Annotated in this window: 49 protein-coding genes and 2 pseudogenes (1 of these 51 running past the window's edge); 15 read left to right on the top strand and 36 right to left on the bottom strand. The window is 38.5% G+C overall.

The genetic code is table 11. The features are described from left to right. On the top strand, positions 1–840 hold the 3' portion of the coding sequence (purB, locus tag ACINWC743_RS23265; protein ID WP_009587232.1) for an adenylosuccinate lyase. It extends 549 nt beyond the left edge of the window; 840 of the gene's 1,389 nt are visible here — the last part of the coding sequence; its start codon lies beyond the left edge, outside the window; it ends in the stop codon at positions 838–840. 103 nt (positions 841–943) lie between these two features. Then, on the top strand, positions 944–1,573 hold the full coding sequence (locus ACINWC743_RS23260; protein WP_004831238.1) for a DUF2238 domain-containing protein: 630 nt from the start codon (positions 944–946) through the stop codon (positions 1,571–1,573). A 61-nt stretch (positions 1,574–1,634) separates the two neighbouring features. On the opposite strand, the gene ACINWC743_RS23255 is transcribed toward ACINWC743_RS23260, so the two are convergent. Beyond that, a complete protein-coding gene (locus ACINWC743_RS23255; protein ID WP_004831239.1) occupies positions 1,635–2,012 on the bottom strand; it encodes a winged helix-turn-helix transcriptional regulator in 378 nt (125 codons plus the stop codon). Positions 2,013–2,138: 126 nt separating this feature from the next. On the opposite strand from ACINWC743_RS23255, the pseudogene ACINWC743_RS23250 reads away from it, so the two are divergent. Next, positions 2,139–2,990: pseudogene (locus ACINWC743_RS23250) on the top strand (SDR family oxidoreductase). Between the two features lie 92 nt (positions 2,991–3,082). Here the strand turns inward: ACINWC743_RS23250 and ACINWC743_RS23245 are convergent. From ACINWC743_RS23245 to uvrB, 9 genes are all read right to left on the bottom strand, one after another. After that, positions 3,083–3,763, bottom strand: a complete 681-nt coding sequence (locus ACINWC743_RS23245; protein WP_004831241.1) for a hypothetical protein — start codon at positions 3,761–3,763, stop codon at positions 3,083–3,085. 13 nt (positions 3,764–3,776) lie between these two features. Further along, positions 3,777–4,493 carry an MFS transporter gene (locus tag ACINWC743_RS23240; RefSeq protein ID WP_373866493.1) on the bottom strand — a complete coding sequence of 239 codons (717 nt, stop codon included), beginning with the start codon at positions 4,491–4,493 and terminating at the stop codon, positions 3,777–3,779. Positions 4,494–4,653: 160 nt separating this feature from the next. Next, positions 4,654–5,112 carry a hypothetical protein gene (locus tag ACINWC743_RS23235; RefSeq protein WP_009587217.1) on the bottom strand — a complete coding sequence of 153 codons (459 nt, stop codon included), beginning with the start codon at positions 5,110–5,112 and terminating at the stop codon, positions 4,654–4,656. A gap of 42 nt (positions 5,113–5,154) precedes the next feature. Then, positions 5,155–5,640, bottom strand: a complete 486-nt coding sequence (locus ACINWC743_RS23230) for a hypothetical protein (RefSeq protein WP_005029701.1) — start codon at positions 5,638–5,640, stop codon at positions 5,155–5,157. A 114-nt stretch (positions 5,641–5,754) separates the two neighbouring features. Then, positions 5,755–7,212, bottom strand: a complete 1,458-nt coding sequence (locus ACINWC743_RS23225) for a glyceraldehyde-3-phosphate dehydrogenase (protein WP_005029703.1) — start codon at positions 7,210–7,212, stop codon at positions 5,755–5,757. Positions 7,213–7,564: 352 nt separating this feature from the next. Next, a complete protein-coding gene (locus ACINWC743_RS23220; RefSeq protein WP_227510890.1) occupies positions 7,565–9,268 on the bottom strand; it encodes a hypothetical protein in 1,704 nt (567 codons plus the stop codon). A 114-nt stretch (positions 9,269–9,382) separates the two neighbouring features. Next, positions 9,383–10,312 carry an EamA family transporter RarD gene (gene rarD, locus ACINWC743_RS23215; RefSeq protein WP_009587269.1) on the bottom strand — a complete coding sequence of 310 codons (930 nt, stop codon included), beginning with the start codon at positions 10,310–10,312 and terminating at the stop codon, positions 9,383–9,385. 144 nt (positions 10,313–10,456) lie between these two features. After that, entirely contained in the window at positions 10,457–11,047 is a 591-nt protein-coding gene (locus ACINWC743_RS23210; protein ID WP_004831251.1) for a lipocalin family protein, read from the bottom strand. Between the two features lie 139 nt (positions 11,048–11,186). Further along, complete coding sequence (gene uvrB, locus ACINWC743_RS23205) at positions 11,187–13,208, bottom strand: excinuclease ABC subunit UvrB (protein ID WP_004831252.1); 2,022 nt, start codon at positions 13,206–13,208, stop codon at positions 11,187–11,189. A gap of 177 nt (positions 13,209–13,385) precedes the next feature. Between uvrB and ACINWC743_RS23200 the strand changes: the two genes are divergently transcribed. The 3 genes from ACINWC743_RS23200 (at position 13,386) to ACINWC743_RS23190 (ending at position 17,339) form a co-directional block, all read left to right on the top strand. Beyond that, positions 13,386–14,165 carry a hypothetical protein gene (locus tag ACINWC743_RS23200; RefSeq protein WP_009587228.1) on the top strand — a complete coding sequence of 260 codons (780 nt, stop codon included), beginning with the start codon at positions 13,386–13,388 and terminating at the stop codon, positions 14,163–14,165. Between the two features lie 112 nt (positions 14,166–14,277). Further along, a complete protein-coding gene (locus ACINWC743_RS23195; RefSeq protein WP_009587231.1) occupies positions 14,278–15,708 on the top strand; it encodes a diguanylate cyclase domain-containing protein in 1,431 nt (476 codons plus the stop codon). 173 nt (positions 15,709–15,881) lie between these two features. Next, positions 15,882–17,339, top strand: a complete 1,458-nt coding sequence (locus ACINWC743_RS23190; RefSeq protein ID WP_005029709.1) for a diguanylate cyclase domain-containing protein — start codon at positions 15,882–15,884, stop codon at positions 17,337–17,339. A 100-nt stretch (positions 17,340–17,439) separates the two neighbouring features. Here ACINWC743_RS23190 and ACINWC743_RS23185 read toward each other — a convergent pair whose 3' ends face one another. Next, on the bottom strand, positions 17,440–17,619 hold the full coding sequence (locus ACINWC743_RS23185; protein ID WP_004831256.1) for a hypothetical protein: 180 nt from the start codon (positions 17,617–17,619) through the stop codon (positions 17,440–17,442). Positions 17,620–17,840: 221 nt separating this feature from the next. On the opposite strand from ACINWC743_RS23185, the gene ACINWC743_RS23180 reads away from it, so the two are divergent. Beyond that, positions 17,841–19,076 carry a pyridoxal phosphate-dependent aminotransferase gene (locus tag ACINWC743_RS23180; RefSeq protein ID WP_005029711.1) on the top strand — a complete coding sequence of 412 codons (1,236 nt, stop codon included), beginning with the start codon at positions 17,841–17,843 and terminating at the stop codon, positions 19,074–19,076. Between the two features lie 114 nt (positions 19,077–19,190). Here ACINWC743_RS23180 and ACINWC743_RS23175 read toward each other — a convergent pair whose 3' ends face one another. The 5 genes from ACINWC743_RS23175 to ACINWC743_RS23155 all read right to left on the bottom strand — a co-directional run bounded on the left by ACINWC743_RS23175 (position 19,191) and on the right by ACINWC743_RS23155 (position 27,164). Continuing rightward, a complete protein-coding gene (locus ACINWC743_RS23175) occupies positions 19,191–19,571 on the bottom strand; it encodes a hypothetical protein (protein ID WP_005029715.1) in 381 nt (126 codons plus the stop codon). A gap of 161 nt (positions 19,572–19,732) precedes the next feature. Further along, on the bottom strand, positions 19,733–21,193 hold the full coding sequence (locus ACINWC743_RS23170) for an efflux transporter outer membrane subunit (RefSeq protein WP_005029717.1): 1,461 nt from the start codon (positions 21,191–21,193) through the stop codon (positions 19,733–19,735). Beyond that, complete coding sequence (locus ACINWC743_RS23165; RefSeq protein ID WP_004831260.1) at positions 21,193–24,363, bottom strand: efflux RND transporter permease subunit; 3,171 nt, start codon at positions 24,361–24,363, stop codon at positions 21,193–21,195. The genes ACINWC743_RS23170 and ACINWC743_RS23165 overlap by 1 nt, the downstream gene beginning before the upstream one ends. Continuing rightward, positions 24,363–25,547, bottom strand: a complete 1,185-nt coding sequence (locus ACINWC743_RS23160) for an efflux RND transporter periplasmic adaptor subunit (RefSeq protein ID WP_004831261.1) — start codon at positions 25,545–25,547, stop codon at positions 24,363–24,365. The genes ACINWC743_RS23165 and ACINWC743_RS23160 overlap by 1 nt, the downstream gene beginning before the upstream one ends. Before the next feature lie 831 nt (positions 25,548–26,378). After that, entirely contained in the window at positions 26,379–27,164 is a 786-nt protein-coding gene (locus tag ACINWC743_RS23155) for an AraC family transcriptional regulator (RefSeq protein ID WP_005029722.1), read from the bottom strand. Between the two features lie 147 nt (positions 27,165–27,311). Here ACINWC743_RS23155 and ACINWC743_RS23150 point away from each other — a divergent pair, with 147 nt between their 5' ends. Continuing rightward, the gene (locus ACINWC743_RS23150; protein ID WP_009587267.1) at positions 27,312–28,541 is read left to right on the top strand and encodes an MFS transporter; all 1,230 of its coding nucleotides are present in this window, start codon (positions 27,312–27,314) and stop codon (positions 28,539–28,541) included. A gap of 174 nt (positions 28,542–28,715) precedes the next feature. Here the strand turns inward: ACINWC743_RS23150 and ACINWC743_RS23145 are convergent, their stop codons facing one another. Next, the gene (locus ACINWC743_RS23145) at positions 28,716–29,609 is read right to left on the bottom strand and encodes a LysR family transcriptional regulator (protein ID WP_009587266.1); all 894 of its coding nucleotides are present in this window, start codon (positions 29,607–29,609) and stop codon (positions 28,716–28,718) included. A gap of 100 nt (positions 29,610–29,709) precedes the next feature. Here ACINWC743_RS23145 and ACINWC743_RS23140 point away from each other — a divergent pair, with 100 nt between their 5' ends. Both ACINWC743_RS23140 and ACINWC743_RS23135 read left to right on the top strand, forming a co-directional pair. Then, positions 29,710–31,062: an MFS transporter gene (locus ACINWC743_RS23140; protein WP_009587247.1), complete on the top strand. Its 1,353-nt coding sequence runs from the start codon at positions 29,710–29,712 to the stop codon at positions 31,060–31,062. Continuing rightward, positions 31,043–31,435 carry a hypothetical protein gene (locus ACINWC743_RS23135; RefSeq protein ID WP_009587242.1) on the top strand — a complete coding sequence of 131 codons (393 nt, stop codon included), beginning with the start codon at positions 31,043–31,045 and terminating at the stop codon, positions 31,433–31,435. The genes ACINWC743_RS23140 and ACINWC743_RS23135 overlap by 20 nt, the downstream gene beginning before the upstream one ends. A 272-nt stretch (positions 31,436–31,707) precedes the next feature. Here ACINWC743_RS23135 and ACINWC743_RS23130 read toward each other — a convergent pair whose 3' ends face one another. Both ACINWC743_RS23130 and ACINWC743_RS23125 read right to left on the bottom strand, forming a co-directional pair. After that, on the bottom strand, positions 31,708–32,241 hold the full coding sequence (locus ACINWC743_RS23130; protein WP_009587227.1) for a hypothetical protein: 534 nt from the start codon (positions 32,239–32,241) through the stop codon (positions 31,708–31,710). A gap of 28 nt (positions 32,242–32,269) precedes the next feature. Then, a complete protein-coding gene (locus ACINWC743_RS23125; protein ID WP_009587255.1) occupies positions 32,270–32,722 on the bottom strand; it encodes a hypothetical protein in 453 nt (150 codons plus the stop codon). Between the two features lie 623 nt (positions 32,723–33,345). Here ACINWC743_RS23125 and ACINWC743_RS23120 point away from each other — a divergent pair. Then, the gene (locus ACINWC743_RS23120) at positions 33,346–33,789 is read left to right on the top strand and encodes a hypothetical protein (protein WP_009587238.1); all 444 of its coding nucleotides are present in this window, start codon (positions 33,346–33,348) and stop codon (positions 33,787–33,789) included. Positions 33,790–34,218: 429 nt separating this feature from the next. On the opposite strand, the pseudogene ACINWC743_RS25050 reads toward ACINWC743_RS23120, so the two are convergent. The 15 genes and pseudogenes from ACINWC743_RS25050 to ACINWC743_RS23050 all read right to left on the bottom strand — a co-directional run. Beyond that, positions 34,219–34,335, bottom strand: a pseudogene (locus tag ACINWC743_RS25050) (IS5/IS1182 family transposase); the annotation flags it as partial. A gap of 244 nt (positions 34,336–34,579) precedes the next feature. Beyond that, the gene (locus ACINWC743_RS23115; RefSeq protein WP_009587265.1) at positions 34,580–35,773 is read right to left on the bottom strand and encodes a hypothetical protein; all 1,194 of its coding nucleotides are present in this window, start codon (positions 35,771–35,773) and stop codon (positions 34,580–34,582) included. Positions 35,774–35,934: 161 nt separating this feature from the next. Further along, positions 35,935–37,575, bottom strand: coding sequence for a thiamine pyrophosphate-binding protein (locus ACINWC743_RS23110; protein WP_009587248.1), 1,641 nt, complete (start codon positions 37,573–37,575; stop codon positions 35,935–35,937). Between the two features lie 38 nt (positions 37,576–37,613). Next, entirely contained in the window at positions 37,614–39,080 is a 1,467-nt protein-coding gene (locus tag ACINWC743_RS23105) for an aldehyde dehydrogenase (protein WP_009587263.1), read from the bottom strand. A 12-nt stretch (positions 39,081–39,092) separates the two neighbouring features. Then, positions 39,093–39,884, bottom strand: a complete 792-nt coding sequence (locus ACINWC743_RS23100; protein WP_009587244.1) for an aspartate dehydrogenase — start codon at positions 39,882–39,884, stop codon at positions 39,093–39,095. Positions 39,885–39,893: 9 nt separating this feature from the next. Then, complete coding sequence (locus ACINWC743_RS23095) at positions 39,894–40,688, bottom strand: SDR family oxidoreductase (RefSeq protein ID WP_035301626.1); 795 nt, start codon at positions 40,686–40,688, stop codon at positions 39,894–39,896. A gap of 22 nt (positions 40,689–40,710) precedes the next feature. Then, the gene (locus ACINWC743_RS23090) at positions 40,711–41,526 is read right to left on the bottom strand and encodes an alpha/beta fold hydrolase (protein WP_009587261.1); all 816 of its coding nucleotides are present in this window, start codon (positions 41,524–41,526) and stop codon (positions 40,711–40,713) included. 32 nt (positions 41,527–41,558) lie between these two features. Beyond that, positions 41,559–42,080 carry a cupin domain-containing protein gene (locus ACINWC743_RS23085; protein ID WP_009587221.1) on the bottom strand — a complete coding sequence of 174 codons (522 nt, stop codon included), beginning with the start codon at positions 42,078–42,080 and terminating at the stop codon, positions 41,559–41,561. Between the two features lie 23 nt (positions 42,081–42,103). After that, entirely contained in the window at positions 42,104–43,327 is a 1,224-nt protein-coding gene (locus tag ACINWC743_RS23080) for an MFS transporter (RefSeq protein WP_009587257.1), read from the bottom strand. Positions 43,328–43,367: 40 nt separating this feature from the next. Then, the gene (locus ACINWC743_RS23075; protein ID WP_009587236.1) at positions 43,368–44,579 is read right to left on the bottom strand and encodes an NAD(P)/FAD-dependent oxidoreductase; all 1,212 of its coding nucleotides are present in this window, start codon (positions 44,577–44,579) and stop codon (positions 43,368–43,370) included. Positions 44,580–44,606: 27 nt separating this feature from the next. Then, positions 44,607–45,536, bottom strand: coding sequence for a VOC family protein (locus ACINWC743_RS23070; RefSeq protein ID WP_009587224.1), 930 nt, complete (start codon positions 45,534–45,536; stop codon positions 44,607–44,609). 11 nt (positions 45,537–45,547) lie between these two features. Further along, positions 45,548–46,312, bottom strand: a complete 765-nt coding sequence (locus ACINWC743_RS23065) for an SDR family oxidoreductase (RefSeq protein ID WP_035301616.1) — start codon at positions 46,310–46,312, stop codon at positions 45,548–45,550. Next, complete coding sequence (locus ACINWC743_RS23060; protein ID WP_009587219.1) at positions 46,305–47,372, bottom strand: aromatic ring-hydroxylating oxygenase subunit alpha; 1,068 nt, start codon at positions 47,370–47,372, stop codon at positions 46,305–46,307. Before ACINWC743_RS23060 ends, ACINWC743_RS23065 begins: the two co-directional genes overlap by 8 nt. A gap of 17 nt (positions 47,373–47,389) precedes the next feature. After that, positions 47,390–47,689 (bottom strand): recombinase-like helix-turn-helix domain-containing protein, encoded by a 300-nt coding sequence (locus tag ACINWC743_RS23055; RefSeq protein ID WP_009587234.1) that lies wholly within the window; start codon positions 47,687–47,689, stop codon positions 47,390–47,392. 25 nt (positions 47,690–47,714) lie between these two features. After that, complete coding sequence (locus ACINWC743_RS23050; RefSeq protein ID WP_005029766.1) at positions 47,715–48,020, bottom strand: non-heme iron oxygenase ferredoxin subunit; 306 nt, start codon at positions 48,018–48,020, stop codon at positions 47,715–47,717. 258 nt (positions 48,021–48,278) lie between these two features. Between ACINWC743_RS23050 and ACINWC743_RS23040 the strand changes: the two genes are divergently transcribed. Beyond that, the gene (locus ACINWC743_RS23040; protein WP_005029768.1) at positions 48,279–49,100 is read left to right on the top strand and encodes an IclR family transcriptional regulator; all 822 of its coding nucleotides are present in this window, start codon (positions 48,279–48,281) and stop codon (positions 49,098–49,100) included. Between the two features lie 270 nt (positions 49,101–49,370). Here ACINWC743_RS23040 and ACINWC743_RS23035 read toward each other — a convergent pair whose 3' ends face one another. Then, positions 49,371–50,576, bottom strand: coding sequence for an alpha/beta hydrolase family protein (locus tag ACINWC743_RS23035; RefSeq protein ID WP_009587222.1), 1,206 nt, complete (start codon positions 50,574–50,576; stop codon positions 49,371–49,373). A gap of 739 nt (positions 50,577–51,315) precedes the next feature. Between ACINWC743_RS23035 and ACINWC743_RS23030 the strand changes: the two genes are divergently transcribed. The 3 genes from ACINWC743_RS23030 (at position 51,316) to ACINWC743_RS23020 (ending at position 56,256) form a co-directional block, all read left to right on the top strand. Continuing rightward, positions 51,316–53,544 (top strand): phosphocholine-specific phospholipase C, encoded by a 2,229-nt coding sequence (locus tag ACINWC743_RS23030; protein WP_009587270.1) that lies wholly within the window; start codon positions 51,316–51,318, stop codon positions 53,542–53,544. Positions 53,545–54,214: 670 nt separating this feature from the next. Then, positions 54,215–54,886, top strand: a complete 672-nt coding sequence (locus ACINWC743_RS23025) for a response regulator (protein ID WP_004831272.1) — start codon at positions 54,215–54,217, stop codon at positions 54,884–54,886. Beyond that, on the top strand, positions 54,883–56,256 hold the full coding sequence (locus ACINWC743_RS23020) for an ATP-binding protein (protein ID WP_035301612.1): 1,374 nt from the start codon (positions 54,883–54,885) through the stop codon (positions 56,254–56,256). Before ACINWC743_RS23025 ends, ACINWC743_RS23020 begins: the two co-directional genes overlap by 4 nt. A gap of 27 nt (positions 56,257–56,283) precedes the next feature. Here ACINWC743_RS23020 and ACINWC743_RS23015 read toward each other — a convergent pair whose 3' ends face one another. Further along, on the bottom strand, positions 56,284–57,108 hold the full coding sequence (locus ACINWC743_RS23015) for a class I SAM-dependent methyltransferase (protein WP_009587254.1): 825 nt from the start codon (positions 57,106–57,108) through the stop codon (positions 56,284–56,286). Positions 57,109–57,671: the final 563 nt, after the last annotated feature.

The following is a 57,671-nucleotide window of genomic DNA, read 5'->3' as shown; positions in this document are numbered from 1 at the left end:
GTCGCATATCGTTTAGCGCGTCAGATCAAACAATTTAATCAAGTTGAATTGCTCGGTAAAATTAACGGTGCTGTAGGTAACTACAATGCACATTACTCTGCATATCCTGAAATCAACTGGCCTGCACATGCTCAAACTTTTGTTGAGTCATTAGGCTTAACATTCAACCCATATACAACCCAAATCGAACCTCACGATTATATTGCTGAATTATTTGATGCTTTACGTCGCTTCAACACAATTTTGATCGACTTTAACCGTGACGTATGGGGTTATATCTCACTCGGTTTCTTCAAACAACGTTTGAAAGAAGGTGAAGTTGGTTCTTCGACTATGCCACATAAAGTAAACCCGATTGATTTTGAAAACTCTGAAGGTAACTTGGGTATTGCAAATGCGGTATTGGCGCATTTGGGTGAAAAACTTCCTATTTCTCGCTGGCAGCGTGACCTTACTGACTCTACAGTGCTGCGTAACATGGGTGTTGGTTTAGCACAAAGCTTAATCGCATTTGAAGCATGCTTAAAAGGTATTGGTAAACTTGAATTAAATGCTGCTCGTTTAAATGAAGATCTTGATCATGCTCAAGAAGTATTGGCTGAACCAATTCAAACAGTTATGCGTCGTTATGCAGTTGAAAAACCTTATGAAAAATTAAAAGCATTGACGCGTGGTCAAGCAATGACACGCGATATGATGGTCAACTTTGTCAATGGTAATGAGCTTGAAGCTGTACCTGCTGCTGACCGTGCGCGTTTAGCTGAAATGACCCCAGCAACTTATACTGGTAATGCTGCTGATCAAGCGAAGCAAATTAAAGATCTCATCGCTAAAATCTAAGATTTGTAATCCTTTTTTTAGTCATAAAAATGCGAAGCTAAAGCTTCGCATTTTTTTGCATTTTGATTACAATGCGCATTAATAATTTTTAGAAAACAATATAATGATCTACCACTCTTTAACCCCAAAACATTGGCTAGTACTGGCAGTTCTAGCAATTGCCATTATTTTGGCAAGTATCAATCCATTAGAATATCCGTCCTACATGTTGCATCAAATTGGTACGGTGCTGATGTTGGTTGCTTTATTCTTCTGTTTAAAGAAAATTGGACTGAGTTTTTCCTCATTTCTACTCTATATCTTATTTCTGATCATTCATGTCATCGCTGCTCATTATCTGTATTCCTATGTACCGTATAATGATTGGTCAATCCAATATTTACACTTTGACCTTAACCAAGCCATGGGATGGTCACGCAATATGTTTGATCGCTTTGTACATTTTTTTTATGGCTTGTTTCTCTACCCATTTTTCTATCGCCTTTTCCAAGTCTGGCTACCAAATTTAAAACCAAGCGTTTTATTCATTCTGGTGATTCAATTTGTCATGGCAACCAGCTTATTTTATGAATGGATTGAATGGTGGTTGGCAATTGGTTTATCCCCAGAAGAAGCTGAAAACTATAATGGGCAACAAGGCGATGTTTGGGATGCACATAAAGACATGTTCTTAGCAACAATCGGTGCAATTATTACAGGATTGCTAAGTCTAAAAACCAACAAACAAAATTAAGATCACTTTTAAGACTGCATATATTCACCAAATGTTAACGGTTTGGTGAATATCAGTTAATCTAAGATTTATTTAGATTTTCTTTATTTGCCAAAATATCTGGCAAGCTTCTCTCGATCCAACCAATCACATAACTTATTTTTTCAGCAGCTTGTGCACCCAAAATCGTCAATTGATACTCAACCTTTGGCGGAACTTCTGGATAAACCGTACGTAAAATAAATCCATCTTGTTCCAATACCCGTAAAGTTTGTGCCAGCATTTTTTCACTAATACCTTCAATACGGTTGCGCAACTCACTAAATCGTTGCACACCATCACTTAAACACCGCAGAACTAACACAGACCACTTACTGGTTAAATGCTCCAATATTTCTCTAGATGGGCATTCACTGGATAAAACTTGACCAATTAAATGACTTGAAGCATAGATGCTCATGAATTCTCTCCATACAGTAATTAGCTTACTTTTCGGTACGTACTTACATTTAGTAAGTTTAATAACTATGATAATAGCATCAAGTTTAAAAAACATCCAATCTAAATCAATCAAAAGGTGAACTTTATGAAAATCGCAATTACAGGTGCTACAGGTCAACTTGGGCAATTGGTCATTCAGAGTTTAGTAAAACGCATTCCAGCAGAAAATATCGTGGCTTTAGTCCGTAACTTAGATAAAGCACAAGCACTTCAACAAATCGGTATCGAACTTCGCCAATTTGATTATGACCAACCAGACACATTGGTTCCTGCATTACAGGGCATTGATAAACTATTACTCATTTCAGCCAATGAAATTGGACGCCGTACACCACAACACAAAGCTGTGATTGATGCAGCAGTGATTGCCAAAGTCCCATATATTGCCTATACCAGCTTACTCAATGCAACGCATAGCCCATTGGGTTTAGCAGAAGAACATCGTGAAACTGAAGCCCTTATTTTAGCAAGTGGCTTGAGCTAAACCCTGTTACGCAACAATTGGTATAACGAAAATTACTTAGCCAATGTGCAACATACCGCAGAAACAGGCACACTTTATGGCAGCGCTCAAGACGGCAAAATTAGTTCAGCGTCTCGACTCGATTATGCTGAAGCAGCAGCTAAAGTACTGAGTTCAACAGGTCATGAAAATAAAACCTATGAACTTGCTGGCTCAACCAGTTTTACGCTTTCCGACTTGGCATCTTATATTGGTCAAGCATCTGGCAAATCTGTTCAATATCAAAATATCAGTGCCGAAGACTATACAGAAGCCTTAATTACGGCTGGCTTACCAAGCGAATTAGTCAGTGTAATTGTCGATGCGGATGTCCAAACTGCACATGGTGCTATGTTCAGTACTCGTGAAGATTTAGAACAATTGATTGGTCGCAAAACCACCGATATTCAATCTCAAGTGAAATCACTTTTTTAGCATCTATGCGTTTGCGATCTATTCGCACCTCCTGAACACGAGACAACCAATGCCACGATATTGAAGTAAATAAATATCGTGGCAAAACAATGCTATGGATGAATATTACGTACAGGTAGATCAATATTCATCTGTAAATCTGCGAATGATTGTCTTTTGGTGTTGTACATAGTTGCATCAAATGTCGCAATTTTTTGCATGGTCATCGGATCATTAATATTGAGCATCGGTTTTAGCTGATGTTTGACATATAAACTAATTAGCTCATTAAATTCCAAATAGACTGGACCATCAAACATGATTTTGATCGGTACTTGGTAATGTCGCTTGATGTTGAAAGGTACAGAAAGCTTAATCGGAATGTCCAGTTTTAAAGGAAATTCAGGTAGCAGTTTATTTTGATAAACCAAATCAGTGGTTGTTTCTAATGGCATCACTGTTTCGATTTGGATTTGAGTCGAATAGTCTAAATCAACCTCAATCGGTGTGGTGACCACAAAACTTAAATTGGCTAAATATTTGCCATTTAAAGGTAAAGTTAATTCGCGATTGATATCTAGTGTTGTATCTAAAGCCCCTTTGGCATGAGTTTCTAAATAGTTACCCACATGAATTTTTGTAGGTAAAGATTCAGACAATTGAATTTGTGCCTGCTGAGCAGAAACTTGCATTGAGGTCTGAATGTTTAAATATAACCAGACACCGATTGCAACACATAATACGACAATGAGGAAACTGAATAATAACGTTTTAAGCGATTTAAATAACCACATATTCCAGATCAACCTAATTCAATGCTTCAGATTGAGTATGTTCACGCTCAGCTTGTCCAGCGGTCTGACGTGAAAGTTTTATACTGTTTAGCGGTATTTTTAATTGCCCTTTCTCAATTTTCACTGGCAAAGTATTTTGAACATCTACTGTGGCTTGCAATGCAGATTTGATCGGTACATTGAGGTGACCTTGAATCGGAATATTGGTTTTAAGCGTTGCGTCTAATGGAATATGCAAATTTTCTTTAAGTAAAACTTTAACAGGTGCATCAAATTTTAAATGTATGCTTTGATTCAACGGAACTTGTAAGTTAATGGGCACATCCATCTTCACCGGGATGGTACCTTTCAGCGGTAAAGTAATATCTTTTCCAAGAACCGTGACTTTCACTTTGGTATCAATCGGCATATCCTGATTGATTTTAATCACTTCATTCACAGGAATACTGGTTTCGATTGGTACTTGATTATCAAAGTAAACATGGGGCGTTAAAGTCTGAGTGATCGGTAAATTCAATTTTTCATGGATTGGAATTTCAGCATTCACTTTCCCTTTAACATCAACATTCAGGGCATCATGAATTTGTACTTTAGCTTGTAGCGGTTCTTTTAAATCAATACGGACAGCCTGATTTTCTAAAGGAATATAAATACTAAAATACTTAAAAACCCAAATAGCAAGCATAACTCCACAAAGTGTAGCCACACAGATAAAGGCGATTCCTGCCATAATTTGCTTCAACTGCAAAATCCATTCCTTAATTTTTTATCTAATAATTAAGGTTTATTTTAAATATTTATGTGAATAAATATGCTTTTTTATGTATAAAAGACGAAGTAATTTGTTCATTTACTAAACAAACAATCATTTTTATCTGCCTCTCTTATGCTTAGTTTAGCTCAAGCAACCAATAACATTGAACAATCGCAAGATTTTTCTTATATTCAACGCTGATCTGACTTTTCTGATGATTTTGTTTAAATTTGAGTGTTTTAAATTTCTTTTTAGCCGATTCTGAACTGAGATCAAAATATAAATATTCATTAAATTGCTGCGCTAGCCGCCCAAAACTAAATTCCATTTTGCGTATCGGTATACCAGCATAACTGACATTTTGGACTTGATATACACTGGAATCATAAACATTTTTATCGACATAGCTTGATTTTGTAGTATGACGCTTTAATGGTTCAGTCAATTCATTATCATCATTATGAAAATCATATTGCTGTCGGATTGCGCAATTTTTCTCAAAGCGATCTTGTAATAAGGGGCGTAATTCTAAAGGCTTAGCATAAGTCACCTCAGTTAACAGCAATATCATGCTGAGTAATATCAGCTTTTTCATATTATTTTCCTTTAATGTAAATGACTGACTATGAAATCGCTTTTATTCAGCTGTATTTTTATCTGCCCAAGCGCAAATCGCGATACCCTTATTTTTGCCTTCTCCAACCATTACAAAATTTGCAGCTTTAGCATTTTGCTGTTTTTTCTTTTTAATTTCATTAAATTGTTGCTGTGCTGAAGCAGTTGGGAGATCGAAATGTAAATACTCCATTAAAGTCAATCCTCGCCCCCATACAAACTCAATTTTTGTGACAATCAGTCCCCGATAAGTCGTATTTTTTAAAGTAAGGATTCTACTCACATAGGCGTTTTGTTCATCAACTTCATCTTTAGCCACCTGATTCATTAATATTGGCAGAATTTCATCATCGCGAACATAATAATCAAATTGCTGGCGAACCTCACAATTTTGTTCAAAACGATCTTGCAATATTGGGGTTAAATCAAGGCTTGTTTGCGGGGTTGCATGGATTATTGTTGATAAATTCAGCAAAACCAAAGCGAAAATTGGTAAATTTTTATTCATTTTTAATATGCTCTAAATTTCGGTTAAAATCGTTTATTAGATTTAAACCAAGATAAATTTAGAATATAAAAAAAGGAGCTTCAGATGAAGCTCCTTTTTACTGAATATTACAAATTATGCATTTGTTTCAGCAGGTGCTTTTGGATAGCTTACACCGCACATTTGTTCAGCAATACGTAATACTTGGCAGCTATAACCCACTTCGTTATCGTACCAAACATAAGCTGTTAAACGGTTACCTGATGTAATCGTCGCTTGTGCATCAAATACACCAGCAGTACGAGAACCAATAAAGTCAGAAGATACGACTTCGGTAGAGTTTGTATAGCCAATTTGACCTTGAAGGCTTGAGTTGATCGAGATTTGACGAATATATTCGTTTACTTCTTCACGATCTACTTCTTTCTCTAGTGTTAAGTTAAGAATAGCCAATGAAACGTTTGGTGTAGGTACACGTACTGAATTACCTGTTAATTTACCTTGCAGCTGAGGTAATGCTTTTGCAACAGCTTTTGCAGCACCAGTTTCAGTGATCACCATATTTAATGTTGCTGCACGACCACGACGATCTGCTTTATGGTAGTTATCAATCAAGTTCTGGTCATTAGTGAATGAGTGAACTGTTTCAACATGACCATTGATCACTTTGTATTTGTCTTCTAATACTTTCAAGACAGGTGTAATTGCGTTGGTGGTACAGCTTGCCGCTGAAATGATTTTATCTGAATCGATAATGTCATTTTGGTTCACACCAAATACAACGTTTTTCATATCACCTTTACCCGGAGCAGTAAGTACAACACGACCTACGCCTGGACATTTAAGATGTTGTGATAAACCATCGATATCACGCCATTTACCTGTGTTGTCAATCACAAGTGCATTATCTATACCATAAGCAGTGTAATCTACTTCAGCAGGGCTAGATGCATAGATCACTTTAATGAAGTTACCGTTGGCAATGATTGCTTCATTTTCTTCATCTACAGAAATTGTTCCTGCAAATGGACCATGAATTGAGTCACGGCGTAACAATGAAGCACGTTTTTCTAAATCACCATCAGATGATTTACGTACGACGATTGCTTTCAGGCTTAAACCACGACCAAGACCAGATTGGCTGATGATCAAACGCGCTAAAATACGACCGATACGACCAAAACCGTAAAGCACAACATCTTTCGGTTCAACTTGTGCCGGACGACCTTCTAAAGAGCGAACAGCTTGAGCAACAAATGCATCAACATCGCCACCCTTTTCTTTGTATTCAACAGCAAGTTTACCTAAATCAACTTCTGCTGAACCAATATTATCTAATTTTGCTAAAGCCTCTAAAATAGGAAACGTATGTACAACTGAAAGTTCAACATCCATCATACGCGTACGACGGTGAGCTTTAAGAATTTGAATTACTGAACGGTTCACTAAAGAACGACCGTAAACAGAAGTCACAATATTTTTTTCACGGTATAATTGACCGATTAATGCAATCATACGTTCCGCGATTTCTTCACGGTTTTTCCAGCGACCTTGGTGCTCTGCATGTAGGGCGATGATAGTGTCTTTGCTCACAGATACGTCCTCTATTTATGTATATCTAGACATGGATTTTTAAACCCCACAATTGTAATGGAATTCTCATTTAGTTGAAATCAATTCATGGTAGATTTTTATAATAATTTATCATGTTAGATATTTTTATAAAAATTAAATATTGATATCTAAACTATAATTTAGATTTCTTTGTTTATAGATCTTTAACATAGTGTTACATGCATTCCATAACACGAATGAAAAACATCCAGCGGCTTCATTTCAAACACGATTAAACTCAGTTTAACTGCTTTCCTCATCGAGCATTGACAGATCAACAGCCTATATTCAGTCGATATGATGGTTGGATAAACAGCGCTCAAGTATGAAATTAATCCATATACATGGATGCATGAAAAGCTTCAAAATCAAAATCTGCTAGATTCTCAGGAATTTTCATTAAAAAAGGGAAACGAATAATACCATTGTCCCCTGAAGGAAAAGCATAATGCCGTTCTAATTCACTCAAAGAAGTTAAGCTTTCAAATTCAATAAATACACTATATTTCGATAAACCTTTTGGAACGCTCAATACATCTAAGTACGTCTGCTTCTTAATCAGCAGTGTGGCATGTTTAGCTTGCAGAATGTCTTTTTCTACTTTTCCACCTTTTACAATTTTCTTGAGCAAAGAGCCTTTTACTTGATTCTGTTCATGTTTTAATTGTTGGATGTAGAGTTGTAATTCGTTGTAGTCTTTGGCTTGATCAAACATAATCTCTTGAAGCTTTTTTATCGGTTGTTGTGAACGTTCATGCATGACTTGCCATTCCTGTTTACTCATCGGAATAAAGATTTCGTCCTTACGTTTTTCCAAAAGCTTCAAATATGCCAGTAAACGATATTCAAATAACTGCACATGTGCATTAAAAAACAATGCGGGTTGCTCTTTAAAATCGCGATAATGAGACAAAATCTCAGATAAAATACGATGAACACTCATAAACAAATATTCAAATTCTTCTAAATGCGATAAATCATTCTTCACTGCATTTCTTAACGGCATCAACACATTGGCAATCAACATTTGTTCAATGGTTTTAATATGATTTTGTGCCACGAGATCACTGTTTTTACCGACCATTCCCAGCGGTTGCATTAAAAATGGCAATAGCTTATTTTCAGTAAAACTTTCAAACTCTTGTACAATCTCAATGACATCTCGATGAACTTGATGTTGGATCGTCACCATTTTTTGTATCAACTGATCTGTTTGTACTCGGTATGCATTTTCACTGATCTGTTTTGGGTCAATCACTAATCCTGTTAAATAGATTTGATTGTTATATTCAATATGTTCTTCAAACAAAAATCGACGAATTGAATATGGGTTTTGCTCAAAATGTTGTATTGGTGCAATCAAGTAAATAAATTCAGAAGTATTCACAATATCAAATTTACGAATTTTCTGTTCGCTGACAATAAAATATTTAAAGAAGGGATGAGCAAATAGATTTGATGATTTGGTCAGTAAAGGTTTAAACCAATATCCTAATAATTGTTGCTTGATAAACACTTCGATAATAAAGCATTTGATTTGATTTACCGTTAAATCACGTACATTCGGATGAATGTGAATATTGAGATTTCGTACCAGCTTCGCCACATCTTGCAAAAAAACTCGGCGTATTAATAATTTTTCACGTTGTAAGCCAAGATGGTCATCTACTGGAATTAGATCAATCTGATGTAAAGTATTTTCAAGGTAATCTGCAATCTGTACACAATCAGTAATTTGTTCTAACCAATGGAGTGAGTTACTTAATTTATTGGCAATCGAACGCATGCGCTCACTGTCTAAACGATGCTTTAACGTTTCCAATGAGTTTGTAATTTTAAATTCAAAGGTATTTTCAGTTCTATTCCATTGTATCTCTTTAGGCTTTAAGATTTGACGATCAATTTCTTCGCGTACTTCAATATTAGCTTCATCAAAAATTTCGTACAACACCTTTGCCCAGTTCAAATCTGTACTCGGCTCAAGTTGCAAAAGGGTTGCCCGTATTTGATAGGGAATCATTGTTATATTCATCATCAATCAATATTCTTTTCTTTTTAAACATGTTTAAAGCACCAATATTGAGATATATTTAACATTTATTTTAATTTAAGTTCAAGGATTATCGTTTTTATATTTAAAGAATACCTGTTACTTCTTTCTTTTATCAAATTTTTTAATATTCAATTCCAAATTTTTTCGTTTCTTTCCTTGTTGATAAATATGCCAACTGCCTTCTAAAACCAAAACACCTACAGCGCACCAAATCGGGATATAAGTCAACCATTCATCTGCGGAAATAGACTCTCCTAAAGCCAATGAAGCCAATGCCAATAAAACGGGTTCTAAATAACTCAGTAAACCAAACAGCACCATAGGCAAATAACGACTGGCTAAAATATAACTCCCTAGACCAATAGCACTTAATGCACCTAGCCCAGCAACCACCAAAAATAAACTGGGCATTTCAATAAATTGCCCATAAGCATTCACTCCCATTTGAGTAAAATAGATGGCAACAGGTATGCAAATCAGGATGTCCCACCAAAACCCACCAAGATTATCCGTTTTGATTGCTTTTCGGATCAGAAAATACAGTGAATAACCCAAAGCAACACTGATGGTTTCCCATGCAATACTGCCCAAACGCCACAATTCATGACCTACCCCTAACACAGCAAATGCCACGGCAACCATTTGAAATTTTGATAACTTTTCTTTATAAAAAATACTACCCGCGAGAACCAAGACCAGAGGCAAAAGAAAGTATCCCAATGAAACTTGTAATCCTCGTCCATTCATCGGTCCCCATAGAAACAACCAAAGTTGGAAACAAGTCAACGCAGAAGTGATCAGCAGTAAGATCAATAACGCAGGTTGCATCATCATACGCTGATAAATATTTCTGACGTGGGCAAAATCACCACTGAAAAACATAAATAAAGTTAGAAAAGGTAAGGTTGCAATGATTCGCCAACCAAATGTTTGTTGGCTATCTAAATCGCCTAATAATTTGGTATAAAAATACAATACTCCAAAGGTGACAGATGCCAATATAGACAATGCTACGCCCTTAAACATCTATCGCCTCTCGAAAATTCTCAAATAAATCTTTCAATAGTATAAACTTTTTTTCTTTCAAAATTATTTTGAATATTGCAATATTTTCTCAAATGAAGATTTGAAGTAATCAAATATCAACAGACAAATTGCCAACTTATGGAATTATTGTGAAACGTTCTGCTTGGTTCGAATAATATCTTTTAAATTAAAACCAACCGTTTGTGCATATCGTAGAAATTCAGTTACTTTGGTTTCATCAGGATGTGGATCACGTGACAATAACCATAAATATTTACGTTTAGGCTCTCCGACCAAAGCCATTTGATATTCTGGGTCTATTTTAAGCACCCAATAATCCCCTCTTCCCACGGGCATCCAGCGAATTGCCTCAGGAATAAAACTGACTTTAAACTTAGAGTTAAAGGGTTCATTACTGATAAAAGCTTCACCCAACGCACGCAATTCTTCGCCATTTTGATCAATACAACGATTATCTACTGCAACATTGCCAAACTCATTGACGGTATAACGTGCAGTGACATCAGACTTACAGGCTTTTTGAAAATACATAGGTTTACGTGCAATTTCATACCATAACCCGAGATACTGACCTAGCTCTAATTTTGGAACAGCTGCCAATGTCGAATAATCCGCATACACTTTAGGATAAAAAAGAGTAGCAGAAATAATGCTGAACCCAATGATCATGTTTTTTAGCGTATAGGATTTGGGTAATATTTTGAATAATTGCACTTTATACCCTCAATCGTGGATTTTTACTATTTATTATAAAATAATCAGAAATGTAAACTTAGATTGTAGCTTTATGTATCCTATGTCCATATTAAAGCAACAATCTAAGTCAAATACAGCAATCACGTCTCAAACGAAATCACTTTAACATTCGCGCTTTTAAACGCACAATTTCGTCTCGTAAGCGTGCTGCTTGTTCAAATTGCAACTCTTTTGATGCTTTTAACATCTCTTTCTCAAGTTTAGTGATGTGTTTAGTGAACAGTTTAGGGTCAGACAAAATATGACGTTCGTCCGCAGTTAAAGCATGTTGTTGCTCAACAATCGCATCATCAATTTGATCGTCAGTGAGCACCTCGCCGGTATCGATTTCTTTGATTGCTTGACGAACTGCACTGCGTGGAATAATGCCATGTTCTTCATTAAATTGAATTTGTTTAGCTCTACGACGTTCAGTTTCATCTATGGCTTTCTGCATAGAGTCAGTCACACGATCTGCATACAAGATCGCTTTACCTTTGACATGTCTTGCTGCACGCCCAATAGTTTGGATCAGTGAACGTTCAGAACGTAAAAAACCTTCCTTATCTGCATCTAAAATCGCCACCAAAGAAACTTCTGGCATGTCCAAACCTTCACGTAGCAAGTTGATCCCCACGATCACATCATGTATACCTGTACGTAATTCATGGATAATTTTCACTCGCTCAACCGTATCAATATCAGAATGCAAATACGCTACTTTTACGCCATATTCTTTTAGATATGAGGTCAAATCTTCTGCCATACGTTTGGTCAGTGTTGTCACTAACACTCGCTCATTCAGCTCTTTACGAATATTGATTTCGGAGAGTACATCATCGACTTGGGTTAAAACTGGACGTATCTCAATTTCTGGATCGACTAAACCTGTTGGACGAACCACCTGCTCGGCAACTTGGACTGATTTTTCCAGTTCATATTTTGCAGGTGTTGCGCTGACATAAATGGTCGTCGGAACAATACGCTCCCATTCCTCAAACTTCATTGGGCGATTATCCAAGGCGCTTGGTAAGCGAAAACCATAATTAACCAAGTTTTCTTTTCGAGAACGGTCACCTTTGTACATCGCACCAATTTGAGGAACTGTCACATGTGACTCATCAATAATCAGTAAGGCATCATCTGGAATATAATCAAACAATGTTGGTGGTGCTTCACCTGCCGGACGACCAGACAAATGTCTTGAATAATTTTCAATCCCATTGGTATAGCCGAGTTGTTGCATCATTTCCAAGTCATAACGCGTACGTTGTTCGATCCGTTGCGCTTCTAACAACTTTTCATGCTCTTTAAAGAAAACCAAACGTTCTGCAAGTTCATCTCGTATCGTTCCAATAGCACGTTCAAGATTATCTTTTGGAGTGACATAGTGGCTTTTTGGATAAATCGTCACACGAGGGGCTTTACGTACCAGTTTCCCGGTAATTGGATCAAACCAACGAATCGAATCGACTTCATCGTCAAACAGTTCAACACGGATGGCATGTTGGTCCGATTCGGCAGGGAAAATATCAATAATTTCGCCACGAATACGGTAAGTACCTCGTAAAAACTCCAGCTCATTGCGTGTATATTGCATTTCGACAAGACGGCGAATAATGTCATCACGACTGATTCTGTCGCCTTGTACAATATGCAACAACATACTCATATAAGCATTTGGATCACCCAAACCATAGATGGCTGAAACTGAAGCCACAATAATGGCATCCCGTCGCTCTAACAGTGCACGTGTTGCTGAAAGACGCATTTGATCAATATGATCATTAATCGCTGAATCTTTTTCAATAAAAGTATCAGAAGAAGGCACATAAGCTTCAGGTTGATAATAATCATAATAACTGACGAAATATTCGACAGCATTGTTGGGGAAAAATGCTTTAAACTCACCGTAAAGCTGGGCTGCAAGAGTCTTATTGTGCGCCATGATAATGGTTGGTCTTTGCGTCTGAGCAATCACATTTGCCATGGTATACGTTTTACCAGAACCAGTCACACCTAATAAAAGCTGATCATGAAAACCTTGATTTATCCCTGCAACTAATTTTTCGATCGCCTGAGGTTGATCACCAGCAGGCTGGTAGTTTGTAACAAGTTCAAAAGGTTGATGATCATTCACAATAATTCACTCTTTTAACCAAGAAGAAAGAAGCTCGTGCAGTTTAACAGAAACCGACTTGAGCAAAAGATTTACCTTAAACTTAATGGGGATTTTTACACAATATTCAACAAATACCTTGACCCTTTTTTATTTCGATAGCAACATGGAATTAAGCCGATTAAAGGATTGAAAAACATGACATATCACTACCATGATGAAAGCATTATCAAAACTTTACCTGAAGACACTGTATTTGTTTTCGGAAGTAATTTGGCAGGAACACATCAAGGTGGTGCTGCAAAAACAGCTCATTTATTTTTCGGGGCAACCAAAGGCGTGGGACGTGGTTGGGCGGGTCAGAGTTTTGCAATTCCAACCATGAATGAACATTTACAACAAATGCCGCTTTCACAAATTCAACACTACATTGATGATTTTAAAATATATGCTAAGAATCATCCAAAAATGAAGTATTTCATTACGTCTGTGGGATGTGGTGTTGCAGGTTATAAAGTTGAAGAAATCGCCCCCATGTTTAAAGGAATTGCGCGTAACGTGATTTTTCCAGTCTCATTCCGCCCTTTCGTTGAAAAGACATTACCGAAGCTGACGCAAAAATTGTTGCATAGTTTTATTACAGATCAGGTCATTTTTAGTGCTGATCCTGAGCAAGCAATAAAAAATTTAGATTTAACAGATGCAGAAAAAAGCCTAGCCACGATTATTTTAAACACGCCCATGTATCCAAATGACAGTAATGGACGTGATCGGATTTTTGAAATACAAGACATTCTTCACAATCTGCATGGCAAAATAATTGAATTCCAACCGAACTCTGAAGGTTCAATGATTATTGGTGGTGCGATTCTGGCATTGTTAGAGCTTTATCATTTAAATGAAACAGATTTTATTGATGTATGGACAGGTCAACGCGTGATTGCAGCGCCTAAAGCAGAACATCATGCCAAGAAGTAAGTCAAGTATAGTGCATAGGATCACTTTTTCTTCACATCACAATATATTTAGGTATTGCCATTTTACCGTATTATATTTAAGCTAAATTTATAAATAATAAAATGGAATAAGAATGGAGCAAATCGATTTAACGATTTTTAATTTGTCTCCCATTGCGATGTGGCTACAGGATTTTAGTGGCATCAAAAAGATTTTTGATGCCTGGGCTGCTGAAGGTATATCTGATATACAGCACTATTTAATCGAAGATCCTCAACGTTTAGTCCCCTGTCTAGCTGCAATTAAAACCATTAATGTCAATCAAAGTACACTCAATTTGTATGAAGCCCATAATTTAGAAGAAATTATAGAAAAATTTCCAGAAATGCATACTCAAGACACTGAGATGATGCATATTGAATTTTTTTCAGCATTGTGGAACAAACAAAAAAATTGCTCTATTCCAGTCATCAACTATACTTGTCAAGGTAAAAGAATCGATGTCCAGTTGAGAGCCAACATTTTGTCCGATGACAAGGATTGTTGGGATCGAGTGCTATTGACCACTGAGGATATTTCGCAATCACAAAATGCGCGACGTTTTGCTGAATCTTTATTTTTACATTCTCCAACCGCACTTTGGGTAAAAGACTATAGCAAGATCAAAACAATATTTGATCAACTCAAAGCCAATCATCTTACAGATTTAAAACGCTATATCGAAAAAAATCCTGATTTTTTATTTTTTTGTTTTAAAAACATCCAAACTGTAGGTGTCAATCAAGCTTTGCTTGATCTCTTTTGTGCCTATAATAAACAACAGTTTTGTCTGCATCTACATCGTATTTTTAAAGATCATCTTCAAAATTTTTCTCAACAACTATTATATTTATGGAATGGACAGCATCAAATTAAACGAGAATGTGAATATCAGTCGGTGCATGGTGATTTAATTCATGTTCAAGAACACTTCGTCATTTTCCCTGACTCACAACATAATTGGGATACCGTGCAAATTGCATTTACCGATTTAACTGAACGAAAAAAATTAGAAGATTATTTACACTACGCCAATCAACATGATCAATTGACCCAATTATATAACCGCACATTTTTTAGTGAAGAAATCCAACGTTTACAATCCGCTGCATTTCATTCACTTTCCTGCATTTATTTGGATATTAATGGATTAAAAAAAATCAATGATGTTCAAGGTCATCATATTGGAGACTTATTAATCCAGAGATTTGCAGAACTTTTAAAAACATCGACCTTAAAAACCAATTATTCAGTATCTCGTATAGGCGGAGATGAGTTTGTAATTTTAATGCCTGAAGCAAATCAACGTGATATAGATAATCTCATAACCATAATTCAACAAAAATTATTGGCTGATCAATTAGCGTTTCCACACCATCCAATTCGTGTTGCATTTGGTTATGCAAGTATAAATCAGCAAGGTGATATCGCGGATTTATTAAAAAAAGCCGATCAAATGATGTATAAGGATAAACAATATTTTTATTTAAATCAGGTCAGTCGTCAGCATGATTTTAAATATTAAAAATACACTTTTACACTAATTGTCAGTAAATGGACAAAGTGAGTCAGTTATCACTATTTTTTAGAGATAATAAATAATTTACATTTTATTTTTGCTTATTATTTTACATCCTTAAATTTTAGGATATATTCCAAAACAATTAAATGACTTTTATAGCAAACGAGAATCTTGTAATGGCATTTTCCGATTCTTCTATTTTTGATATATCCCCCACACCTATGTGGTTAGAAGATTATAGTGCAATAAAAGAACAATTTAATCAGTGGAAAGATCAAGGGATTACAAATCTTCAAAGCTTTTTAGAAGCACATCCAGAACAAGTGACTCAATGCGCACATAAAATTAAAATTGTTAAAGTGAATCAAAAAACTTTACAGCTTTTTGAAGCAAAAAATCAAAAACATCTCTGTCAAAATTTAAATGTTATTTTCCAAAAAGAAATGTTTGATTCACATATCAAAGAGTTGGTCGCACTTTGGGAAGGTCAGACAGAGTTTTCCAGCACCACTGTAAATTACACGATTTCAGGAAAAAAGCTGGACATCAAACTACGTGGCGCGGTGATGCCTGGTTCAGAAGAGAGTTTAAATCAAGTTCTTATTACCACAGAAGATATTACAGACTATCAAAATGCCCGTCGTCTAGAAGAAAAAAATCGACAACTTGCAGAATCTCGCTTTATCTATTCACCTGCTTCATTATGGGTAGAGGATTTTAGTCGGGTCAAAATGCGTTTAGATCAGTTACGCCAAATCGGTATTGATGATTTTAGAACCTTTTTGGATGTACATACAGACTTTGTGAACCAATGTATTGAAGATATTATTTTACTGGATGTCAATCAAGCAACACTGGACTTATTTAAGGCTCCAGATAAAGAAACCTTATTTAAAAACTTAAACAAAGTCTTTGCCAAAGAAATTTACCAAACATTCCGAGAGCAGTTGATTGAATTGTGGAATGGTAAAATTCACCATCAACGTGAAGCGATCAATTACGCTTTAGATGGCTCGGTACGGAATGTATTGTTGCAATTTACTGTTTTCCCTGGTTATGAGGAAGACTGGAGTTTAGTTCAAGTCGCACTCACCGATATTACGGCGCGTAAAAAAGCAGAAAGTTATTTGGAATACCTAGGTAAACATGATGTATTGACCAAATTATTTAACCGTTCATTCTATACAGAAGAAATTAATCGTTTAGAACGCAATATATTGCGTCCGACCTCTGCAGTTTTCATCGATATGAATGGGTTAAAAGCCATTAATGATCAATTCGGTCATGATATTGGGGATGGTTTGTTACGCCGAATGGGCAATATTCTCAGTCGTACGATTGCCAATACCAGTTATACCGCATCCAGGATTGGCGGAGATGAATTTGTACTGCTCATGCCTGCAGCCAATGAGCAAATGGTTGAATCTATGATTATGACCATAGAGGAATTACTGAATATTGATAATCAGTACTACTCTTCACAGCCGATCAGCATTGCAATTGGTTATGCCACAACCAATGAAAATGAAAGTATTGATAATATGTTGAAGCGTGCGGATTTATTGATGTATCAAAAAAAGAAAAATTATTATGAATACGTCACTGAAATGCTCAATGAACAAAACTTAATATAAAACGGGAAAGCTTAGCCGAAACCTTCAACACCAGCTTGATATATCTAAAAATAAGACATAAAAATAGGTGCTTTATGCACCTACCTTTTCTATTCAAACTTTAACGTTTACCCATCGAACGACGTGTACCACGTGGAGGCATCCATGTACGGTCTGCATATTGCTCAGGTTTTGGGCGCACTTGATTGTGGGCAACATCATCTACATTTTCAATAGCTGATGGCATTGGAAAAGGTAAATTCACCAATGGCTTTTTTTTGGGAGTATTTTGGGTGCTCATGTGATTCACTCAATTTTAACTGGCTATATTGTACGTAAATTTTGCCCTTGATGCGAGTGATCTCCATTGCGCTTATTTATTTGTATTCTCTTGATACATTAATTTTTTGTTTTTCGTGAATATTTGGTCAATTTGCATAAATATTAAACGACCAAACCTTAAAATTTAGGCTATGATAATGTGCTTTTTATTTTTTAATCCCTATAAGAAGGAATAATGCCGTGGACGTACGTCTCTCTGATCGTGTAAATGCCATCAAACCGTCTCCAACGCTTGCTGTTACCAATAAAGCTGCTGAATTAAAGGCTGCTGGTAAAAATGTAATCGGATTGGGCGCAGGCGAACCAGATTTTGACACCCCACAACACATCAAAGATGCTGCAATTACAGCAATTAACAACGGTTTTACCAAATACACCGCTGTTGATGGTACCCCAGGCCTTAAAAAAGCGATTATTGCTAAATTAAAACGTGATAATAATCTTGATTATGCAGCAAACCAAATTTTGGTTTCGTGTGGTGGTAAACAGTCTTTCTTTAACTTGGCGCTGGCTTTGTTAAATAAAGGTGATGAAGTGATTATCCCTGCACCATATTGGGTTAGCTATCCTGACATGGTGATTATTGCAGAGGGTGTTCCTGTTATCGTGAAGTGTGGTGAAGAACAGCGCTTCAAGATCACCCCTGCTCAATTAGAAGCAGCGATTACTGATAAAACACGTTTGGTGGTTTTAAACAGCCCTTCAAACCCTACTGGGATGATCTATACTAAAGCTGAACTTGAAGCTTTGGCTGAAGTTTTACGTAAATACCCTGAAGTTTTTGTAGCATCAGACGATATGTATGAACCAATCCGTTGGGATGATGAGTTCTATAATATTGCAACAGTTGCACCTGATCTTTATGACCGTGTCATCGTGTTGAATGGTGTATCTAAAGCTTATGCAATGACTGGATGGCGTATTGGTTATGCTGCTGGTCCAGCAAAATTAATCGGTGCGATGAAGAAGATTCAATCACAATCAACATCTAACCCAACATCGATTTCACAAGTAGCTGCTGAGGCTGCATTAAATGGTCCTCAAGATGTTCTTGAGCCAATGATTGAAGCATTCAAACGTCGTCATGATCTTGTTGTTCAAGGTCTAAACGACATTCACGGCATCACTTGTTTACCTGCTGACGGCGCATTCTATGCCTATGCAAATATTCGTCCTTTGATTCGTGCTAAGGGTCTAAAATCTTGCACTGAATTCTCTGCATGGTTACTTGAAGAAACTGGTGTTGCTGTTGTACCTGGCGATGCTTTTGGTTTAGGCGGGTATATGCGTATTTCATATGCAACTGCTGATGAAGTTCTAGTAGATGCGCTTGCACGTATCAAAAAAGCTGCTGATTCAATTGAAGGTATTGATGCTGCAATTGCTTCTATCGAAGCTGAAAAAGCAGCGCAATAGTCTGCTATTATCACTATGATTTGATGTAAAAATGGGCGTATTGATACACCCATTTTTTTTGTCTATTGCTCTATCTGCTGTAATACCTTGTTGATCCATCAACGCGAATAAAGATTATTCCTGAAGCAGTAGTCCTGTCGTATTATCACCATCGTTACCTGTACCGTAATGCTCAATTCGTCTTTGATCAGGTTGTGGTGTATAGGTATTTGATAAAGCATAAACTTTTTCATGGTCAACCAATAATAAACCTGAAGTATTGTCACCATCGTTACCTGTACCATAATGTTCAATACGCGGTTCTTTGGTTCTTTGTTGCTTTGATGCTGGAACGAGTTTCATCGGCTGTTTCAGCAAAAGACCTGAGCTATTATCACCATCATTACCTGTACCAAAGTGATCAATTTTCATGTTTTGCTCATGATGTTGTGATGCAAAACTAGAACTTGCAACACCACATAGACCAATAAAAACAAATTTGATCAAAGTTTTCATGTAATTCTCCTGTGATAATTCAATTTTCATTCTAAAGATTGAAGTTATACAAAGAATGGTCATGAAAATTACATTTGAGACATACAAAGCGGGCTGCATACTTCTTGAATAATCATGATGTTGAGTCAAATTGCTGAAGTACGCAGCGTTACTTTTCCTTACTATCTAATCCATCCCCCGCCAAGCGCTTTATATAGCTGGATTTCATTGTTCAATTGTTCCAAACGCGTTTGGATTAACTGCTGCTGGGCAGCATATAAGGTACGCTCTAAATCTAAAACGACAAAGTAATTATCTTGACCTGCTTTAAATCTCAGCTTTGCCAATTGATATGCTTTCTCACTGGCATTCACACTTTGCTGCTGTGTTTTAATTTGCTCATCCAGTGTGGCTTGCCCTGCAAGATGATCCGAGACTTCACGAAATGCAGTTTGAATAGCTTTGTTATAATTCACTATTTCGATTCTTTTTAACACTTGAGCATGATTTAAATTGGCTCTATTCGCACCAGCATGAAAAATAGGTAAGCTAATCTTAGGAATAAAATTCCACATACCTGTTCCTGAATCAAACAGATCACTTAAACTAGAACTCGCAATACCGACTGAACCAGTTAACTGAATAGAAGGGAAAAATGCAGCACGTGCCACACCAATATTGGCATTGGCACCTAAAAGCATATGTTCAGCCGCTCTAATATCTGGACGTCTCATCAATAAATCAGAAGGTAAGCCTGCGGAGATCTGCGAAAGCAATTTGCGGTCTGATAAATCTTTAGCTTGGTCAAGTTCTAACGCTATTGATTGAGACAAAGGCGTGCCCATCAATAAAATTAAAGCATTGCGATCTTGTGCAACCAATCTCACCATTTTTGACTGATCAAATTGTGCCGCACGTAAGGACATTTCAGCCAAACTTAAATCAAATTGTGTGGCTTGACCATTTTTAACCAAAGCCTTGGTCAGCTCATAGGATTGTTGCTGTGCCTGAACTGTTGCACGTGTCAAACTCAATTGTTCGTGGTTTGCCTGTAAGGTCATATATGCACGTGCAACTGCCGAAACTAAACTCATGTGTACCGCAGTTCGTGTTTCGTCTGAGGCTAGATAATTTTGTAATGCCTGTTCATTTAAATTTCTTAGTCGTCCCCACAGATCAAGTTCCCATGCCACTGAACTTAACCCCAATTGATATATACGACGATTATAGGCAATATCTGACGGAAGCTTTTGAACTGTTGCATCAGCATTGGTGCTTAAATGTGGAAACAAGTCTGCACGTCGAATACGATATTGTGCTTCAAGTGCAGCAACATTTAGCGCAGCTATCTTCAGATCATGATTGTTCGCCAATGCATGTTCAATCAGTTGCTGTAGTAATGGATCCTTAAAAAAAGCCCGCCAGCCGATATCTAGAACATTCTCAGCATTCTTCGGATGTGTATATGTTTTTGGATATGCATCTCCTTGTGGATATTGCAACGCAATATCCACATTTGGACGTTCATATTTAGGAGCAAAAGAACAACCAGAAATCAGCACGATTAAAAAAGTAACAACCAACTGCTGATGAGGTATAAATCGATAACGTAAATATTGCTGTTGTATATGAAACTTGCTCATTACAATTTCTCCTCATTCGCTAAACGTGCCTTTTGTTCACGCGCTAAAATAAATTTCCGAATGACGACATAAAACACTGGGGTAAATAATAAACCGAATATAGTGACCCCAAGCATTCCAGAAAATACGGCGATTCCCATTGCATGACGCATTTCCGCACCTGCACCTGTGGCTAAAACAAGTGGGATAACGCCCGCGATAAAGGCAATCGAGGTCATTAAAATAGGACGTAATCGTAAGCGTGCCGCTTCCAAAACAGCGTCGAGTGGATCTAATCCCTCCTCTTCTTTGGTTCGGGCAAACTCAACAATCAAGATCGCATTTTTTGCAGCCAATCCTACCAACACAACGAAGCCAATTTGCGTAAAAATATTATTGTCACTGCCAGACAACCACACACCAACTATTGCAGACAATAGCGCCATAGGTGCAATAAGAAGTACTGCAAACGGCATAGACCAACTATTGTACTGAGCCGCCAAGATCAAAAAGGCTAAAATCACGGTTAGAGGGAAAATGTAGAGCGCCGTATTGCCTGCCATTTTTTCTTGATAGGTCAAATCTGTCCACTCATATGTCATGCCTTGCGGAAGTGTTTCCTTAACAATTTTTTCAATTGCATCTGCTGCCTGACCTGAAGAATATCCTGGCGCAGGGCTACCACTAATGTCTGCGGAGCGAAAACTGTTATAGTGCATCACACGGTCTGGTCCTGAGCTTCGGGTAATATTGACAAAAGTTGAAAGCGGAATCATCTCACCAGCACTATTTCTGACTTTAAGCTGTTCAAGATCTTGAGATTGCATACGGAATGGTGCATCTGCCTGTACAATCACTTTATAAGTGCGCCCAAAGCGATTGAAATCATTGACATAGATCGACCCCATATTGACTTGTAAAGTTTCAAAGATTTCATTTAAAGCCACACCTTGTGACTTGGCTTTGACTCGATCAATATCGACTTCAAGTTGTGGAGCATTTGCTTGGAAACTTGCCAACATGCCTACCAATTCAGGTGCTTGCGCAGCTTTTGCCATAATTTGTGCTTGAACCTGAGCCAATGCATTAAAACCATGTCCTGATCGATCTTCAATTTGTAACTTAAATCCGCCTGTAGAACCTAAACCCGGTACAGGTGGTGGTGGGAATATACCGACAAATCCGTCAGGAATTTGGCTAAATTTACCCATTAATTTGCCTGCAATGGCATTAGCAGACAAAGAAGGATCTTGTCGTTGTTCAAACGGGTCTAACATGGCAAACATGAGCGCTGAATTGGGAATATTGACAGGTCCATTCACCGATAATCCGGGGAATGCAACGACACTTTCAACACCAGGTTCATCTAAAGCAATCTGGGTCATTTTTTTCACCACAGCTTCAGTTCGATCAAGTGATGCCCCTGTTGGAAGCTGTGCAATCCCGACCAAGTAATATTTATCTTGCGCAGGGACAAAACCGTTTGGAACCTTATTAAAACCTAGCCAAGTTAGCGCTAAAAATCCTGCATAAAGAAACAGAATAATTGCACTCATACGCACACCCTTGCGTACAGACCAAACATAGCCATCTGATGCTTTATCAAAGAAACGGTTAAATCGCTTAAAGAACCATCCAAATAAAAACTCGATCAATCGTGATAAACGATCGCGTTTTGTTGTATCACCATGAGGTTTGAGCAGTATTCCTGCCAACGCTGGAGAAAGCGTCAACGAGTTAATCGCAGATAAAATGGTTGAAATTGCAATCGTTAAGGCAAATTGTCGATAAAACTCACCTTGTAAGCCTGTTAAAAATGCAGAAGGAATAAACACTGCTGATAAAACTGCAGTAATTGCCAAAATCGGTCCCGTGACTTCAGTCATTGCCTTGCGGGCAGCTTCTTTAGGTGCTTCGCCCCCGACAATATGCCGTTCTACATTTTCCACAACCACAATCGCATCATCGACCACAATACCGATGGACAACACCAAACCAAATAGGGTGAGTGTGTTCAATGTAAAGCCAAAATAATGCATTAATGCGAAAGTACCTACCAGTGAGACAGGGACTGCTACCAATGGAATGATTGAAGCACGCCATGTTTGTAGGAACACGATAACCACGATTACAACTAAGGCAATCGCTTCTAAAAGCGTGATGATTACAGATTTTAGAGACGCACGGACAAAAATTGTTGGATCATAGGCAATTTTATATTCCATGCCTTGTGGAAAATTCTTTTGCATTTTTTCCATACTGCGATGAACCGCAGTGGATACATCCAAGGCGTTTGCCCCTGGGCTTTGAAAGATCTGTAAAGCCACCGCAGGTTTACCATCTAATAGGCTTCGTAAAGAATATGCATCTGCACCCATTTCAATGCGTGCGACATCTTTTAGATAAGTAACCTGACCATTCTCACCTGTTTTTAGGATAATCTCGCCAAACTGCTCAGGTGTTGTCAAACGCCCCAAGGTATTCACGGTAAGCTGAAATGCTGCTGAAGCATGCGGTTGCTGTCCGACAGAACCGGCTGCCACCTGAACGTTTTGTTCCCGAATCGTTTTGACCACATCATTTGCTGTTAAACCACGATATGCAATTTTTTTAGGGTCAATCCAAACCCGCATTGCATATTCTCCCCCCCAAGCCACGACACTTCCCACGCCAGGCAAACGTGAAAGCTCATCACGTACATTTAAATTTGCGTAATTTGAAACATAGAGGTAGTCATGATATTTATTTTTCGATTGAAGATGGACCACCATCAAGATATCAGGAGAAACCTTTTGCGTGATTACTCCAATTCGTTGCACTTCAGGAGGTAGTCGAGGTAAGGCTCTTGATACCCTATTTTGTACCTGAATTTCTGCCAGATTGGGATCAGTTCCTTGCTTGAATGTTACGGTCAGCACCATTCGACCATCTGTAGCGGTTTGAGAATTCATATACAGCATGTTCTCAACACCATTAATTTCCTGTTCCAATGGTGAAGAAACAGTTTCTGCAATCACTTGTGGATTTGCACCTGGAAAACTCGTTGAAACTTGGACTGTAGGCGGCGTAACCGGAGGATATTCACTGAGCGGAAGTTTAAATAATGCCAAAGTTCCGACAATCAACATCAATACAGAAATGACGATTGCAAATATTGGTCTATCTACAAAAAAGTGAGGGAAATTTTTCATTATTTTTCTCCCTGATTCGCAACTTTAGCTTGTTGTGTATTGTCTTGCATAGGAACGATATTGGGGTTTACTTGCATTCCAGGTCCAACCAAACCTTTGAGAATGATTTTTTCACCAGATTTCAAACCTTGATCGATAATGCGAAGCCCATTAAACATTGCACCCAATTTGACAGGTCGATATTCAACTTTATTTCCAGCACCGAGTATCAAGACATAATTTTTATCCTGATCTGAACCGACTGCCTGATCATCTATTAAAATCGCTGGATAATTTGCACCTGTTGTTAACTGAATACGTGCAAACATTCCAGAGCTTAATTCACCTTGTTTGTTTTCTACTGAAGCTCTGACACGAATTGTTCCTGTGCGCTGGTCTACTTGGTTACTGATAAAATTTAATTGACCGAGATAAGGATGATTTTCGGTATTGGCTAATCCCATAGCGATGGGTAAATTAAGCAATCCCTGTTTGTTCTGCTCTTTTAACTTTAATAAGGTGGCTTCATCCAAATCAAAATATACGTACAAAGGGTTTACGGAAACAATGCTGGTCAACAAAGTCGTATTACTGGTATTGCCACCCGTGATTAAATTACCAGCAGTCACTAAAACGCGATCAACACGCCCTGATATGGGCGCTTTGATATTGGTATAAGACAAGTTAAGTTTTGCTTCATCTACAGCCGTATGTGCTTCTTGCACTTGAGCCTGACGATTGTTTTTTGTGGCTAGAGCGTCATCGTATATTTTTTTAGAAACCGCGCCACTGGCAAGCAATTGATTGGCACGATTAAAGTCTGCAATGGCTTGTTTATATTGGACATCAATCGCCTTTAATCGTGCTTGAGCAATGTCCAATGCCAATTGAAAAGGTTCAGGATCAATTTTAAAAAGTGTCTGACCTTTTTGGACATAACTTCCTTCTGGCACACTGACCCTTTCAATTACACCACCGATACGAGAACGTAACTCAACGCTTTGGGGAGCAGACAAATACCCCGTATATTCAGCAGTGGGTCTAAGTTCATGTGTAATCACTTCTGCGACTGGAACTGTAGGTGCTGGTGCTGCGGTTGCTGCCTGTGCTTGAGTTTTACTTTGTTGGTTTTGTGCATTATAAATGAGCCCCCCTGAGATCACAGCAGCGACTGCAATAGAGACTACGATCATTTTAGCTTTCATATTATGCCCCATTTCCTGAGATGCTACGGTGTATTCAAAACGTTGTTGTAGCGATAGCGGTCAGGTTAAAGCTTCCCATTACTGGAAAGTCAATAGGATTATTTAGCAATATTTAATGATTTGATAAGGAAAAATAATAAAGAAATAATGCTGAAAAACTTTAAAATTCACATATGTATTTTTTTCTAATACGAAATTAAAACTTTAAAAAAAGAGTTCTTACAAATTAAGTTTTGGCTGATTTCTAAAATTATAAAGTTTTTTGACTATGAAACTTTGAATATCGCATCATAATACGTAGATCAAGATCAAGTGCGTAATACCTTGTTTTATATTTAAAGTGTAAATCAAATTTGCATCATCCACCTATGGTCAATCTGCTGAAAAACACGTACAGCAAAATCGAATTTTTTTGAATAATAAAATTAATGTGATGAAAATATTGTTTGATGATACAAAGCTTTTATAGCCTTGCTTTTCTAAAGTTTAAATCCATTTCTGTAGGCGAAGACTCGTTTTACTTAACTCATTTTTATTTAACCACATTCTTGCGCTACAAACAAAGCAGTGCTTTGTTTTTGCTTATATCCCCCGCTCAGCATGGCGACTTCCATGTCGTCTCAGGATAGAAAGGTGATCTATGATTCAAAAGTGCAAAACAAATGAAATCATCCAAGTCTTTAAAAACTTGTATAAAAAGCATAAAGTTCATTGCATATAAATGTTTGATATCAAAGCGCATGTATGAGTAATCAGGTGGTTTGATGATATATTAAATGATGGAAATCCAGTCTCAACTCAACCGATATGAATATGCTGTCGTGCTTTGATTTACTCAGAATTTTTTCCCTGTAAATAAAAGCTGGGAGCAAGACCTAATGAGCGTTTAAATGCGGCGGTAAAAGCACTACTGCTGCTATAGCCTAACTCCATTGCAACATGGGTAATGGGTTGACCCAACTCCATACGCATTAATGCATTCAATAAACATGCCTGTTGTCGCCAATGGCTAAAACTCATTCCTGTTTGTAGTCTAAAGATTCGAGTGAAATGGCGTCGACTCATCCCGACTTGTTTTGCAATTTGATCAAGATCTTTATCTAAACTGGGTGCTTTTAAAATCTCTAAACATAATGCGCTCAACCTTGCTTCTTGAGGCAAAGGTGCATTGAGCGGTAATTCAGGCATCATCGCAATTTCTTTAATCATTAATTGCATTAAGTAATCATCTCTGCCATCCAGTTCATATTCCACAGGAATATCTATTGCCGCAGATAAAAGTTCATGCAGTAAGGGAGAAACATTAATGACCGCACAGTATTCTAACAACCCTGCTTTCTTAGCCACTTCTGGAACAATATAGGCACTGCGAGTTTTGGTGATGCCACGCATATGGACTTCGTGCTGTATACCATTGGGAATCCATAATGCACGACGGGGAGGAACAACCCAACTTCCAAGATCTGTATTGACCGTTAATACCCCCGTAATAGCATATAAGCATTGCCCTCTTTTATGGCTATGACTGGGTAATATTGTGCCGTCTGGGTAATCATTCCCTGTTGCCATAACAATACGCGCTGTATCCTCAACATCACTCACCCGAATATTTCGCATGATTTTTCTCTTAAAAATGACCCGAACTCGATAGTTTATGTCCCAAATATGATTGTGGGTCAGTGAAGCTTCAGTTTAGGATAAAAACACTCAGAAACAAAGCCTTTTACCGAGTGCTGCAAGCATAGAGAGCTTGTCGGAGAAATCATGCCAAGTCATAGCAATACCGTTGTCGAAACTCCAATTTCCCAAGAAAAAATTCCGTCAGATGATTACCCACAAAAATTTGTATTGCGTGTTGTCGGTGCTATCGCGATTGCCCATTTATTGAATGATTCTATTCAAGCCGTCGTTACAGCAAGCTACCCAATGTTAAAGGCAGAGTTTTCGCTCAGTTTTGCGCAAATCGGCTGGATTGCTTTGGTTTATCAAATTACTGCATCGTTATTACAACCTTGGATTGGCTTATATACCGACAAACATCCAAAACCGTATTTATTGCCAGCAGGTATGGGAGTCACCTTAGTCGGAATCGGTTTAATTGCTATCGCCAGCAACTTTCAAAGCTTATTGATCGCAGCAGCGCTGATTGGTGTTGGTTCATCAACATTTCACCCTGAAGCCTCACGTATTGCTCGTACTGCTTCAGGTGGTCGTTTTGGTACAGCACAATCGATGTTTCAAGTGGGGGGCAACACAGGATCAGCATTAGGTCCATTAGTGGCAGCAGCCGTAATCATCCCCAATGGTCAAGGAGCCATTGGACTTTTTGTTGTTGTTGCTGCTTTAGCGATCTTTGTGTTGTTACGTGTGACCAAATGGTTGCTTCAACAAGCACCAGTACAAGGTGTTGCAAGTCAACAAAAAACCTCCAAACTTACCCGCCACCAAGTCATTCAAGCGATGTCGGTGATTTGTGTTTTGATGTTTGCCAAATTTATTTATATTGCGGCCATTACCAATTATTTTACTTTCTATTTGATCGAACGCTTTAATGTTTCCATTCAAACCTCTCAACTGTATTTGTTTATTTTTCTCGGTGCGGTCGCACTTGGAACATTTGTTGGAGGTCCTGTTGGTGATCGAATCGGAAGAAAAGCTGTGGTCTGGGTTTCATTTTTAGGTGTTGCCCCTTTTGCGCTTATGCTTCCTTATGTGGGTTTAACAGGAACAGCGATACTCACCGTAATTATTGGCTTGGTGATGTCCTCTGCTTTTTCGGCTTTGGTGGTATATGCACAGGAAGCCGTTCCAGGGCGTGTCGGCATGATTGCAGGTTTAATGTTTGGTTTGATGTTCGGAATTGGTGGTGTAGGTGCCGCGGGACTGGGGCATTTAGCAGACACACATGGAATTGTCTGGGTCTATAAATTATGCTCATTTCTTCCTTTATTAGGATTTATGACTGCTTTACTGCCAAATACACAACAGAAATAAAGTAAATCTCATGATCAGTAAAGCAATGTCTTTACTGATCTTTTCTAAAAAATTACCCTTTCATCATAAAACTCAAGTTGCTTCTTTGCATTTTTTCATACTTATCAAAACTAAGGCTAACTTAGTTCCAAACTTACAATCTGCATGCTATAAAATATTGGTTTACTTTGCTGATCACAGCGACAAATGTTCAATTAAAAAATCGATAAAAATACGTGTCTTGGCGGGTAAAGAACGGGTATTTGAATAGAGCAATTGAATATTTTGTACAGGCAAATCAAAATCAGGCAATAAACGAATCAATCGCTTTTGTTGCAAATCATCTTCAACCAACCACGCTGGGCAAATTGCAACGCCCATAGAAGCCAATGCCATCTGATGGATCGCTTCAGCTGAATTAGATTCATATTGGTTTCGAACAAAAGGCAAAGTGTATTTTTCCCCATGGCGATTTTGCAAAATAAATTGAGCGTCTTGCCAATTCAATAAACTATGACCAATCCAAGGCACATGAGCTAAATCTGCAATCTGATTGATTGGATGATGTGCTAGAAATTCAGCTGTAGCAACTAAATAAATTGGGTATTGACCAATTTTTCGAGATTTCAATGATGAATCTTTTAAGTTTCCCAATCGAATAACCAAATCAAGTTTTTTAGTCACCAAATCATCCAAAGAAGAGTTAAAGGTATATTGCAGTTGCAGCTTAGGATACTGTTGGCAAAACTTTCCCAATAGCGGCAAAATATATTTTTGCCCAAACTCATTGGTCGAAGAAAATCTCAAAACACCTGTTACATTGGTTGCTAAATTTTGGCTACGTTCAAAAGCTTCATTAATCTGTAATTGAATTTGTTTGAAATCATCATAAAAATTTTTACCGATTTCAGTTAAAGCAATATTGCGAGTATTGCGGATTAACAAACTTGCATCTAACGACCGCTCCAAATGTTTAATATCAATACTGACCATAGAACGACTTAATCCCAAAATCTCAGCAGCCTTGGTAAATGATCCTGAATCTACCACCTGTAAAAAACTGGTAATTTGTTTGAGATTCTTCTGCATGAAATCACTCATTGTTTGAGATTATTAAACAATGATTTTACTTCGTCTGCATCGACAATAAAAGGTCAGCATCGTACGCTTCCTCATCTTGGAGGTCGCTATGTCTTACCGTTATAAAGTAGCAACAGTATTTTTACTTGGGTTCTTTATTGATTGCATCAATATTTTTATGTCAGCAATCGCTTTACCCAGTATTGCAGCTTTCTTTTCAGTCAATCCATCTATAACCGCTTGGATCAGCAATGCCTATATTCTTGGTTTAGTCTTGATCATGCCAATCAGTTTGTGGCTTTCAAGCCTAATGGGATACCGAAAACTACTCTGTTTTTCAATGTTAATGTTTTCGTTCAGTATTTGCTTCATTGGTTTTAGCACTTCCATTTACAGTTTAATTTTTTGGCGTTTCATCCAAGGAGTTTCAGGTGGATTATTGATTCCTGTTGGTCAGGCATTGGTATTTGGCTTATTCCCTAATCATGAACGGCAACGTATCTCAACCCTGATTATGGCGATTGCTTTAATTGCTCCTGCGTTTTCCCCAACACTAGGGGGAATCATTGTAGATACGTTCTCTTGGCGCTGGGTATTTTTTTCAAACCTCCCATTTTCATTACTGACCGCATGCCTAGCTTGGTACTGGGTAAGAGATGAGCAACGTCAGTCCGATCAACACCCTGATTTTAAAGGCATGATTCTCATCAATATCGGACTTTTATGTCTATTGTTGTCATTTTCATTCTATACAGATCTACATCATATTTTCTTTGCGATCACAAGCTTCGCAATTTCAGTCTTGATGCTTATTGTTTATTTGCGGCATTCAGCGCACTGTCATGCTCCCATTCTCAATCTGCAATTATTAAAGAATTGTAATTTACGGACAGCATTTATTGTCTATTATGCAGTACCTGGCATTTTTACTGGCGTGAATTTACTCAATATCTTTAATTTGCAATTTAATCTTGGTTTTAATGCCAAACAAACAGGATTGTTTATGTTGCTCTATGCAACAGGTGCACTCGTCTGCATGACAAGTGGTGGGTTTCTCTATCATCGCTTTGGTAAAAAAATGTTGTTTGTTATCGGAATCACCCTGCATAGCTTAGGCATAGGGCTGTTATTTTGGGTAAGCCATGCGACTGATTTAATTCTATTATTTTTTGCATATTTGCTGATGGGTATGGGGGGTGGACTAAGTGCCAATATCGCCCAAATCATTTCATTACAAGATTTTAAAGGGCAAGATTTATTACAAGGAAGTGTGCTGTGGAACATCAATCGCCAAGTGGCTTTTAGCATAGGTACTGTCGTTCTTCTTTCTATCTTTAGTGTTTTACCCATCTCAAATAGCTTAATGCATTACCAATATACTTTTCTCATCGCAGCACTTTTGTGCGCAATCACTTTAATTTTTGTTTGGAAGGAGAAGCCGCATGAATCAACAAATCAATGAAGCTTTAAAAAATATTGTAGATCTACATATTTGGATTGAAGATGTATTTACCAATCCCAATGCACAAGACAGCTTAAAAAAGCTTTTGTCGAGTTTTGATCAAAATTTTAAAATGATCACAATTCAGGGGCATTGTATTTCTTTGGCAGAAATCAGCTCTTTATTTCGTGAAAATATCGGTAAAAAATCCGCATTTAAAATTACTATTTCAAATGTTATTCCTTTATTTGAAGCTCAAAACCATTATTGGATTCAATATCAGGAGCATCAGCTGACTTCAGATCATACGCAGTTAAGAATCTCAACTGCTTGTATCAGAGTTGAATCTGGAAAATGCTATTGGCAATATCTACACGAAACACTTGTTCAATAAATCTAATCGTATCTTTAATTCGATATAGGCTTATATCTAAGATTTGAGTAACTGAGCTCTACAACAACATTCATGGTATAGATTAAAGACTTTAGGTGAAACAACGAATCTAATGCTTTGTTGCTTCACCCAAATTCCCATAGATTGGCTCAATCTAAAAAATGTTTTGAGGATTTTAGTGGAACTATTCTGAGGATTTTTCCGCTAAAATCATGAATCGTTCACATCGGCTCAAATCAATCGGTTAAAACCCTTCTATGGTGAATAGCAAATTAACCTGCCGCCACTTCTTCACTGATCCATTGTTGTAATTTGCGAGGTATATTTTTTGTGTTTTCATCAAAACCAAAATATTGCACACCATCATAAGAGCTCATCAAAGCCATAACTTTTCCTGTTTTGGTATTGACGGCGATCACAGCTTTGCTCGCGCCTGCCCCTTTAGGATCATAACCGCTACCAATTAGCCAATCACCCTCACGTTTCATTGCGCTTGATACCACTAGAGACGTTTTAACCTTGGTGTATTCTTTGCCTGTCAGTTGTTGAAACTTCTTTTTCCAAGGTTCTGCCTGAATCACATCATAAGGTAGTTTTCCATCTGGTTTCGCCATACCGACAGTGGCGACTGGGCGTGTACCACACTGCCTTTTGATTTCAGCCTCATAACCAATATTGCCAACTTCCTGCACATTGACACTGCGACCAGCCTTATCCGCACATTGTTCCCATTGTTGTAAGGTTTTTGCCTCAGCAAATAGTGGGATAGTTAACATGCCTGCAATTAAAAATTTAATCGTTTTCATCATTGATCCTTTATCTAGATTGTATTGTTTAATAACCTGACTTTTTCACAAGTTTTGGTGCTTCTGCTTTCTTGACAGAGATCAGTTTTGCAGTATCAAACCCCTCACTCTCACCCCTATATACGGCATAATCACCAACAGTCACCGTGGCATGCCCCGTGTAACCCTCATAACCTTGTTTAGACTTTTTATTAATTTTAAACGCATTGATGGCTTGACTAGACTGGGTAAAACAGAACCATCGTGAACGCTGATCGTTCGAAGTCCGTGGAATCAATTTATCCGAAGGTGTATAAGGATGAAAACAAACCACATCCCCTAAAACTTCATCTTCAAAATAATATGAATATTCGCCACTGACCGTGATTTGTCCTGTGTATTGATCAAACTCACCTGTACTATTCTTTAACTTTAGACCTTCTGCGTGTGCGATCAGCGGAAAGCTTAAAATAGCTGCCAGTAAAATTTTTTTGATTTTCATCCTGTTGTCCTTGAACAAGTGATTTATTTTCAGCACAAGTAGCTGATCTATCATGAAGTTATCTAAAGCATTGTTCCATTTTTTTGATGCGATGTTTTCTGAATCATTCAGCCCAATTCCAATCATCTAAATGTATAAATCCGAACAAAACTCATCATGTTGAGATTATTGAGCATCTAATCTTTAAAATTATGTGAAACTGTTAAATACATAACTTAAAAAATTGAATGCGTTTTACATAAAAAATTTTCTATATACAGCGAATACTTGATCCTTTTTCTGTTGAAATAAATATCTATATTTTATCCAAGGTTCAAACTTAGCTTAAAACTTCTGCTTATTTTTCAGCAAGTACGCTTTTATTTATATCATTTTTTTGTAAATCTGATTTTGGTATTTCTCATATTGCCAAAAATATGAGACATACTTAAAAAATAAACACATGAAAAATAATTTAAAAAAATAGAATTATTGATCAAAAACTTTATTTCATATTTGTTGAAATATTATGCAATACTCACACTAGTCTGTTGTGCAAAAATCAAATTATTTGATGCTATTTTGCTTAAACTTTCTGGGATTATAACAAAGATTCATCTATCAATATGCAAAAGGCTTATACGATGCAATTAGATAAAATCAATATAAAACAAATTCTTGGAATAACTACATTGATGCTATTTTTATCTGCATGTCAATCGAGCAGTGTCAATAAAGTTGTCAAAGACCTCCCTTCACCTCAAGGTCATTATCATGTTCAGGTACTTCAATGCCGTGCAAATGATGCGATGTTTGGTGGTGCAACACAAGTTCAAGTATCAGTACTAAAAAAGGGTGAAACTGAAAGATGTAGAGCTTTTATTCAGTCGATTAACCAGTTTTCAGTGAATACCATCGACTTTGGGCATCCCAATAATGCTTTAGAGTTAGAATGGTTGTCTGAAAATAAATTAAGAGCGTGGCATCGAAGTTTTGCTAAAAATCCAAACAAAAGCTTTATTGGACCTTATGTATATGAAACACGTGGACACTCGTCTATAGAAGTTATTTTTTCACCAAAACCATAATCATATTTTTAAACTTGAAATGCTTTAAGAGCACGGTTGTGCTTGATCTCATTTAGAGTAACCTGAGTTCGATAAAAATCCTTGATGAAATATGATACTCGGAAACGTCATCCGCAACTGTTCGAGGCAGGACTACTTTTATAAGATATTGTTTCTGCGACAGATTAAATGTATTACTATTGGTTGACGAGTTTTGCGGTGAGCAGCGATGTCGCTGCGCAAGATGGTTGCCTTGCGGAGCTTCGCTCCTCATGCCAAAACAAAGTATGGCTAGCCACAGGCTGATCTAAAAATTGGATGAACACTCAGCAAGACTCCGCTGAGACTTATTTTTTTCAATAAGTTAAAGGTATGTTTGCGTCGAACTCACATTAGAGTATATTTTTCAAAGCTAACAAAGCTTTTTAATCAGTAGACCTTTTGCGAAAATCATTTTTTAATCATCCAATTGATTAATCCGGCTATCAAATTCATTCTTAAACCAAAGCGTTTACACCTATTTCTATACCACTCAGACAATATCCGAAACGTCTTTAATTTTGAATTAAGGGGCTGTACTAGATTAGCAATGTGCTAATCTAGTACAGCCCCTTAAATTTTAAATAATAGACCTCTTGCACTAGTCAAAATTTAAGCAGATATAATCTTTGATTTATAAGGTATTAAATAAAACCTAAATGACTAAAAAACCTACTTTCGCAACAAGTCTAATAAAAATAATAAACTCAATTATTTGATTATCATCAGACTTTTAAATCTTTCGCACTTTATGTTTAAATTCACTCCTTATTTAAAAGCTATAACCAATATTTAAATTGATTCGATAACTCCATTGATCGCTTTTATCTGATGAGGCAGAAGTCCAGCCAGTTGCATTACCTGCGCCACCAACAACATTGGCATTTTTACCCCATAAGTAATCCGTCCAAACCAAAAATGGTGAAGCAATAAACATCATTCCCGTAGTATTCATCTGTGATGAAGCCCAATCACTCCGCTTTTTATCAAAATAACTATAGTCGTTATAGAAGCGGATTGCTTTTAATTGTCCAAAATTTTGAATGGGCAAAATATAGGCAAGGTTTAAACTTGCAACGGTTCCTTCTGAAGCAATGAAATAAGCGGGAGTTAAACCATTTCCTCCCATCAAAGTCATATCATTATTCACACCATCAGGATTTTCAGCATCATATTGATAATGAATCACTGAGCTTTGTAAATTAAAGCGTTTGTAATTGTTATCAGTATGCACACCCAACGCATAATACTGACCATTTTTATCCGTCAATTTATTGTGCAATTGCGCGAATGCACCTGAAACGCCAAACTCTTGCTGACCAAATGCTGTTTTTAGCTTGCGAACAATACGCGTATTAAATTGATGACGCTTTTCATTTTGATAATTTTTTTGTGTAGGGAAAGCATTATCGGCGAGATCATCATATGTGGCACTCTCTGGTGAATAACGCAAATTAGTTGCCAACATTTCAGGATAATATCCCAATTTAATATCCCAATCTGTGTTATGAAAATTCCAATTCATCCCTGGCGCACTGTTATTGCCATAACCTAAAAAGAAAGGGATATGGTTGAGCCAACCATTTTGAGTATAAGGATAAATGGTAAAAGGTTTATAGACAAAACCTGCCTCTAAACTCTTATTTTCATCAAAGTTATACCCAACATAAGCTTTCTCAATCGATCGTTTCTCTTGATCTTGAAAGATATAAGATGCATTGAGATAAGCATCATCAAATTTACCCGTAAGTGTAATTTTAAAAATGTCGAAATAGAGCTTACCAAAACCAACATTGGGACCATCCCAACTTTCATAACGATGATTAAAACGTATCACACCATCTAGCTTTAAGGTTTCACTTTGATCTTCGCTTTTCCACTCAAGCGCTGTGTTTTGGGCAAAAGTGTGAGACATATAACCTAAAGATAATACGGCAGATAACGTGACTATAGATGCATTTTTCATAGCTGATTCCTTCAATTTTTTACCAACGATCCTGTTGGTTTTCTTGTTTTACCTGTAAAACATAGTTTTTATTGATTTTTATGCAAAAAAATAATCCTCCTTGTGAAATCAATGAACATCTGAATCTCTTGCGATAGCTTTTTCAGATGTTCATCTAAAAATTAATACAATTTCTTTTGTGGTGGTCCTGCAAAGTTCAGTGGTCCAATCGACTTCATATCCAGTTCAATCACACTTGGACCTTGAAAATCAACGGCTTGCTGAATGACTGTGTTAAATTCATCAGCACTGCCGACTTTCCAGCTTTTGACTCCCATTGCTTCTCCTAAAGCTTGATAGTCAGGGGTATGTAATTCATTAAAATATTGGCGTCCACCAAAGTAATTATTTTGGATACCACGCATCACGCCATAACCACCATCATTCATGATCATCAGCACCATATTGGTATTTTCTTGTGCCATGGTGGCAATCTCACCGATACCCAACATCAAGCCACCATCACCAACTAGACCAATCACTTTTTTGTCTGGATTGGCAATTGAAGCGCCTATCGCAGTTGCTAGACCGAGACCAATAGCACCAGCTAAAGAGTGAATATTGAGATTCGGTGCTTGTACTGGAAATAAACGACTACCCCAAGTACTGCCCGACATGGTGATATCTCGGACAAAAATACCATCTTGAGGTAATGCGGCACGTAAGTAATCACAAATCAGGGCATATTGATCTAACTGAGTACGTACAGCATCTATTGCTGCCTGTTTTGCCTGAACAATGGCTTTATCGTATTCTGCATCTACTTTTGATACATCTGCTAAGCCAGCCACTACGCCTTGCAACACATGTTTAGCATCAGCACAGACAAAGTGACGTACAGTGTAATTACGCTGTTGTGCGACTGGATTAGCATCGATTTGGATAATATTGTCTGGAAACTGTACTGAATAAGTTTTCGTTTCATTACTGCGTAAACGCGAACCGACCACAACCAATAAATCAGCGTCTTTTAACAGTTGTTCAACTGCTGCTGAATTATGAAATGCTCCCAAACTACGAGGATGATCATCTGCCAATACACCACGTGCATGGGTAGACGACACAATAGGTATTCCCAAATCAGCAATGGCTTTAACTTCTTCCACACTTTTCAATGTCCCACCACCAATCCAAAATATCGGACGTTTGGCTTGTTTAATTTCCTGAACAATCAAATCAACTTCAACTTGCTCAGCCTGTGGTAATTCCAGTGCTTTTACTGGACCTAAGTTAAGTGGTAAATCGATTTCAGCCGCTTGTACATCTATAGGCAACTCAACGCTGACAGGGCCCATGGGTACAGTTGTTGCAACACGAATTGCTTCACGAATCACCCCTACAGCATTCTCTGGACTGGTAATGCGAAATGCAGCTTTACTAGATGCTCGTAAAAAAGTCAGCTGATCTTTGGTTTCATGAATAAAACTGGCATCACGATCAAGATATTCACGTTCCACTTGCCCAGTTAAATGTAAAACTGGACTACCTGCATTCATTGCTTCGATCAATGATCCTACAGCATTTCCTGCACCTGCGCCTGTACTGGTTAAAGCAACCCCTAAACCTTTAAAGCGCGCATGCCCATCTGCCATTGTCACCGCACCGGCTTCGCCACGAGCAGCGACAAAACGAATTTTTTCACGGCGCCCAACTGCATCAGCGATGGGTAAGTTGTGAATCGAGATAACACCATAGATACTCTCAACTTGGTGTGCTTCTAAAACCCGAGCGATTGCTTCACCTACATTTACACGTTCTGTCATTATTTGTTCCTCAAAAACTTTTTCATTCCATGAATGGTTCAATCACACCAAGGATTTGGTTGTTCGCTTAATCCCATATAAATACTTTTTTGCTGCATATAGGACAAAATGCCCAAACGTCCTTTTTCACGACCAATGCCACTGTCTTTAAATCCACCAAACGGTGCCGAAATCGAGAATTTTTTATAGGTATTGATCCAAACTGTGCCCACTTCTAAAGCACGGGCAATTTGCCACGCTTTACGATAATTTTCAGTCCAAATACCTGCGGCCAATCCAAAACAACTTGCATTGGCTTGGGTAATCAAATCAGCCTCATCGTCGTACTTGATGACGACTAACACGGGACCAAAAATCTCTTCCTGACAGGTTTGTGCAGCATTATCCAAACCCGTAATAATGGTCGGTAAGTAATAACTGCCTTTTGCCAACTCACCATCCGTCAACGCTTGACCACCTACTACGACTTGACCACCTTCTTGCTTGGCCAATTGGACATATGCATCCACAGATGCCAAATGCTTAGGATTAATTAAAGAACCGAGATGCACACCTGCAGTCTCAGGATGCCCTACACGTAAAGCTTTGGTAATTTCAATCAAGCGATTGAGAAACTGATCATAGATACTGCGATGAACAAATAACCGTGAACCTGCAATACACGCCTGTCCTGCCGAACTAAAAATACCGTAAGCCACCCCCTTAGCAGCCAATTCAATATCTGCATCTGGCAATACAATGGTCGGTGATTTGCCACCAAGTTCTAAAGAAGTGGTGATTAATTTCTCCGCAGCAAGATGTGCTAAATGACGACCCGTTGTTGTCCCCCCAGTAAATGAAATTTTACGTACCAATGGATGTTTTACGATTGCATCACCAATCACAGAACCACGCCCCACCAAAACGCTTAATAAGCCTTTGGGTAAGCCAGCTTGTTCAAAGATTTTGGCAAGTTCCAAAGCGATTAAAGAGGTTGCCTCTGCGGGTTTAAGAATGACTGCATTTCCAGCCGCTATTGCAGGGGCAAGTTTTTGCACCTCACTGGCGATCGGCGAATTCCACGGTGTGATCGCTGCAACAACACCCACAGGTTCATGCACACTCATGGTCATGAAATCTGCTGCACGTTGTGTTGTTAATTCATCATTTAACGTTTCACAAGCCGCCGCCACATAACGTGCTGTTGCAGCTGCACTCATGACCAAAGCACGCGTTTCAGTTAAAGGTTTACCATTGTCACGGGTTTGTAATTGGGCTAGTTCTTCGACACGTGCTTCAATGATCTCAGCCACTTTATATAAAATTCGTGCACGTTCATGCGGCATACTGTTGCGCCAACTTGGTTGTCGCCATGCTAAATCTGCTTTTTTGATTGCTTCATCAACATCATCCAAACTTGCAGTCGAAATTTCTGCATTTACAGATTGATCAGCTGGAAACACACTTTGGATAATATTGCCTTTGCCTAATCGCCATTCACCTGCGATATAAATTTGCTTTACCATGATCAAATCCTTTTATATCTGAATTGCTTCAACGCTGTTACGACATGCACGAATCACACTCAATGCAGCCAATGTTGAAGTTTTTGGATTACTTGCCAACGGCACACCCATCAATTCAATGGTCATTTCACCAAACATGCCTTCCGCTACAATGGTGTGTTTGTTCTTGTTGATATGCGGATCAACACTTAACTCAACCATAGTTTGATCCATTCCTAAGCCTGCAAGCGCAATCGTAGCTGCAACATTGGCATTGGCTGGAAACTTCAACGCCGCCTCTCTGGCTGTTCCTTTGAAAAACACAGTTGCTTGATTTACATGTTCAAGGTCAACCAACTGTTCTGCATAGCTACCACGCCAACTGTTTGGACTCTTACAGCCCTTATAGGTGACCTTTTCCAGCCCGCCTTCTTTGGCTGCTGAAATTCCATCAATTCCTGCAATTGCGCCTGCTAGTAAATGCAGATGTGCATGATGCTGCTCAGCCGTAAGTTTGAGTTGAGTCAAAAACTCGTTATCTGCCAAAGTTCCCACCGAAATCAAACCAATGGTCCAACCTTTTTCAAGTACTTTTTGTGCATGCTCTTTCACTGCTGCTTGCCCTGCCACTTCGATCACATAATCTGGTGTGCCATGACACTGATCAACTGAACTGATCACCTGTACATTGCTTGAAACAAGTGCCTGAACTTTTTCAACACTCCGTACAGGTACAACAATCCACTTGAGTTGTAATTCTTGAGGTAGATGGGCATACACTTCTGCGGCCATTGCGCCAAAACCAATCATCATCAACTGTTTCATGGAAACACCTTATAAATGTTTGTTAAAACCACCTGATACATCCAAAGCTGCACCTGTGGTATAAGACGCCAACGGTGATGCCAGAAATACCAAAGCATGTGCAGGTTCTTCTGGCTTACCTAAGCGCTGCATGGGAATACCTCGGTTTTTTGCAATATCGCCTGTCCATTTTTCCCACGTTGCGTTTGCATCCGAACGGTTTTCGAAACGGCGTTTCCATTGCGCAGATTCCACCATGCCCAACAGAATCGAATTGACACGAATGCCGTATTGACTGAATTCATGAGCTAAAGAATGTGTTAGATTTAATAAAGCTGCACGTGCAGATGAGGTTGCAATCATGTGAGGTTCTGGTTGTAACGCCAATAAGGAATTGACATTGGTAATCGAACCACATTGCGACTGTTTTAAATCATTTAAAAATGCGCGAACTGGATGTAATACACTGAAATATTTCAATTCAATTTCTTTCATCCAATCTTCATCTTGAGTATTCTCAAAAGTTGAAACACGCCCTTGACCCGCATTATTGATCAACATATCAACATTGCCGAGTTGCTGATTGACCTGTTGAGCAAATTGTTGAACATCATTTTTGTCTAGAACATTACAGATTTTGGTAAAAACTTCAGCATCTGGGTATTTTTCTAAAATAGAGTTTTGCGAAGCTGTCAAACGTTGTTGGTCTCGACCACACCATGCCACTTTGGCGCCTTCAGCAACTAAAATTTCGACTGCAGCCAAACCAATCCCTGACGAGCCACCTGTGACAACTGCTACTTTTCCTTTAATGTGGAAGCTCATATCCATATCTCTCGTTTAAATCTTAATTGACTGATAAAACAATATTGTTGAACTGTTCAGGTTGATCGACATAACTCAGATGACCTGCATCTGTAATGAGATGGTAACTGCCCAATTGCATCTCTAGGTTGAGTTCTTTGATTGCTTTTGCAGGGGTTATTTCATCTTTATCACCGGCAATCACTGCACAAGGAACGTTTACTGCTGTTAAATAATTTCTGATTTCATCATAAGCCAGCAAATAAGAGGCTCGAGTGAAACCATCTAAACTGAGATGGCTCATCACTTCATTCACCAAAGCTAAAGCCTGATCATCTTGTTTATAAATCAAATACGGTCCACGACATGCCGCCATACCTGCATTACCCAGTGTTTTCAGCATGTTTGGACGTTTTTGATAAACTTGAGTTTTCACATCTTCACTCGAACGTTGATAGCCTTGCGCTGGGTTAGCAAGAATCAAGGCACTTACCCGCTCAGGATAAAGATGAACAAAAGCACTGGCCTGTAAAGCGCCAAGGGAGTGTCCAATCAAAAATGCCTTGGAAATATTCAAAGCGTCCAACAAGCCGAACAAACGTTGCGCATAATCTGTTGCATTCGGTTGAGACGTATTTAAACCCGCTGATTGACCATAACCTGGCGCATCCCAAGCAATCACATGAAAATAACGACTGAGTACATCAAGCTGATTGATCCAAGATGCTGAACCTGAGCTAATGCCATGTAGTAAAACCAAGTACTGCCCTTGTCCCGCCTCGCGGTAAGCTTGCACATCATCCTTGACGATTACGGTTTTAACTGGATATTTGGCTAATACATCAATCAGTGTCATCATTTCATTCCTTATATCGGTATCCGATCAAACGATTAACGTTTGATTTGAGACAATGGATGCTCAGGCGGATAGTTTGGAATCGTCGGTTTACCCGCACCTAACATCACACACATCAAGGCATCTTCCTGACCTGGATTAAACAAGCCACGGTAGATCCCAGGTGGAATCGAAATTAGATCACGCTCTTTCAGCTTGGTTTGGAATTTCTCACCGTTATGCTCAATGAACAGATCAATCTCACCACGTAGCATAAAAAACACTTCTTCCACATCATGATGAATGTGCAAAGGACCTTCACACTGCGGTGGGAGCACCATGGTAGAAAACGTAAAGTTTTCAGCTGGAACAGTATTGTTATCATCGGCAACACCTGTTGCTCCTGTTCCCATATAGCGCATTTGCGCGCGACGATATTTCGGGTCATAGTCAGCTTGAAACTTCAAAGCATCAAAATCATATTTGCGTGTTTCAAAACGGGCAATTCGTGCATTTAACCAATCTTCTAAACTTGTACCGCTCGGTTGAGTCCATGTTTCAAATTGTTGAGTAGTCATTTTTAACTCCTGAATATCTTTGATTAATAACGTTTCAATAAAGGAAGCAAGAAGAATGATCCAATCACGGCAACTGCTGCCAAAAAGGTAATTCCTAAATTAAAACTATGGGTTTGCATTACAATGTAGCCAATCAAAACAGGTGCGATTGCACTGGCAAAATTACCTAGACCATTGAAAATTCCACCTGCTGTTGCGCCCACATCCGCTGTAGTCACTCGAGCGAGTAATGCAAATACTGCAGCGACACCAAAGCCCCACGCCATGGCACTTAAAGACATCGCTGCGATGACTAAAATTGGATTGGTCATAATGACCATGACATACATAAAGATTCCCGCGACCAGTAAGCCACTAAAGACTTGGATAGCACGGCGTCCTAGCTTGTCGGAAAGAAATGCACCAATCACTTCGCCCAGTAACATGGCAATAAATGGGAAGCTGGAATAAACCCCAAACTCTTTAAGATTAAAGCCCTTGTCTTGAATCAAATAAGACGGTACCCAACTGTTTAAGCCCCACAAATAAGTCATCAATGCAATATTGAAAATACACACCAACCAAAATGAACTGTTCTGCAACAACGACTTGGTGTTTTGAATATGTCCTTTAAAGTTGATACGTTTATTGGTTGACTCCAACTCAATGGTTTTCTTCAGTTGTAAATTACGCAGCCCAAATACAATGGCCAGTAATGCAATTACAGTTAATCCTGCCATGACAAAGAATGTTGTATGCCAATCATGATGTGCAAGCACAGCCGCAGTAATTGGGAAACCTAAGAATGCTCCAATGGGCGTACCCAACAGAAACATCGTCGATGCACGCGCTTGCTGATGATCTGTATAAGTTTGTTTTACGATCGTATAAGCAAGTGCAAACAATGGACCTTCTGCCAAACCCAACAAAACACGTAAGATCAACATGCCTGTATAGTTGGTGGTAAAGCCCATACAGAACATCAGCAAACCCCAAGATGCAACACTCCAAAACAACATTTTCTTGGGATTAAAAATATCGCCCAAAAAACTTAAAAATACAGATGAAAATCCATAAGCCAGCAAAAAACTGGTCATGAGCCATCCCAGTTTTGCTTTATCTTCAGCAATCCCCATTGCACCTTGAAAGTGAGGGTCAGCAAATAGTACAGCGATACTAATTTTGTCGAAGAATGCCAGAACGACACACACCATGAGGACAAAAGCAGGAACCCAATGCTTTAATCCATTTTTCTCTTCATTACTCATATTTCATTCCTTCGATTGAGTCATGAACCGTACTTAATGCCTATGGTTTTAATTTCATGACATTAAATTCAGGGTCTGCTAATAATTTTGGGTCTAATACAGTTCCAGATTGCATCCAGCGCTTTGCCAATTTGACCAATTTTGCATCGTTGACTGCGACCATATTCAATAAACGATGTTGTTGATCAAGATACAAATAACTGCACTGTTCAGCTGAACTCTGTCGCAATACAATATGCTGAGGGCTCTCTGGCTGATAAGTCCCTAAAACCTGAATATTGTAGTGATACTGATCTGACCATAACCATGGGATATCGGTATATTCCGTTTCAATGCCCAACATTGATTTCGCTGCTGCAATCGCTTGGTTTTGAGCATTTGCCCAAGACTGAATGCAATATCCCAAGCTTGGATGGATCGCGACATCACCCGCAGCGTAAATATCCTGATCTGAGGTTTGACCGAAACCGTTCACCACGATGCCATCTTTAACGTCCAAACCCGCACTCACACCCAGCTCTTTTGCAATCTCTGCACCAGCACCCACCACGACGCAATCAAACAGTTCACTGCCATGTGGATGATTTAGCACTTCGACTTGCTTTAGCCCTGCTTCAACCAAATGTAGATTTTGGCTGTTTAAGTGAATCTGAGTGCCTTGCTGTTCATGTAAGTTTTTTAGAAATTGTGATACTTTTGGACTCACACTACGTGCGCAAAGGCGATCACCATATTCAAAGATATGTACTTCTTTACCTTGTTGACGAGCAGTCGCTGCGATCTCTAAGCCAATCCAACCTCCGCCAATCACAGCTAATTTTTGTGTCTGATCTAAAATGCCTGACAATCGTTCACAATCTTGGACATTGCGTAAAGTCACCACATTGGGAATAAATTGCCATGAATTGACAGGAACGCGAGCTCGACTTCCTGTAGCAATCAATAATTTGTCATAGGGTAAAATTTCACCACTATCTAAAACTACATTTTTCTGCTGGCGATCCACATGTGTCGCAATCGCAGGCTTATGCCATTGAATATTAAAGTCCTGAACCTGTTCAGGAGAAAATAGATGCAGGCTTTCATAGCTTGCTTGTCTTGATAACACCTGTTTTGACAGGGGTGGACGTTCGTAAAATACACGGTCTTCATTTGAAACCACATGAATCTCACCTGAATATCCATTTTGACGCAGTGTACTGACAGCCCAACCTGCGGCTTGTCCTGCACCCACGATCACCACTCTTTGCATAGCTTGTGCTCTCAATTCAGGCGTGTTTTACACAGATTTAACTTGTCTACGGGTCTGATCATCCAAACCACCTTCAATGGCCCATTCGGTGAACAGTTCTAGGCGATGCTCTTCCACGCGTGGCTGCCATTCTTCCGTCAAATAATCATCATTGGTGTAATATTCAAATGCACCACCCAAAGGCGAGTTGACGTACCAAAAATAAGCCGAAGAAATTGGATGACGACCCGGACCAATAAAAGTTGACCATTCAGAACGGTTCATGTTTAAGCCACCACCGATCACTTCATGAATATCACGTACGACAAATGCGACATGATTAAGCCCAGCAGGTTTATTCGGTACTGATAGCAAGAACAAATCATGGTGATAACCTTGACCGCGACAACGTAGAAAGGCTCCACGATTGCGATAGGCATCTGATAAGAAAAAACCGATCTTTTCGATATAGAAGGACTCTGTTTTTTCTAAGTCAGGAGTAAAAAACACCACGTGACCAATCGCAACAGGCTGTCCTTTTTGATATACAGGACTTGCTGCATTTACTCGATTGATACTGCCGTATTGGTTAATTCCTTCTGTTTTTAATGCCGGTAAGTCATGAGTAAAACTTTGCTGAAAGCGAATGGTCATGCCATTTGGATCAAGACATTGCAGCATACCAGCAGACTCTTGATAGCCTTCTACATCTTTTAGACGCAGCGATAAATCAGATAAATCCTGGGGGTTCTCAACTCCCCAAGTCACTTCTCGCAAGGTTGAACCAGTTTCAATCGCCTGTGGCAAACGTAAATCATCGCAGTCAAATAGATAAATCTTGCTCGCATTTTGGGTTTGATAAAGATCAGTTCCATCGATATCCGACTCGATTTTTTGGAGACCAAAGTCTGCCAAAAATTTATTCGAAGCAACTCTGTCTTCTACACCAAATTTTAAAATTTCAATCCCTGTAATCATCGGATACCTCTTCAATTAAAGACAAAGCCACCATTGACTGGAATATTTTGTCCAGTCACGAATGAGGACAAATCAGACAGTAAATATAGTGCTGTTCCATTTAAATCTTGTGGTAACTGCTGTCGTTGTATTGCTCGACCATTGACATATAAATCGTGGCGTTGTTGTGGGACATATGCTGTGGCCTCAACCAAGGTTAGACCTGGAGACAAGGTATTGACACAGATATTGAACTGCCCGAGTTCCCTTGCCATAGAACGGGTCATTGCAATTAATGCGCCTTTGCTCGCCACATAAGCCATCAAATTTGGCGCACCCCATAAAGCGGTGTCTGAAGCAACATGGATCACTTTGCCAGTGGCTGACTGTTTGAGATATGGCACACAAGCCTTAGTTACCAACCAAGTGCCTTTAACATTGATGTTCATGACTCGTTCCCAAAGCTCCATGTCATAGTCCATCATGTCCTTCCCACCAACATTGGTTGCAAGTGCAGCACAATTAACCAAACCATCGAGTCCAGATAATCGGACAACAGCTTGTTCAACAGCTTGTTGAATTGAAATGTTATCTGCCAAGTCAATCGTGACAGCATCCACATCAAGCCCTTTGGCTTTTAATGCCTTCGCCTCTTCAGCAAGCAGGTCTGTCAAAATATCTGCCATAACCACTTGGGCACCTGCTTCCGCAATAGCTTGGGCAAAGTCTCGCCCCAAACCTCTGGCTGCGCCTGTGACAAGGACTTTTTTACCTTGCAACAATGCCATGTTAACCATGCGCTTCTTCCTGCAACTCAATACGATTTGCACTTTTTAAATTGGCAATTTTCTTTAATTGCTTTTCCGCTTCTTTTTTCATTAAACGACGCAGACGAGATAGTCCAACATCATGTTGATAAAGAAATTCCTGCTGACGAGCGTGTGGTGCAAGGTTTTCTAAAATAATGCGATCTTGCTCAAGCACATCCCAATGCAATTTTTCTAAATGGTTGCGGTATAAGAAACGCCAAACATTACGCTGCCAACCACTCACTTTACGACAACGCCAAAAAAACACACGAGTGTTATTGGCATCGATTGGCGTAGCATAGCCAACAATCCAAAACTCTCCGCCGGGTCCAAAGTCTTTACGATAAGGTATCGACAAGCGCAACCAGCTTGCTCCAGTATTGGCATATTCAACCCAATCAAAGTTCACACCGACTTGACCTTCTTTTTCAAAAACAAAGCCATGTTCTGTTGAACGGTGTTTCATTTCCGCAGTGCGGTCGCCTTCAGCCATTGAATGCGAAGTACAATGTAAATAACTGCCATGCATAGGGTCCATCACGTTATCGATGGCATATTGATGATTGACTTTCCAATCTGCCTGACACAGAAATGAACTCCATGCCTCACTGGCCAATTGTTCTGGAAATTCAAGTGGCTTTGCTGGTTCTTTGGCATCAATACCAAACCACATAAAAATCGCACCATGCTGTTCAATCACTGGATAGCTCTTGACGCAACTGGTGCCTTTCATTGGACATTCATGCACTGCGGGTACATCTTCAACAACACCATCATGGCGGACTTCGACCCCGTGATACCAACAAGCCACACGATTGCCCAAATTCCAGCCCAAAGAGAGGCGAGCGCCACGATGCGGACAGCGATCCTCTAAGGCATGTACTTGGCCCTGATCATCACGCCACACCACAATGTTTTCGCCCAAGCGTGTAATTCCAACAGGATTAGCTGCAACTTCCCAACTGGCTAAAACAGGATGCCATTGATCACGTAGACCTAAATCTAAATACTCTTCCACACTTGGTGTTACGGATACTGCTGCATTCATCTCTTTTCTTCCTTGAATCAATAACCTAAACGTTGCATTTCGTCTGAGAATGTTTCAGACGTCCATGCTTCACCAGATTCACAGCGAAAACCTTGCTGATTTAAAGATTGAACAAGCTCATCTAGCTCAGTGATCCCTGATGAAAAAGCTTGAATTAAGTATTGAACAAAATCCTGTTCATAGACCGTGGGCGCTTTATAACGGGTTTGCCACACCAATAATTCAGGTTGCCCTGGGATTTGAATATTGTTTATTCCTGCTTCAGTTGCTGGCGTGGCATGAATCCAGTTCGCGAGCTTCTCATTAAATGTATTCATGAGATTCCATCCTTCTTAATGAAACTTATAGTTGAATTTGGACATCCTGCCCTTCAATCCGCACGGGATAAGTGCATAAATCACGACATCCCGGACCACTTTTTAACTCACCAGTGGGTATATCAAAAATCGCCTCATGCAATGGACATTCCACAGTCTGATCTTCAATAAAACCTTCTGTTAATAAAGCGAAGGCATGTGGACAAACATTTTCGATTGCAAAATATTGATCATCGATGAAAAACACACCAATTTTTTTACCGTCGACATCAATGGCTTTAGGCTCATCTTCGGTAATGTCATCTTGCTGACAAACTGAGATCCAACTCATTATTGCATCCTTATTTTGTTTTATATATAAAACTTAATTTAGCATTTAAAACATAATGAATAGCATAAGCTTTGATCATTTTAATTGTCAATTTTTATATTTTGTTAATTATCAATGGATTAATAAAAAATCACATTTTTGTAAGTTTTTTAATGAAAAAAATGTTTTATATATAAACATTGAGATAAAAAATTTGCTGATTAAAATACAACAGTTCCTTTTAGAGGAATTTCATGATGAACACAGGTTAACTTAACAATGAATTCAACAACGACAGATGTTCTTTTAGAGCAAAACGCGGAATCCAATACCGATGAGCGCTATTTAGTACCCGGTTTGGTACGTGGATTAGCCATATTAAAATTATTTGATCAGCACCATCAGGAAATGACCATTTCTGAAATTGCAGAGAAATTAGATGTCAATCGTTCAAGTGCTTTTCGTTTAATTCACACACTTGAGTTTTGTGGTTATTTAAGAAAAATGTCGCAAAAAACGTATGCCTTAAATAGCAATGTGATGGAGTTGGGTTTTAATAGCCTCTCAAAATCCTCACTCACCGATATTGCTGCACCTATTATGCGAGAGTTGCGCGATAAAATTAAAATAGCGGTACATCTATCAATTTTAGAAGGTACTGATATTGTGTTTACCAGCAATGTTCAATCGATCGGTTCATTTACCAGTAATGTCCATATCGGAACCCGTTGGCATGCGCATGCCACGGTCATTGGACAATTATTACTTTCTCGTTTGCCTGAGTCTGAAGTGATCAAACGTTATGAACATTTTAACGATTGGAAAGTCTACTCTGATCGAACGCCTCAAAATTTGGCAGCACTATTAGAGCGTTTAAAATACGTTCGCAGTCAAAGCTTTATGATTAGTTGGGGACACTTTAATACAGATATGGCCGCCAGCGCTGCACCGATTTATAATCAAGCCACACAAGAAATTGCTGCCGTGCTTTCAGTCAGTTGCCCACTCAGCACCTATTCAGAAGATGTATTTAAAAATGAAATCTCTCAAGATGTCGTGGACTATGCAGATAAAATTTCAAAGTTCATTTATATGCAATAGCAGTTATCTTTACTCAACCACATCCATTTTATGTCGTGGTGTGTAATTCATTGTGTGGATTAAATGAGCTGAAAGTGTCAACGAACATTATTGGTAAATGCGATCTGGGCATTCTATTGGATAAGAATAGGAATGCCCTAATGGTAAAATGACAATTGTTATGCTTACTTAGAATCTTATTATTGAATGGTTTTGGCATTCAGACAGAATTCGTATGACCTATTACTAAGACAGTCACGATAATGGCGACATACCAAGCACGATTTAAATTCAATCCTTTTTACAAACATTCTTAGTTGGCTGATTGGAAAAAACTTTTTTTGCAAAACTAAAGGCATCTTCTTGAGATACAGGAATGACTGAACGATGTGTTTCTCCTGAATACTCGTGATATTCAACTGTTGCGCCACGAGAGCAAAAACTTGAAATCATCGCTTTAGTTGTCAGAGGCGTGACTGTGGTTTCATCCTGTGTGCCCTGAATAATGGTTACAGGGACTTTCATGGTCAATCGTGATGGATCTTGAGCTGTTTTCAAAAAATCAGTAACTTTGTCATAATCAGCACCCGCGTTTAAATATTGCCCAGCTTGCAACTGTTTTAATTTAAACAAAGGTGCAAGACATTGTGTCTTTGCTGCTTCAACTTGTGGTTTCATAGGTGCTTTCAGCAACTTATCCAAATCTATACTTGGATCTACAATATTTGCACCAAGCACTGTGACTGATAAAAATGGTTGGGCATGAACTACGCCACCATTCACAGCATTGTCCATGAATTTTAGAATCCCTGGTCCTACAGGTGCAATTGCGATCGCACCTTTCAAGGGATATTTCCCACCCGCTTGTTGAGTGAGCCCGGCAACCCACAAAGCCGCACCACCGCCTTCACTGTGTCCTACGACAATCCATTCATTGCTGAGTTGATTAGAATACCGATGTGCAGCGGTCACTATATCCGTCAAAGCAGCAGCATTGCTTTTTCCATCCAATAATGGACGATGCCCTACAGAACCACCCCAACCTTCATAATCTGTTTGCAAGACGACATAACCACGTTTTAACCATTCATTGAGATATGCATCACGTGTTGCATTTACGGCTTGAGAAGGCATACATTGCGCAGCAAATCCGGTTGTGCCACTGCCCCAACTCACCACAGGATAGCCCCCTTGAGGAACAGGTGTTTTCGGCAATGTCATGAGACCATTCACTGTTGTCGCTTTGCCATTAAATGAGCTTGTTGTATATGAAATCTGCACACGTTTTGCGGCGTCTGGTAATGTAGAAATATCTATATCTTGCTGAACAGATATTAATTTTCCTGTAGTCGCATTTTGACTGCTGTCCGTATTCATACAAGCACCGAGTAACAATGATGATGTCAATAGACCTCCGATCACCATCATCTTGCTTTTCAATGTTTGATAATTCAGAAAAATCATTATTTCCCCTACACGTTTATATTTCCTTTTCATCTCATATTTCCCTAGTTTGCTGGCTGATGTTTATCGTGCTTTAGTTTTAATTTGTTTTATATGCAAAACTATTTTTTACATACAAACAATTCAATTTATATCAGTCTAGAGCAATAGATTCAAACCGTTTTATTCAGACATCATTTGAGATAATTTTTTATTTATGTGATTTTTACTAAGATTGATCGATTGCTATATCTTCAAATCAACTGCCCACACCTGCATCAAAAATGTCAAAAAACTTCTAAATTTATCGTTTAAATAAGACTGAATAAAATCCTGATCTGGTTTAAGATTTTGATGAAAATGAAAAAAATAGCTTGAAATTGATTAAAAAAATAAAGTGAGACTTATAGCGATAGATCACCTGCTACCACATTTAAATTGAGTCATGTGCATTTCATTATATTTTTCGAGCATTTTAGCGTCATATTGTGAACTCAATTTTTCACACTTATTTGTCTGTTTCTTCATGTCAATGAGCTGTCATAAAGATGACACTCAGTTGTCACAAGCGCTGTTTATGGTGTGGACATCTTTAATTATGGATGAACCAGATGTTAAAAAACTCAAAGCAATGGCGCGCATATTTTTATATTTTTCCCATTCTACTGCTGCTTACTGCTTGTAACGATTCCAATGATGATCACTCTACGGCTCAACCTGATGGTTCCAAAAAACCAGTTATGCGTTGTGCACCATAAGTCATAAATACAAAAATTGAATTAGGAGAAATATTGTGATTGATCGTCGTCAGTTTTTAGCAAATACCCTTAAAACAGGTTTTGGGGCAGCAACTTTATCAGCCTTTCCAGCCAGTATTCAAAAAGCACTCGCTATTCCCGCCAACAACAAAACCGGAACTATTCAAGACGTTGAACATGTCGTCATCCTGATGCAGGAAAATCGTTCATTTGACCATTATTTTGGAACACTTAAAGGCGTTCGGGGCTTTGCAGACCGTATCACTATACCTGTGCAAAATGGGCGTAGTGTTTGGCAGCAACAACGAAGTAATGGTGCACTACTTACCCCGTTCCACTTAGATGGTTCAAGTAATAATGCTCAACGTGCACCAGGAACAAACCACACTTGGGTGGATAGTCAAAAGGCATGGGACAATGGGCGTATGTCCAACTGGCCAACCTACAAAACTGATTATGCGATGGGTTATTTCAAAGAACAAGAAATTCCATATCAGTTTGCCTTGGCAAATGCCTTTACCATTTGCGATGCTTATCATTGCTCCATGCATACGGGTACAGATGCCAATCGCTCATTTCATTTAACTGGAACCAACGGCGCAGTACCGACCAGCACTGCCTTCGTAAATAACGAATGGGATTGGATTGATGGTGATCCAAAAAATGTGGATATTGGTTATACGTGGAAAACGTATGCTGAACGCTTAGAAGAGGCTGGGGTCAATTGGATTTGTTATCAAAACATGCCAGATGAATGGGGAGATAATATGTTAGGTGCATTCCGTACCTTTAAAAAAGCCAATATTGATTCTGGTTATCCTGTTTCGAGTGGTGGTGCACCCAATAGCCCATACAATGCCGCAGCACAGAAACTACCATATAAAGCCTATGATGCCAGTACAGACAATGCGAAAAATCCACTGTATAAAGGGATCGCTAACACATTACCTGGCAATAAACCTGAAGAGTTTTTAGATGCATTTAAAAATGACATTAAAACAGGAAAATTACCCCAAGTTTCATGGATCAATGCACCATCCATATATTGTGAACACCCTGGACCATCAAGCCCAGTACAAGGTTCATGGTTTATTCAAGAAATTTTAGATGCGTTAACAGCTGTTCCTGAGGTTTGGAGTAAAACCGTCTTTCTGATTAATTTTGATGAAAATGATGGTTATTTTGACCATGTACCATCGCCATCTGCACCTGCATTACTTGCAGATAATACTTATGCAGGTAAATCTACACTTAGCCAAACCGATATGCAGTATGAATACTATGTCCATGATGCACCTCTCGGTAGTAGTGGTCAGCCTAAAAAAGACAATGGCGTTTATGGACCTGGACCTCGAGTGCCTTTGTTTGTGATTTCTCCGTGGAGCCGTGGCGGCATTGTTAACTCACAAGTCTTCGACCATACTTCGGTATTGATGTTTTTAGAAAAACGTTTTGGGGTCAAAGAAACCAATATTAGCCCATACCGTCGTGCGATCTGTGGGGATTTGACCACAGCATTTAACTTTAAAACACCCAATGAAGATGTATTGCCTGAATTAAATGGTAAACAAACTCGTGAACAAGCAGATCAATTACGATCAGCACAACAAAAATTACCCAATGTGCCAATCCCCACCAATTTACAACTTCCAATTCAAGCCAGTGGTATTCGTCGTTCAAAAGCTTTGCCTTATGAATTACATACCAGTGCACGTTGTCAAAGTGATGGAACAGTAAAACTTTTGTTTGCTAACACAGGAACTCAAGGTGCAGTTTTTCATGTGTATGACAAATTAAATCTAAGCCGTATTCCACGTCGCTATATCGTCGAAGCAGGTAAGACTTTGGATGATGTGTGGAATGTCAAAAAGGACAATCAAGGTCTCTATGATCTTTGGATCATGGGGCCAAATGGTTTTCACCGTCATTTCAAAGGTGATTTGAATCGAAATCAAGATTTGCAGATCAATCCTGAAATCCGTGTTTGTTATGATATTGCTAATGGCAATGTTTATGTCGACCTGAACAATACGGGTGCTAAAGATACTGAGTTTGTGATTACCCCAGTGGTTTATCGAACTGATTCGCCATTAAAAATCACGGTAAAAGCAGGTCAAACTTCAACTCAACACTGGGAATTAAAAGATGCTTGGCAATGGTATGATTTTGCTGTGACCTGTAGTCAAGATGCCAAGTTTTATCGCCGTTTTGCAGGGCGAGTTGAAACAGGTGCAGATTCCGTCAGCGACCCAGCCATGGTTTAATTCTTTAGCATTTTAACGAATTCAGCCCTTGCATAAGCCCCTTAGTTTTAGAATTAAGGGGCTTATGATTGGTTAATTATACGCATTTCGTCTCAAAGGTCTTGCTGAGTTCTCACCCAATTTCAGGATCAGCCTGCGGCTAGCCCTACTTTTCTTTCGGGATGAGGAGCGAAGCTCCGCAAGGGCAACCATCTTGCGCAGCGGTATCGCTGCTCACCGCAAAACTCGTCAACCACCAGCAACATATTTAATCAGTCGCAGAAACAATACTTTATAGAAGTAGTCCTGCCTCAAACAGTTGCGGATGACGTTTCCGAGTATCATATTTCATCAAGAATTCTTATCGAACTTAGGTTAAAGTAACCGGCTTTTTATTTTAATTATTTTATTTTTTCTTGCCCCGAGTTATTCATATCGCTTGATTATTTTTGAGTCAAGATATTCTCTGTCTATTTAGACCACATTCCAATTCAACGCTTGGATAAATCAACGACAAGTTTGTCATTTGATTTAGCCCTCAAGTCACGATAATGTATTGATTATTCATTTATAGTTAAACCATTCTTATCTTATTTTTAACCAATCTTGTTGATCAATTAAAAACAATCATTAAGAAAGTATTAACAAGCGAATTTATTTGTAGAATGCAGTCATCTACCGAGGAAATCTCATGTTTGTCGTATTAGTTGAAGATGATCCCTACATTGCTCAAAGCATATTGGCTGCACTAGATTATTTAAACATTTCAGTTGAACATGCACGAACAGCTCGTGAAGCTGATTATTTTATCCGTCAAAGTTCAGTAGACCTGTGTTTATTGGATTTGGGGCTTCCAGACCAAGATGGCTTAGAATTACTTGCATCATGGCGAAAAGATCAAATTCATATCCCTGTTCTAGTCTTAACCGCACGCAATCGAACTCAACAATGCATTGAGACATTAAATGCTGGTGCCGATGATTACCTCACTAAGCCTTTTGATTTAAATGAGCTTATTGCGCGAATATTGGCATTGTCACGCCGCTATGCTGGCTATTCTTCCAATATATTACAGATGGGTGAGCTCAAAATTAACTGTGAGACACAAGAAGTTTTTTATCAAAATCAATTATTAAGCTTGTCTCGACGTGAATACAGTTTGCTTGAAATCTTTATGCTCTATCCAAATCAAATTTTAAAAAATGAACAACTGATTGATAAAATTTACGGCTTTCAAGATTCTATAGAAAGTAACGCAATCTCAGTTCATATCCATCATCTAAGACAGAAAATTCATAGCAATATTATTCAAACCGTTCGAGGGGTCGGTTATATCTTAAAAAATCCGGAGCAAAGCAAGTGAAAGGATACAGTCTCAAATGGAGGCTCGTGGTCAGTATTACTGTTATCTTTGTATTACTGTGGTCATTTGTTTTCTGTTGGCTTTATTTTGATTTAGCCAAACGCTTACAAGACACCTTAGATGAACGTTTATCAGCCTCAGCACATATGGTGATCCGTTTAGTCCAACAGCTCCCTCTACAAGACATTCATTCAGCACTCCAACATGAGACTCAGGATATTAATCATCCAAATCTGATTGCCTGTGAGGTCTCAGTTTTTAGCTCAAATATTGCCGTTGAACAAAAAATCGTGGCTCGAACTCGTGGTGCGCCAGAAAATCTACAGACACAAAAAACTGGTTTTAGTACATGGCGTTATCAGAATACAGAATGGCGCAGTTATGTCATTCAAAAAGGCAATATTCAGGTGGTAACTGCTGAAAAACTGCAACTACGCCACTCATTGCTCAAACAAATTTTACAATCCGTTTTGATCCCACTGATCGCTACACTCTTTTTATGTATTCTGTTGATTTTATGGATTATGCGAGTGGAATTTCGTCCGCTACAAAATATTTCCAATACCTTGATTAAGAAAAAACAGAATTTATCGGAATCCGCCCTCTATTTGATTGAATTGAAGTCACAAAATACTCCCAAAGAAATCCAGCCATTTGTGGACAATTTATTTGATTTAATTCAACAACTTCATAAAAGTCTTGAAAATGAAAAGAGTTTTACCGCATTCGCTGCACATGAGTTGCGTAGTCCATTGACCGCAATCAAAACACACGTTCAACTGAGTAAACTCATGTTAGCTCAGTCTCAAATGACAGATCATGCGGCATTTAAAAACCTTGAACAAGCAGAACATAGTATCAATCGCTATGAACAACTATTAAAACAACTGTTATTGCTCAGTCAGATGGAGGCTATGACTTTACAAGCATTTCAGCCTGTCTCTACAGATATTGGTCAAAGTTTAAAGCAAGTTATGCTTGAACTTGAGTCGAACTACCCTGAAATCAGAAACAATTTAAACCTGACTATAGCGGTTGAGCAAACTATTCAAATTCCTGAAACTGAGTTGAATATCATCTTAAAAAATTTGATTGAAAATGCATATATTCATTCAAATTCTCAGCAAACAATTGAAATTCAATTAATAAAAGGTAAATTGATGATCGTTGATCATGGTATCGGACTCGCTGACAATGAACTAACTTTATTAACACAAAGATTTTGGCGTAAATCGTCGCAAAATAATGGACATGGATTGGGCTTATCTTTGGTTAAATTGATCCTTGAACGCTACGGTTATTCCATTCAATTTAGTCACAACCAGCCACAAGGTTTAAAAGTCACCATCTATCTCGATAAAAGGCTCTAAAATAAATTATTGGCATTTTTAAAAGCGTCATTTAATTCGATACATTAAAATCCGTGAAGATGTTTTCATTTGCGGAATAATTGACATTAAAGTAGTTAAAATAATGCCCATTCGACGCCAACCTTTAAACTGATTAAATAAATAAGTCTGCCCATATTTGAGTTTAGGATGCCAAGCTTCAATCGCTTTGTCGTCATCTAGACCAAACTTAAAAGTTGCTTTGGTTTTACTCACAGTGTCATGTAATGATGATTTGGTGCTCATCCATTGATTCAGCATATCAAAATGTACTTCTGCCCCTGAAAAACGCTCTGCCAAACCGATAAGAACTTGTTTATTTTGTGCTTCATTAAAATACATTAACACCCCTTCTATGACGAACATAAAGTCCCCTTGAGGGTGATCTTGTTTCAATTGATCCATCCATGTTGTCGTGAGCATGGAACTGGCAATTAAATGTTCATTTTCTTGTGGTGATAACAGTTTCTTTCGTTGTTCTATCACTTCATCGAGATCGAGTTGATAAAATTGTGCTTGCTGAGCACTTTCACCAATACGTTGAAGACGCGTGTCTAATCCGCACCCAACAAAAACAACTATTGGGTTTTGATGACATTGAATAAATTGCTTCACTTTCTGATCAAAATGATTAGAGCGAATTGCAACCCCAACTGAACTTGCGGTTTTATTTTTGTATTTTGAAAAATCATAATCAATTTTTTCGACCAATTCACAAGCCGTTTGATCGTTGATCAGAGGATCTTGTTTTCGTGTTTCTACGGACTTTGCATACAATGTAATCAATAAAGTATCAGCAATTTCATCTTGTAAATTCAAGGCAATCTTATTCATTGTACTTTCCTTTTAAAAATAAATATCTTTTTTGAACTGATTGATGCTCACGTTCAAAAGGGAAAAATTCACAAAAACCAAGTCTTCCCCCCGACACACTGTTTTAGTTCATTGATCAACATCATGAAAAGCTAGACATCATGCTAAGCCTAACGCAACATAAATGCAAATAAATATCATTATCATTTAATCATATTTTTTGAATGAGGAATCTACACATTTTCTTGACGTATTTCTTTTATTAACTGATGTTACGCAGTAACTCTAAAATTAAATTTTGGAGCTAGATGAATATGGATACGCGAAAACGTCATCCGCAATTGCTTGAGGCAAGACTCCTTCTAATAAGTAAAGTTTCTGCGAAACTTTGAATATTTTGACGATAGTGAACGAGTTCTGCGGTGAGCAGCGATGTCGCTGCGCAAGATGGTTGCCCTTGCGGAGCTTTGCTCCTCATGCCAAAACAAAAGTACCTCGAGCCGAAGGCTATTCCATAAATTTAAACTTTGGATGTAAGACTCCGTCGTGTAAATTTAGCTTTTTCTTTTTCACCTACTTAATTT

Source organism: Acinetobacter sp. WC-743 (assembly GCF_000335555.1).
Classification (GTDB): Bacteria; Pseudomonadota; Gammaproteobacteria; order Pseudomonadales; family Moraxellaceae; genus Acinetobacter; species Acinetobacter bereziniae.
This window is presented reverse-complemented; position numbering and strand designations above follow the sequence as displayed.

Excerpts from the sequence above, each read along its gene's own strand:
- ACINWC743_RS23085 (WP_009587221.1), bottom strand. The coding sequence starts at position 42,080 with ATGACTACTCAACAATTTGAAACATGGACTCAACCGAGCGGTACAAGT.
- ACINWC743_RS23100 (WP_009587244.1), bottom strand. The coding sequence starts at position 39,884 with ATGAAACAGTTGATGATGATTGGTTTTGGCGCAATGGCCGCAGAAGTG.
- ACINWC743_RS23160 (WP_004831261.1), bottom strand. The coding sequence starts at position 25,547 with ATGAAAGCTAAAATGATCGTAGTCTCTATTGCAGTCGCTGCTGTGATC.
- ACINWC743_RS23050 (WP_005029766.1), bottom strand. The coding sequence starts at position 48,020 with ATGAGTTGGATCTCAGTTTGTCAGCAAGATGACATTACCGAAGATGAG.
- ACINWC743_RS23140 (WP_009587247.1), top strand. The coding sequence starts at position 29,710 with ATGTCTTACCGTTATAAAGTAGCAACAGTATTTTTACTTGGGTTCTTT.
- ACINWC743_RS23055 (WP_009587234.1), bottom strand. The coding sequence starts at position 47,689 with ATGAATACATTTAATGAGAAGCTCGCGAACTGGATTCATGCCACGCCA.
- ACINWC743_RS23125 (WP_009587255.1), bottom strand. The coding sequence starts at position 32,722 with ATGAAAATCAAAAAAATTTTACTGGCAGCTATTTTAAGCTTTCCGCTG.
- ACINWC743_RS23090 (WP_009587261.1), bottom strand. The coding sequence starts at position 41,526 with ATGATGACACTGATTGATGTATTAGCCAAATATCCAGTTAAAACCGTA.
- ACINWC743_RS23060 (WP_009587219.1), bottom strand. The coding sequence starts at position 47,372 with ATGAATGCAGCAGTATCCGTAACACCAAGTGTGGAAGAGTATTTAGAT.
- ACINWC743_RS23155 (WP_005029722.1), bottom strand. The coding sequence starts at position 27,164 with ATGCGAAATATTCGGGTGAGTGATGTTGAGGATACAGCGCGTATTGTT.
- ACINWC743_RS23240 (WP_373866493.1), bottom strand. The coding sequence starts at position 4,493 with ATGGCAGGAATCGCCTTTATCTGTGTGGCTACACTTTGTGGAGTTATG.
- ACINWC743_RS23185 (WP_004831256.1), bottom strand. The coding sequence starts at position 17,619 with ATGAGCACCCAAAATACTCCCAAAAAAAAGCCATTGGTGAATTTACCT.
- ACINWC743_RS23190 (WP_005029709.1), top strand. The coding sequence starts at position 15,882 with ATGGCATTTTCCGATTCTTCTATTTTTGATATATCCCCCACACCTATG.
- ACINWC743_RS23150 (WP_009587267.1), top strand. The coding sequence starts at position 27,312 with ATGCCAAGTCATAGCAATACCGTTGTCGAAACTCCAATTTCCCAAGAA.
- ACINWC743_RS23200 (WP_009587228.1), top strand. The coding sequence starts at position 13,386 with ATGACATATCACTACCATGATGAAAGCATTATCAAAACTTTACCTGAA.
- ACINWC743_RS23195 (WP_009587231.1), top strand. The coding sequence starts at position 14,278 with ATGGAGCAAATCGATTTAACGATTTTTAATTTGTCTCCCATTGCGATG.
- ACINWC743_RS23040 (WP_005029768.1), top strand. The coding sequence starts at position 48,279 with ATGAATTCAACAACGACAGATGTTCTTTTAGAGCAAAACGCGGAATCC.
- ACINWC743_RS23260 (WP_004831238.1), top strand. The coding sequence starts at position 944 with ATGATCTACCACTCTTTAACCCCAAAACATTGGCTAGTACTGGCAGTT.
- ACINWC743_RS23175 (WP_005029715.1), bottom strand. The coding sequence starts at position 19,571 with ATGAAAACTTTGATCAAATTTGTTTTTATTGGTCTATGTGGTGTTGCA.
- ACINWC743_RS23235 (WP_009587217.1), bottom strand. The coding sequence starts at position 5,112 with ATGAAAAAGCTGATATTACTCAGCATGATATTGCTGTTAACTGAGGTG.
- ACINWC743_RS23080 (WP_009587257.1), bottom strand. The coding sequence starts at position 43,327 with ATGAGTAATGAAGAGAAAAATGGATTAAAGCATTGGGTTCCTGCTTTT.
- ACINWC743_RS23095 (WP_035301626.1), bottom strand. The coding sequence starts at position 40,688 with ATGAGCTTCCACATTAAAGGAAAAGTAGCAGTTGTCACAGGTGGCTCG.
- ACINWC743_RS23105 (WP_009587263.1), bottom strand. The coding sequence starts at position 39,080 with ATGGTAAAGCAAATTTATATCGCAGGTGAATGGCGATTAGGCAAAGGC.
- ACINWC743_RS23115 (WP_009587265.1), bottom strand. The coding sequence starts at position 35,773 with ATGAAAAATGCATCTATAGTCACGTTATCTGCCGTATTATCTTTAGGT.
- ACINWC743_RS23035 (WP_009587222.1), bottom strand. The coding sequence starts at position 50,576 with ATGAAAAGGAAATATAAACGTGTAGGGGAAATAATGATTTTTCTGAAT.
- ACINWC743_RS23075 (WP_009587236.1), bottom strand. The coding sequence starts at position 44,579 with ATGCAAAGAGTGGTGATCGTGGGTGCAGGACAAGCCGCAGGTTGGGCT.
- ACINWC743_RS23025 (WP_004831272.1), top strand. The coding sequence starts at position 54,215 with ATGTTTGTCGTATTAGTTGAAGATGATCCCTACATTGCTCAAAGCATA.
- ACINWC743_RS23065 (WP_035301616.1), bottom strand. The coding sequence starts at position 46,312 with ATGGTTAACATGGCATTGTTGCAAGGTAAAAAAGTCCTTGTCACAGGC.
- rarD (WP_009587269.1), bottom strand. The coding sequence starts at position 10,312 with ATGTTTAAGGGCGTAGCATTGTCTATATTGGCATCTGTCACCTTTGGA.
- ACINWC743_RS23110 (WP_009587248.1), bottom strand. The coding sequence starts at position 37,575 with ATGACAGAACGTGTAAATGTAGGTGAAGCAATCGCTCGGGTTTTAGAA.
- ACINWC743_RS23135 (WP_009587242.1), top strand. The coding sequence starts at position 31,043 with ATGAATCAACAAATCAATGAAGCTTTAAAAAATATTGTAGATCTACAT.
- ACINWC743_RS23245 (WP_004831241.1), bottom strand. The coding sequence starts at position 3,763 with ATGTGGTTATTTAAATCGCTTAAAACGTTATTATTCAGTTTCCTCATT.
- ACINWC743_RS23015 (WP_009587254.1), bottom strand. The coding sequence starts at position 57,108 with ATGAATAAGATTGCCTTGAATTTACAAGATGAAATTGCTGATACTTTA.
- ACINWC743_RS23230 (WP_005029701.1), bottom strand. The coding sequence starts at position 5,640 with ATGAATAAAAATTTACCAATTTTCGCTTTGGTTTTGCTGAATTTATCA.
- ACINWC743_RS23070 (WP_009587224.1), bottom strand. The coding sequence starts at position 45,536 with ATGATTACAGGGATTGAAATTTTAAAATTTGGTGTAGAAGACAGAGTT.
- ACINWC743_RS23145 (WP_009587266.1), bottom strand. The coding sequence starts at position 29,609 with ATGCAGAAGAATCTCAAACAAATTACCAGTTTTTTACAGGTGGTAGAT.
- ACINWC743_RS23170 (WP_005029717.1), bottom strand. The coding sequence starts at position 21,193 with ATGAGCAAGTTTCATATACAACAGCAATATTTACGTTATCGATTTATA.
- ACINWC743_RS23255 (WP_004831239.1), bottom strand. The coding sequence starts at position 2,012 with ATGAGCATCTATGCTTCAAGTCATTTAATTGGTCAAGTTTTATCCAGT.
- ACINWC743_RS23130 (WP_009587227.1), bottom strand. The coding sequence starts at position 32,241 with ATGAAAACGATTAAATTTTTAATTGCAGGCATGTTAACTATCCCACTA.
- ACINWC743_RS23220 (WP_227510890.1), bottom strand. The coding sequence starts at position 9,268 with ATGATGAATATAACAATGATTCCCTATCAAATACGGGCAACCCTTTTG.
- ACINWC743_RS23120 (WP_009587238.1), top strand. The coding sequence starts at position 33,346 with ATGCAATTAGATAAAATCAATATAAAACAAATTCTTGGAATAACTACA.
- ACINWC743_RS23165 (WP_004831260.1), bottom strand. The coding sequence starts at position 24,363 with ATGAAAAATTTCCCTCACTTTTTTGTAGATAGACCAATATTTGCAATC.